At 72.3% G+C, this 57,195-nt stretch carries 50 protein-coding genes and 1 pseudogene (1 of these 51 only partly in view); 21 read left to right on the top strand and 30 right to left on the bottom strand.

The genetic code is table 11. From position 1 onward, the window contains the following. The 6 genes from AB0O09_RS21295 to AB0O09_RS21270 form a co-directional block, all read right to left on the bottom strand. Positions 1-71 carry the start of a hypothetical protein gene (locus tag AB0O09_RS21295; protein ID WP_363543450.1) on the bottom strand. The gene continues 1,483 nt to the left of window position 1, outside the view, so only the first 71 of its 1,554 coding nucleotides appear in the window; the start codon lies at positions 69-71; its stop codon lies off the left edge, out of view. 144 nt (positions 72-215) lie between these two features. Then, a complete protein-coding gene (locus tag AB0O09_RS21290) occupies positions 216-485 on the bottom strand; it encodes a hypothetical protein (protein WP_363543448.1) in 270 nt (89 codons plus the stop codon). A gap of 17 nt (positions 486-502) precedes the next feature. Next, positions 503-952, bottom strand: coding sequence for a hypothetical protein (locus tag AB0O09_RS21285; RefSeq protein ID WP_363543446.1), 450 nt, complete (start codon positions 950-952; stop codon positions 503-505). Between the two features lie 17 nt (positions 953-969). Continuing rightward, positions 970-1,344 (bottom strand): RRQRL motif-containing zinc-binding protein, encoded by a 375-nt coding sequence (locus AB0O09_RS21280; protein WP_363543444.1) that lies wholly within the window; start codon positions 1,342-1,344, stop codon positions 970-972. Next, positions 1,341-2,585 (bottom strand): hypothetical protein, encoded by a 1,245-nt coding sequence (locus AB0O09_RS21275; protein WP_363543443.1) that lies wholly within the window; start codon positions 2,583-2,585, stop codon positions 1,341-1,343. Before AB0O09_RS21275 ends, AB0O09_RS21280 begins: the two co-directional genes overlap by 4 nt. Beyond that, on the bottom strand, positions 2,582-2,866 hold the full coding sequence (locus AB0O09_RS21270) for a hypothetical protein (protein ID WP_363543441.1): 285 nt from the start codon (positions 2,864-2,866) through the stop codon (positions 2,582-2,584). The genes AB0O09_RS21275 and AB0O09_RS21270 overlap by 4 nt, the downstream gene beginning before the upstream one ends. Positions 2,867-3,514: 648 nt before the next feature. On the opposite strand from AB0O09_RS21270, the gene AB0O09_RS21265 reads away from it, so the two are divergent. From AB0O09_RS21265 to AB0O09_RS21255, 3 genes are all read left to right on the top strand, one after another. Then, complete coding sequence (locus tag AB0O09_RS21265) at positions 3,515-4,282, top strand: GntR family transcriptional regulator (protein ID WP_363543439.1); 768 nt, start codon at positions 3,515-3,517, stop codon at positions 4,280-4,282. Continuing rightward, entirely contained in the window at positions 4,279-4,854 is a 576-nt protein-coding gene (locus AB0O09_RS21260; RefSeq protein WP_363543437.1) for a GNAT family N-acetyltransferase, read from the top strand. Before AB0O09_RS21265 ends, AB0O09_RS21260 begins: the two co-directional genes overlap by 4 nt. Positions 4,855-5,113: 259 nt before the next feature. Then, positions 5,114-6,109, top strand: coding sequence for a hypothetical protein (locus AB0O09_RS21255; protein WP_363543435.1), 996 nt, complete (start codon positions 5,114-5,116; stop codon positions 6,107-6,109). 450 nt (positions 6,110-6,559) lie between these two features. On the opposite strand, the gene AB0O09_RS21250 is transcribed toward AB0O09_RS21255, so the two are convergent. Both AB0O09_RS21250 and AB0O09_RS21245 read right to left on the bottom strand, forming a co-directional pair. Next, the gene (locus AB0O09_RS21250) at positions 6,560-8,791 is read right to left on the bottom strand and encodes a S8 family peptidase (RefSeq protein WP_363543433.1); all 2,232 of its coding nucleotides are present in this window, start codon (positions 8,789-8,791) and stop codon (positions 6,560-6,562) included. 27 nt (positions 8,792-8,818) lie between these two features. Then, entirely contained in the window at positions 8,819-9,940 is a 1,122-nt protein-coding gene (locus AB0O09_RS21245) for an ATP-binding protein (RefSeq protein WP_363543431.1), read from the bottom strand. Positions 9,941-10,757: 817 nt separating this feature from the next. Between AB0O09_RS21245 and AB0O09_RS21240 the strand changes: the two genes are divergently transcribed. After that, positions 10,758-10,991, top strand: coding sequence for a hypothetical protein (locus AB0O09_RS21240; RefSeq protein WP_363543429.1), 234 nt, complete (start codon positions 10,758-10,760; stop codon positions 10,989-10,991). Positions 10,992-11,207: 216 nt separating this feature from the next. Then, a complete protein-coding gene (locus AB0O09_RS21235) occupies positions 11,208-11,756 on the top strand; it encodes a methylated-DNA--[protein]-cysteine S-methyltransferase (protein WP_363543427.1) in 549 nt (182 codons plus the stop codon). Positions 11,757-11,787: 31 nt separating this feature from the next. Here the strand turns inward: AB0O09_RS21235 and AB0O09_RS21230 are convergent, their stop codons facing one another. Next, positions 11,788-12,855: an ATP-grasp domain-containing protein gene (locus AB0O09_RS21230; RefSeq protein ID WP_363543425.1), complete on the bottom strand. Its 1,068-nt coding sequence runs from the start codon at positions 12,853-12,855 to the stop codon at positions 11,788-11,790. A gap of 488 nt (positions 12,856-13,343) precedes the next feature. On the opposite strand from AB0O09_RS21230, the gene AB0O09_RS21225 reads away from it, so the two are divergent. Then, entirely contained in the window at positions 13,344-14,768 is a 1,425-nt protein-coding gene (locus AB0O09_RS21225; protein WP_363543423.1) for a family 2B encapsulin nanocompartment shell protein, read from the top strand. Between the two features lie 135 nt (positions 14,769-14,903). After that, positions 14,904-15,953 carry a family 2 encapsulin nanocompartment cargo protein polyprenyl transferase gene (locus AB0O09_RS21220; protein WP_363543421.1) on the top strand — a complete coding sequence of 350 codons (1,050 nt, stop codon included), beginning with the start codon at positions 14,904-14,906 and terminating at the stop codon, positions 15,951-15,953. A gap of 31 nt (positions 15,954-15,984) precedes the next feature. On the opposite strand, the gene AB0O09_RS21215 is transcribed toward AB0O09_RS21220, so the two are convergent. Then, entirely contained in the window at positions 15,985-17,004 is a 1,020-nt protein-coding gene (locus AB0O09_RS21215; protein WP_363543419.1) for an NAD-dependent epimerase/dehydratase family protein, read from the bottom strand. A gap of 139 nt (positions 17,005-17,143) precedes the next feature. Between AB0O09_RS21215 and AB0O09_RS21210 the strand changes: the two genes are divergently transcribed. The 3 genes from AB0O09_RS21210 (at position 17,144) to AB0O09_RS21200 (ending at position 20,094) form a co-directional block, all read left to right on the top strand. Then, positions 17,144-18,511, top strand: a complete 1,368-nt coding sequence (locus AB0O09_RS21210) for a DUF1254 domain-containing protein (RefSeq protein ID WP_363543417.1) — start codon at positions 17,144-17,146, stop codon at positions 18,509-18,511. Positions 18,512-18,671: 160 nt separating this feature from the next. Beyond that, positions 18,672-19,214 (top strand): SigE family RNA polymerase sigma factor, encoded by a 543-nt coding sequence (locus AB0O09_RS21205; RefSeq protein ID WP_363543415.1) that lies wholly within the window; start codon positions 18,672-18,674, stop codon positions 19,212-19,214. 103 nt (positions 19,215-19,317) lie between these two features. Then, entirely contained in the window at positions 19,318-20,094 is a 777-nt protein-coding gene (locus AB0O09_RS21200; protein WP_363543413.1) for a hypothetical protein, read from the top strand. A gap of 49 nt (positions 20,095-20,143) precedes the next feature. On the opposite strand, the gene AB0O09_RS21195 is transcribed toward AB0O09_RS21200, so the two are convergent. Further along, positions 20,144-22,276 (bottom strand): sigma-70 family RNA polymerase sigma factor, encoded by a 2,133-nt coding sequence (locus tag AB0O09_RS21195; RefSeq protein WP_363543412.1) that lies wholly within the window; start codon positions 22,274-22,276, stop codon positions 20,144-20,146. A 216-nt stretch (positions 22,277-22,492) separates the two neighbouring features. Here AB0O09_RS21195 and radA point away from each other — a divergent pair, with 216 nt between their 5' ends. Both radA and disA read left to right on the top strand, forming a co-directional pair. Continuing rightward, positions 22,493-24,025, top strand: coding sequence for a DNA repair protein RadA (radA, locus tag AB0O09_RS21190; protein WP_363543410.1), 1,533 nt, complete (start codon positions 22,493-22,495; stop codon positions 24,023-24,025). Between the two features lie 178 nt (positions 24,026-24,203). After that, positions 24,204-25,262, top strand: coding sequence for a DNA integrity scanning diadenylate cyclase DisA (disA, locus tag AB0O09_RS21185; RefSeq protein ID WP_363543521.1), 1,059 nt, complete (start codon positions 24,204-24,206; stop codon positions 25,260-25,262). A 346-nt stretch (positions 25,263-25,608) separates the two neighbouring features. On the opposite strand, the gene AB0O09_RS21180 is transcribed toward disA, so the two are convergent. Next, positions 25,609-26,460 carry a hypothetical protein gene (locus AB0O09_RS21180; RefSeq protein ID WP_363543408.1) on the bottom strand — a complete coding sequence of 284 codons (852 nt, stop codon included), beginning with the start codon at positions 26,458-26,460 and terminating at the stop codon, positions 25,609-25,611. 158 nt (positions 26,461-26,618) lie between these two features. Between AB0O09_RS21180 and AB0O09_RS21175 the strand changes: the two genes are divergently transcribed. Continuing rightward, complete coding sequence (locus tag AB0O09_RS21175) at positions 26,619-27,353, top strand: rhomboid family intramembrane serine protease (protein ID WP_363543406.1); 735 nt, start codon at positions 26,619-26,621, stop codon at positions 27,351-27,353. A gap of 78 nt (positions 27,354-27,431) precedes the next feature. Beyond that, the gene (locus tag AB0O09_RS21170) at positions 27,432-28,322 is read left to right on the top strand and encodes an A/G-specific adenine glycosylase (RefSeq protein ID WP_363543405.1); all 891 of its coding nucleotides are present in this window, start codon (positions 27,432-27,434) and stop codon (positions 28,320-28,322) included. Positions 28,323-28,388: 66 nt separating this feature from the next. On the opposite strand, the gene AB0O09_RS21165 is transcribed toward AB0O09_RS21170, so the two are convergent. Then, entirely contained in the window at positions 28,389-29,969 is a 1,581-nt protein-coding gene (locus AB0O09_RS21165) for an MDR family MFS transporter (protein WP_363543403.1), read from the bottom strand. A 218-nt stretch (positions 29,970-30,187) separates the two neighbouring features. Between AB0O09_RS21165 and AB0O09_RS21160 the strand changes: the two genes are divergently transcribed. Continuing rightward, complete coding sequence (locus AB0O09_RS21160; protein WP_363543401.1) at positions 30,188-30,832, top strand: TetR family transcriptional regulator; 645 nt, start codon at positions 30,188-30,190, stop codon at positions 30,830-30,832. Between the two features lie 39 nt (positions 30,833-30,871). Here AB0O09_RS21160 and AB0O09_RS21155 read toward each other — a convergent pair whose 3' ends face one another. Further along, positions 30,872-31,849, bottom strand: coding sequence for a M23 family metallopeptidase (locus AB0O09_RS21155; protein WP_363543400.1), 978 nt, complete (start codon positions 31,847-31,849; stop codon positions 30,872-30,874). Positions 31,850-32,261: 412 nt separating this feature from the next. Between AB0O09_RS21155 and AB0O09_RS21150 the strand changes: the two genes are divergently transcribed. After that, positions 32,262-33,371, top strand: a complete 1,110-nt coding sequence (locus tag AB0O09_RS21150; protein WP_363543519.1) for a beta-eliminating lyase-related protein — start codon at positions 32,262-32,264, stop codon at positions 33,369-33,371. Positions 33,372-33,462: 91 nt separating this feature from the next. Here the strand turns inward: AB0O09_RS21150 and AB0O09_RS21145 are convergent, their stop codons facing one another. From AB0O09_RS21145 to AB0O09_RS21080, 14 genes and pseudogenes are all read right to left on the bottom strand, one after another. Continuing rightward, positions 33,463-35,814 carry an immune inhibitor A domain-containing protein gene (locus AB0O09_RS21145; RefSeq protein WP_363543399.1) on the bottom strand — a complete coding sequence of 784 codons (2,352 nt, stop codon included), beginning with the start codon at positions 35,812-35,814 and terminating at the stop codon, positions 33,463-33,465. A 342-nt stretch (positions 35,815-36,156) separates the two neighbouring features. After that, positions 36,157-38,676, bottom strand: coding sequence for an ATP-dependent Clp protease ATP-binding subunit (locus tag AB0O09_RS21140; RefSeq protein ID WP_363543398.1), 2,520 nt, complete (start codon positions 38,674-38,676; stop codon positions 36,157-36,159). Between the two features lie 657 nt (positions 38,677-39,333). Beyond that, on the bottom strand, positions 39,334-39,690 hold the full coding sequence (locus AB0O09_RS21135) for an Lsr2 family protein (protein WP_344625297.1): 357 nt from the start codon (positions 39,688-39,690) through the stop codon (positions 39,334-39,336). Positions 39,691-39,806: 116 nt separating this feature from the next. Beyond that, positions 39,807-40,334 (bottom strand): amino-acid N-acetyltransferase, encoded by a 528-nt coding sequence (locus AB0O09_RS21130; RefSeq protein WP_344625296.1) that lies wholly within the window; start codon positions 40,332-40,334, stop codon positions 39,807-39,809. A 9-nt stretch (positions 40,335-40,343) separates the two neighbouring features. Then, entirely contained in the window at positions 40,344-40,772 is a 429-nt protein-coding gene (locus AB0O09_RS21125; RefSeq protein WP_030267802.1) for a BlaI/MecI/CopY family transcriptional regulator, read from the bottom strand. A gap of 124 nt (positions 40,773-40,896) precedes the next feature. Continuing rightward, the gene (locus tag AB0O09_RS21120) at positions 40,897-41,055 is read right to left on the bottom strand and encodes a hypothetical protein (protein ID WP_363543395.1); all 159 of its coding nucleotides are present in this window, start codon (positions 41,053-41,055) and stop codon (positions 40,897-40,899) included. 4 nt (positions 41,056-41,059) lie between these two features. Next, positions 41,060-42,628: pseudogene (gene lysX / locus AB0O09_RS21115) on the bottom strand (bifunctional lysylphosphatidylglycerol synthetase/lysine--tRNA ligase LysX); the annotation flags it as partial. A gap of 104 nt (positions 42,629-42,732) precedes the next feature. Continuing rightward, on the bottom strand, positions 42,733-43,407 hold the full coding sequence (locus AB0O09_RS21110) for a hypothetical protein (protein WP_363543394.1): 675 nt from the start codon (positions 43,405-43,407) through the stop codon (positions 42,733-42,735). Positions 43,408-43,582: 175 nt separating this feature from the next. Further along, the gene (locus tag AB0O09_RS21105; RefSeq protein WP_344625293.1) at positions 43,583-44,368 is read right to left on the bottom strand and encodes a type III pantothenate kinase; all 786 of its coding nucleotides are present in this window, start codon (positions 44,366-44,368) and stop codon (positions 43,583-43,585) included. Between the two features lie 25 nt (positions 44,369-44,393). After that, positions 44,394-45,353 (bottom strand): carboxylating nicotinate-nucleotide diphosphorylase, encoded by a 960-nt coding sequence (nadC, locus tag AB0O09_RS21100; RefSeq protein ID WP_363543392.1) that lies wholly within the window; start codon positions 45,351-45,353, stop codon positions 44,394-44,396. Between the two features lie 43 nt (positions 45,354-45,396). Beyond that, positions 45,397-47,055 (bottom strand): L-aspartate oxidase, encoded by a 1,659-nt coding sequence (locus AB0O09_RS21095; protein ID WP_363543390.1) that lies wholly within the window; start codon positions 47,053-47,055, stop codon positions 45,397-45,399. Between the two features lie 16 nt (positions 47,056-47,071). Further along, positions 47,072-47,521, bottom strand: a complete 450-nt coding sequence (gene panD, locus AB0O09_RS21090; protein WP_344625290.1) for an aspartate 1-decarboxylase — start codon at positions 47,519-47,521, stop codon at positions 47,072-47,074. 100 nt (positions 47,522-47,621) lie between these two features. Further along, a complete protein-coding gene (panC, locus tag AB0O09_RS21085; protein WP_363543388.1) occupies positions 47,622-48,518 on the bottom strand; it encodes a pantoate--beta-alanine ligase in 897 nt (298 codons plus the stop codon). Continuing rightward, complete coding sequence (locus tag AB0O09_RS21080; RefSeq protein WP_363543386.1) at positions 48,518-49,465, bottom strand: DUF2520 domain-containing protein; 948 nt, start codon at positions 49,463-49,465, stop codon at positions 48,518-48,520. The genes panC and AB0O09_RS21080 overlap by 1 nt, the downstream gene beginning before the upstream one ends. A gap of 203 nt (positions 49,466-49,668) precedes the next feature. Between AB0O09_RS21080 and AB0O09_RS21075 the strand changes: the two genes are divergently transcribed. From AB0O09_RS21075 to AB0O09_RS21065, 3 genes are read left to right on the top strand one after another with little or no spacing between them, the layout of a single operon-like run. Further along, a complete protein-coding gene (locus AB0O09_RS21075) occupies positions 49,669-51,912 on the top strand; it encodes an ATP-binding protein (protein ID WP_363543385.1) in 2,244 nt (747 codons plus the stop codon). Further along, positions 51,909-52,352 (top strand): roadblock/LC7 domain-containing protein, encoded by a 444-nt coding sequence (locus AB0O09_RS21070; protein ID WP_363543383.1) that lies wholly within the window; start codon positions 51,909-51,911, stop codon positions 52,350-52,352. The genes AB0O09_RS21075 and AB0O09_RS21070 overlap by 4 nt, the downstream gene beginning before the upstream one ends. Next, positions 52,349-52,717: a DUF742 domain-containing protein gene (locus AB0O09_RS21065; protein ID WP_363543381.1), complete on the top strand. Its 369-nt coding sequence runs from the start codon at positions 52,349-52,351 to the stop codon at positions 52,715-52,717. Before AB0O09_RS21070 ends, AB0O09_RS21065 begins: the two co-directional genes overlap by 4 nt. Positions 52,718-52,786: 69 nt before the next feature. Here the strand turns inward: AB0O09_RS21065 and AB0O09_RS21060 are convergent, their stop codons facing one another. Together AB0O09_RS21060 and AB0O09_RS21055 are read right to left on the bottom strand one after the other, a co-directional pair. Further along, positions 52,787-53,476: a response regulator transcription factor gene (locus AB0O09_RS21060; RefSeq protein WP_344625284.1), complete on the bottom strand. Its 690-nt coding sequence runs from the start codon at positions 53,474-53,476 to the stop codon at positions 52,787-52,789. 49 nt (positions 53,477-53,525) lie between these two features. After that, the gene (locus AB0O09_RS21055; RefSeq protein ID WP_344625283.1) at positions 53,526-54,743 is read right to left on the bottom strand and encodes a sensor histidine kinase; all 1,218 of its coding nucleotides are present in this window, start codon (positions 54,741-54,743) and stop codon (positions 53,526-53,528) included. A 130-nt stretch (positions 54,744-54,873) separates the two neighbouring features. Between AB0O09_RS21055 and AB0O09_RS21050 the strand changes: the two genes are divergently transcribed. After that, complete coding sequence (locus tag AB0O09_RS21050; RefSeq protein ID WP_363543517.1) at positions 54,874-55,884, top strand: SAM-dependent methyltransferase; 1,011 nt, start codon at positions 54,874-54,876, stop codon at positions 55,882-55,884. Between the two features lie 2 nt (positions 55,885-55,886). Continuing rightward, positions 55,887-57,050 carry an NADH-quinone oxidoreductase subunit D gene (locus tag AB0O09_RS21045; protein ID WP_363543378.1) on the top strand — a complete coding sequence of 388 codons (1,164 nt, stop codon included), beginning with the start codon at positions 55,887-55,889 and terminating at the stop codon, positions 57,048-57,050. The last annotated feature ends 145 nt before the right edge of the window (positions 57,051-57,195 follow it).

Genomic DNA, 57,195 nt, shown 5'->3' with positions numbered 1-57,195 from the left:
GCCTGGTTGGTGTCGGGGGTGGGGGTGGGTGCCGGTGCGGTGACCGGCGGTTCGGCGAACGTCTGGGACATGACCGGGATACCTCCGGGCAGGTCGGGCCGCCCGTGCGGCGGCACAGGGAAGTCGAGCAGGCCGTTCTTGGGGCGCCGCGCAGTCCGGCCCGCCCCGGGGAGCGGGGCGGGCCGGAGCCGTTCGGGCATGTGGCGCGTCTGGTGTCAGGCGGCGTTGGGCCAGGGGATGGAGCGGCAGGTGGCGGCGTGCTTGTTCGCGGTGTCGCGGGCGGTGTGGCGCAGGGCGGAGCCGGGGCCGTCGCCGGTCTTGCAGCCGAGGCAGACCCACTTGTAGGCGAGGTGCTCGCCGTGGGTGGCGGCGGACTCGGGGTGGTGGAACAGGGCGACCAGGGCGGAGCCGAGGGTGAGGAACACGGCCTCGGTGCCGACCGGCAGGCCGGTGGCGGAGTCGGTGTGGATGAACGTGCCGGACACGGGGGCTCCTCGCAGGGTCAGGCGGAGGCGATGAGGGCGGCGGCGGTCTCGAAGGTGTGGTGCCAGGACTGGTCGAGCAGGTAGGCGCCGTTCAGGCCGTGATCGGCGAGCCGCACGAACGCGCGGCTGCCGGTGGCGTCGGCGATCCGGCGCAGCGGTTCGCGCCGGTCGGCGACGTAGTGCGTCACCGCGGACAGGGCGAGGGCGGCGGCCACGTGGCCGGGCCGCAGCCGCACCCCGAGCAGGCGGGTGCCGAGCAGCAGCGCGGCGGCCTGGGTGGCGGTGTAGCTGGCGACGTGCGCGGCGCACGCCCGGCGGCCCGCCGCGCTGGACTGCCCCTCGTTGTGGTCGTGCTGGCCCTTGTTCTGGGCCTGGTGGTCGGTCTGGATCCAGTGGTCGGCGAGGTCGGCGGAGGAGCGGAGCAGGGCGTAGGCGGCGGCGAACCTCGCCGCGCGGGCGGTGGTCACAGCAGTTCTCCGGAGTCTCAGGCCGCGGCGGTGAGGCCGTCGGCGCAGGGCAGGCAGGTGCCGAGGTGGGTGGGCAGGACGTAGCCGGCGTCCCGCCTGCAGACCGGGCAGGTGCGGCGGGCCCGGTTCGCGGCGGCGAGGGCGGCCGTCCGGCCGGGGGTCATCGGCCGGACCGGCTTGGCCAGGCACGCGCGGTAGAGGTGGGCGGCGCGCACGCCGTTGGTGCGGCGGGAGCGCCAGAGGATCTGTGCGGCGACCGGCTGGCCGCCCGGCCGCAGCCCCCGTTTGCGGAGCTGTCGGCGGGTCAGCAGCCCGTCGGGGGCCATCCGCCACGGGTAGGTGGGCAGGCCGAACCGCTCGCCGTGTGGGTCCCAGAACCGGGGGCGGCTCACGGGTTGGGCTCGGCTTCGGCGGCGGCCCGCAGGCGGACTGCGTACTCGTTGCGGCAGCCGATCAGGTCGCGCACCCGCCGGGTGGACAGCACCTGATTGGTGGTGGCGAGCTTCGCTGCGAGGGCCTTCACGCGGGCGAGGTCGCCGGGGTCGAGCGGGCGCCGGTCGTCGTTCCCGGAACGGTCCTCCGCGGGCCCTGCACCGGGCCTGTCGGGTGATCCGGAAAGGGGCTGGGAGCCTTTACCCGCAAGGGTTGTGAGGCTGCCGGGGGTGTTCCCGGAAGCGTTCCGCAGCGGCTCCGGAACGGTGTCCAGGTGGACGCTGCCGGAGGGGCCGCCGGGCAACGGGAGGGTGATCGCAGGGAACGGGTCGTCGGGCATTCCGGGCCACATGTCCGCCGGTGCCGGTAGCGCGCTCAGCTCCGCGACTCGGGCCCGGGCGTTCAGCCGCCGGGCCAGCAGGTCGGCGGTCAGGCCGGGGATCGTGATGCCCTGGACATACTCCCAGGCGATCCGCCACGCGTCGTCCGCGGACAGGGTGCCGTGCGGGGCCGCGGACAGCAGCCGGTCGGCGACCTCCCGCACCTCGGGGTGATGCTTGGCCCGCCGCTTGGCGTGCGCCACGCGCTCCTTCGCGGTCTTGCGGTCGGCGAGGGTGGGGCCGTGACCGCCGTGGGTCTGCAGGTCCACGATCCACACCGCGACCAGCGACGACAGGGCCAGCACCGCGGCCACCCACGGGTGGGCGGCGTACTGGTCGAGGCCATGCGCGGCGTTCACCGCGGCGGCCAGCACGCCGGCCGTCCACGCCCCGGCGCGGTAGGTGCGGGTCGAGCGCTCGCCCTCGGCGGCGGCCCCCATCGCGACCAGCGCCCAGGCGGTGCCCTCCAGCATCGCCGCCAGCAGTCCGGCGAGCGCCGGGTTGACGCCGGCGCCGGTCAGCGCGGCGACCTGCGAGATCACCGCAGGCACGATCGAGCACGCCATGACGAACCGGGCGAACACCTTCGCCGGGTTCTCCCGGACCCAGCTGATCCGGGCCGACCGGCGCGCCCGCCGCTCGGCCCGGGCCCGCTCGGCCCGCTCCTCCGCCTCCCGGCGGTCCGCAGCCTGGTGCCGGCGGGCGGCCTCGGCGTCCAGCCGGGCCTGCTCACGCTCCTCGCGCCGGTCCTCCCGGTCCGCGGCGCGCTCCGCCGCTCGGTCGGCCCGCCGCTCCGCGCGGTACTCGCCGAGGCCGCTCACGCCGCCACCCCCAGCCCCAGCACCCACCGAACGGTGGTGGTGCGGCGGGCGGTGTGCAGCGGCATCGGCGCGGTGTTCAGCAGGCGCTCGGCGTAGGCGGCCAGCTCCGGGTCCTCCCGGCGCAGGTCCGCCAGCACCGCCGCGGCGGCGTCCATCCGGGCGGCACGCTCGACCGCCGACTCGCCGGGCACACCGGCGAACAGCTCCTCGTCCACGCCCAACGCCAGCTCCGCGAACTCATCCGGGTTCGCGGCGTGCTGGCCTGCAACAATCGATTTCACGGGTCTACCTCTTCTAGCGGGGCGGTGGGCCCGAGGGCCGCCGCGCGATCCTTGGCCGGGAGCGCGGCGGCCCGTTTGGTGGGCCCAGGCCACTCGTCACGAGCAGCCACGGACCCCGGCACCCGCCGCGCCGTGCGCGAAGGTGTCGGGGCCCGAGATCACTGGTGAAGCAAGAGGTTCGGTCTCATCTGGACGCGGACCAGGCTCGCTCCGGGGAGATCGCTCCCGGAGGTCGTCGCCGGTGAAATGTCTGCCGCGTCGTTCTTTCTGCAAGTCGGCCGCGCACCGAAGTGCCCGCCGCCTTCCAGAGTCGGCTGCGTGTCCCATGTACGGCCGCCGTCTTAAGGGCGACCGAGGTGTCAGGGCGTGCGCCCCTTCTCTACCGACTGGTCTCCACTCACCCCGCCCGGCGTGGTCACGGAAGGACTGCGGTGGTGGATCACGCTCTTGAGTTGTGGGCGGTGCATTTGCGCAGGTAATGGCACTTTTGGGCGTGACCCATCGGCGCCACCTTGTCCCCCTTGAGCCACTGGCTCAACTGGTAGGTACAAGCTGCTGAACATGATGCTGCACTCACAGAGAGCGATCGTCAAGCCCATTGGTTCAACATGTAGGAACCAGTTGACCCAGTGGGGCATTATGGGAGGTATGAGTAGCCAGCCGCTGTACCGCCGAGTCGCAGACGTGCTCCGGAGCGAGATCAGCTCTGGGGTGTTCCCCCCTGGGGCTCGCCTGCCCTCTGAGCGCGACCTGTGTGACCGGTTCGAGGCCTCCAGGAACACGGTGCGCGCCGGCCTGAACGTCCTCGTGGCTGAAGGACTGATCTCGGCTAGCCAGGGGCTCGGCTATGAGGTCCGCTCGCACGAGGTGTTCAACCTGAACGCCTCGCGCTTCGAGAATCTGACGTTCCCCCAGAACGGGGACGCCTACAACACTGACGTAACTCAGGCTGGCCGCCGGCCTCACCAGGACTTCCGGGTAGAGATGCAACCAGCGCCAGCAATCGTGGCAGCTCAGCTACGGGTAGCCGAGGGTGCGACGACCGTTCTGCGGTTCTGTCACCGCTTTGTCGACGGCGTGCCGTGGTCCACCCAGGCCACCAACTACCCCATGTGGCTGGTCGAGAAAGCACCGCGGTTGGCGGAGCCGGGTGACATCGAAGAGGGCACCACCAGGTACCTCGCCAGCCTCGGGGTAGAGCAAGTCGGCTACTTCGATGACATCTCCACCCGGATGCCCACACCGGACGAAGCACGGCTTCTCCAGGTAGGTGCGGGTGTGCCAGTACTTGTGTGGGTGCGGACCGGATACGCGCAGGACAAGCCGATTCGCTGCACCGTCACCACGTTTCGTGGCGACCTCAACCACATGAACTACGAGATCGGGGACCTTTCGGCGCGGGAGGCAGAGGCGTGATCGTCGAGTCTGCAGCGCCCGCAGACCTGGACCACCTCCTTGCATTCCGGGAAGAGGCAGCCGGATGGTTGACCGCGCTTGGCAGCGACCAGTGGGCCCGTCCCTACCCTGCAGACAAGCTCCTGGCCACGATCGAGGCCGGCACGGTCTTCATGCTCAGGGACGGATCGCAGACTGTGGGGACCATAACGCTCACGCCCGATGCTGAGGATGGCCTCTGGACTCCCAGCGAACTCCGCGAGCCTGCTCGGTACGTCAACAAGCTCACGGTCTCTCGTGCCTATGCGGGCCGCGACATCGGGGGGCGGCTGCTGAACTGGGCCGGTACCCGTGCGGCCAGTCAAGGCGCGCGGTGGCTGCGGCTGGATGCGTGGACGACCAACGAGCGGCTGCAGCGGTACTACGTCGATCATGGATTCCGGCACGTGCGGACCGTACGAGAAGGCGGGGCAGTGAATGGAGGCCCGCGCGTCTCCGGATGGATCGCGCAGCGGCCAGCCGTAGCTGCCGCGCATGGCTTCGAGGACTCCACTGTCGTGGGTGAAGGCGAAACTCTTGGCTCGCGTCGCTGATCAGCCGTGGCTTGCTTGGTCCATGGCCCGCTCAGCCGAGGTGTTCTTCGCTATCGCGAAGGCTTGAGCGAAGAACACGACGCCCGTTCCGACACCTAGGGCGTGTTATGGAGGTGGGCCTCTAGCTCGCCGGTCACTCCTCGACCTTTTCCAAGATCCTTAAAGTCCCATGGACTGATGCTCACTAAATCGCGATCTTGGAACGCTGGCTAATGCGACTCGAAGCCGCTAGTATTACTGGCCTCGTACCGTAGGGGGAATGGCCAGCATGGGGCCCGAGGAGTATGTTCTGCTTTGGCTTTTTGAAGCCGTGGACCGCAACCACGGCAGAGAATTCCTGTCGCATAGGGATGGCCAAACTGGGTGGCAGAAGCATCTCCCCGTGATTTCCGATCGCCTGACGAGCGATATTCGAAAAAATGGCTTCATACGAATTTCCCGCGAGGATTTTCACCCCATCAATTTTGCCATCGCTCTGTTTGGTGATGACTATGAGCCTACCTATGTGGCGAAGATGCGCTTGACGCCGTTGGGTTGGTCTCGGGCGCTGCAACTCTACCTTCAGTCGGAGCGGGAGGCTGCCGAACTGGCTCCCGCTAGGGAGTCGGCGGTTCTGTCGAGGCTCTTGATGTGGGTATATCAGGGGGGTGGAATGGGTGCGCCAGCGTCGGGGGTGGCAGAATCGCTTCCCACGGCGTCAATTAGTAAATTTGTCCGCCCCGTGGATCCGGAATCCACGCATGGGGTCTGGATTTCCAGCAACGAGGCAAGGCGGGCAGCGGTCCTCGCTGACTCTTTGAACCTTGCTACCTTCGACGGAAATCTAGGTTCAGTAAGGCTGACTGGCTATGGTGTTCGGTGCGTAACCGATTATGGAGGGAGTTTCGCCCAGATGTCTGGTTCGGAAAAGGGTCGTGATTCGATCCAGGTTCAAAACGGCATTGTCGTCACAGGGGGCCGAGCGCGCGATGTGACCTTCAATCAGGGCGGAAACTCTCGGCCTCCCGCTGACCCGAAGGCCGCAGAGCTGGCCGCGCGCGTCGTGGAACTGGTCGCGGAACACCGCGGAGCGATCGAGCAGTCGGATCGGGTAGCTAGGGACGCTCAAGAGGTTGCCGACGAGCTGAGCGGACCGAGCGAAGCGCAAGATCGCGACCGCATTCGGGACTCGCTGACGCGGCTCTCGGCCAGGGTGATCGGCATCGATGCCCTCGCAATCGCAGTACAGGAACTGTGGCGGCACCTGTTCGGGTAAGCGCGAGCTCGCTGGGGGTTCTGGCGCGGATTGGCCCCGCTGTACGGCAGCGGGGCCAATCCGCGCCGAGCGATCTGCATGAACCTGGGGGCGGTGAGGCGGCCATCCCAACGCCGTTGGCGAGCAGACCACCCCGATCGAGGTCCTCCCCGGTGGCCGGATCATTGAGACCAGCAGCTAGGCACGAGCGGTGTCAGACCCACCTGCTAGCGTCTGCTCCTTCTCAGAGGCCCTAAGGCCGTGCCTGAGGGAGCAAGTTCAAGCTGCGCCATCCCGTGCGCCTACAGAGGTGTACATGGGCGGGCCGACAGCCCAACGCGCTGGCGATCGCACGGTCTGAGCCGCGTAGAGGCAACGCAGGGTCCAAGGCCACCGCTTCGCCTGCCCTACCCGCACTGCAGTCGGCAATCCGTACCAACGGATTGCCGACTGCACTGGCATGGTTGACGCCTACGCCGGGGGCCGGATCGAGATCGGGATATCAACCTGGGGTTGAAGGATCTCAAGTCGACCGGAGAATGAACGTACTACCTGGTTATAGATATCTGGACTCTTGGGCGCCGTCAGGGTCACTACGAGGGCATAGTCCACCCTATCCGAGGAATTGCCGGCGAGCTGCTCGATCCTTGAGACGTGGCGAACGTCAAATACTGGCCGGCAGAGTGACGAAGCGCGCATCGTCTTGACCTTATGCTTGATCGTCTCCCATTTGTGGGCATCCCGTCGAAGTTCGCTTTCGGGCGCGTAGTCCGATCCTTGAAAGAATGAGCTTGTGGCCGCGACGGTCGAGTTTTCCGAGGTCATCTTTTCGGCGTGAGGCCTGAAAAATGGCTCAATTGCGCTACCCGTGTATGTGCTAGGCGTTCGCGCGTCGACAGGAGAGCTGATGCAGTAGGTTGCGGCGATCTGCACCTGGCCTTCCGTTACCGATTCCGGGAGCGGGATTGGCATCCTCACTGCCTGCCCAGGATCAATAGATCCCTGATACAGGACTCGCACTGAATTCGGCCGACACAGAACATAGTCATCGAGGCTTTCCGGGATTCTCCCCCAGCCGGCCTCATCGATTGGCAAGTCGTCACGTTCAGCGCAGTGGATCAACAGCGCCTTGAGTGCAAGCGCACTCAACTCAGGTCCGAAATGAGCTCGAATAGCTGTAGCCATTCGCAGGGCCGCAGGAGCGGCAAAGCTCGTTCCCTGGCTTAGCAGCGGCGGCATGCCAGCCTCGCTAGGGGCAAAGCAGAATGGCTCGAATGCTCCGCCGCCAAAGCTTAGAATATCTGGCTTGACCATTCCCGGTGAGCGCCCGGGTCCGAGCGCGCTGTAACTAGCCCGCTCCCACCGGGTACGACGGCTATCAGCAGATCCGACGGCAAGCGAGTTGACTGAATCGGACGGCACTTGAATCCGAGCGTTTCCTGACTGCCTGTCGGCTTCCCCGTTATTTCCAGCCGCCACTGTCAGGAGGGTTTTTCCCTGGGACGTGTAGTGATCCAATACTGCCGTCCAGGGGTGGACTTCATCGTCCTCAACTGGGAGATAGGGCCCCAGGCTTAGGTTGATGAAGTCGTAGTGCTTCTTCTCCAGCACGGCCGCGATGCGCTTAAGGGCCTTGTAGAGGTCGTAATCCTGATCATCCTCGGTATCGAGCACCCGGTAATGATCAACCTCGGCGAATGGCCTGGGGGCCGGCTGCCCGGGGGTCAGGGAGCCAAACAGAATGGCCGAAGTGACGTTGTGTCCGTGAGCGACATAGTCGGGTACCTCGCCTTCAATGGGACCTGCATCAAAGGCTGTCGCCCACCTATCGAACGCATGGTTCTTCGGAAGCCCTCCGTCGAATACCGCTACACGGACCGACGGGTCAATCGCCCCACCCTCAGGGAGCGGGACAGGAGCGAGATTGGCGTTTGTGAAGCTGCGCTCAATCGGATGCAGGGTTCGAAGCTTAGGCATCGGTCGGAGAACCCGAAGGAAGGAGAATCGACTGAGTTTGTCGATTTCGCTGCGCGCGATCCTTACGGGGATAAATGCCAACCCGGAGATGCGAATTCCGGCGGCCACGTCGGCCTGCGCGCCACACTGCCGCGCATATTCAGCAAATGCGCTTAGGATTACGGATCGATCGCGCTCTGGAAGGTGGAGACCTGCCTCGATCAAGGCCCGATCGCCACTCAGTCCATCGACCCCGCGTTCCTTATCGCTTGCAGACGGGGCCCTGAACCTTTCGATTCTCTGGAGCGGAGATCCTTCCGGAAACGCCCCCTTGATCTTCAGCCTTTGATGCCAGCTTTCGAAAGAAGATGTCCGGCCAGAGACGAAGAGCTCGGTAGTGTCCATCTCGATCGGCTCACCTTGGCGAGTCCACTGGCCAGGTGTCACGCGCGCGCCGCGCGACCCGATGTAGGTAAGGCCCAGGTCTCGAAGGAAGTCTCCAGGATGATACGTCTTCGCAATGAACTGTGGATGGAGTGTCACTATGCCGACGGTTTTCCCATCGGGGGTCGCGGCAGCGGGAAGTGACTGGAACGACCGCACCGCTACGTCCAGTTGCGTTTGGAGCCTTTTTCGCGCCTCTTCAGCGGTGTATGGCTCCTTCGGCTTTCTGCCTGATCGCGCCAGCGATACAGGCGTAACCAGCCGCTCGCCATGGCCGAGCAGGAAGTTCCTGGGCTCCGACATCAATCCCCCCTCTGGGATAAATGAGCACTACCTTTCGAGCCTGCGCCGAATTGTGTCGCGGCTTACCCCCGTAATTTCGCTCGCCCGCCGCTGCGAGATTGAGCACTCCTCAATCAGGTCTAGAGCAATTTGAATTCGGCGAGGGGCTTCCATTTCTCGCAACCTCTGCCTGCCGAGATCAAGCAGGACATCAAAAAGCTTCTCGTCTTTCAGGGCTGCCCGCCTGCGAGCACCCAGTACGAGCCGCTCGGCATCAGCGAATGAAGCTCCCTGAAGTGTCTTTACGAGAAAGTCAATGACTTCCCTCGAGCCGTCCACGCCGCAGTATTGGATCAACGCCTCCCTGAGCTGGACCGGCCCAGGAAGCGGGAAGTCAACGACTTGATCGAAGCGCCGCCAAACAGCCGGATCTAGCAGCTCGGCATGATTTGTTGCGGCGAGGAGGAGGGAAGAGGCGGGCCAATCATCGATTTCCTGGAGGAGGACTGTAACGAGTCTCTTCAGCTCTCCTACCTCCGCTGAATCGTCGCGGCGCTTGGCCACCGTGTCCAACTCATCAAGTAGCAAGACTGATGGGCTCGACTTCGCGTAGTCAAGCACCTTGCGGATGTTGCTGCCCGTTCGGCCAAGGTAGCTGCTCATCACGGATGACAGGTCCAAGACGAGTAGCGGCCGGCGGAGTTCGGCGGCGATCCACCGAGCTGCCAGCGTCTTACCCACACCCGGAGGACCGACAAACAGTGCAGACCGGCTCGGCATCAGGCCTGACCGCGCGAGGCGCTCGCGGTTCAGGTGCTCCTCGCGAAGCTGATCGAGCTGGCCTCGTACTGGATCTACCAACACGGGCGACTGGGCAGGGCCTAGTTGATCAGCTCGGATGAGTGGGAGGCGGGTGTCGCCGTCGAGAGGAAGAGGGAGCGCGTTGCCATGGCTCCTCATTGGCGCGTCGAGGCTCGGTGCGGAGCGCAGTAGCTCCCGCAGCGACTCGGCGAGACTGCTGTTGGTCGCCTGGTACCGCCTCGCCATGCGCTGAAGCAACGTCTGCACGTCTTGTGACCGACCCGCCATCGCGACGCGCGCTAGGTGGACTATGTCGCGATCATATCGACCAGCATCGTCCAGCACGACTGGATCTTTGGCCTCTAGCATGCCAGTTACCCTATCTCTGAGTGGCCTAGTTCTTCGACATTGAGGCACATCTAGTCCACTGTGCCCCCGGCACCATCCTTCCGGGCGACACTGACAGACGTGATGGCGGGGGTCCCTCACCAGGCGATCAGCCCGCCGCTGCACTCCTCGGCCATGACCAACGAGAGACGGAGGGTGCAGTCATCGGCGTGCCGGCCAGGCGCGGCGCAGGGTGCCGCCAGCCTCGGGGGACAAGGTGTCGCCCCTGGAGAAGTCTTGGAGAGGATCTTGAGGGTCAAGCTCCAGGGCGCCAACGGTGACCACCGTTCCCCGATGCCCTGAGCTGCATCTTTGAGCTGCCTCCCACGTCGCGTAGACCTGAGGGCCTACTTCGGGACGAAGGTGTCTGTTCAGGTAGCTGGTCCAGCCGTCGACATCGGCAGCCGACATCAACGACCGCGAACATCCATGTGTGACCTGATCCATGCGTGAAGCCGCTGTCCACCCGCGGACGCTAGCGATGCTGGCAGCCGGGAGCCGCAAGGTGGCTTGTAAAGCGGGGGTCGTCGGTTCGAACCCGACAGGGGGCTCCGTTCGGAATTCCGGAAGGGCCGGCTCGCGGGGCGTTCCCCGCGGCCGGCCCTTCCGTCGTCGTGGGGCGCCGGATGCTCCGTGGGCGTCTCAAAGGGTTGATCGGAGTGCCGGACGGGCGGTGCTCGCTGCAGGCCCGACCGGGGCGGTTCCGGCTGGGCGCGCCGGGGGCCGCCGGGCGGTCGTACGGTGGACGGGGGGCCGAAGACGCCTGGCAGCAGGCGTGCGAGACCCGCGGGAGGTCGCGATGCCCGGTTCTGTCACGATCGGCCACACCGATGCGCTGGTGATGCTGAGCCACGACGACGCCAAGCGGCTGTCGACGGTGCTCGGGGAGATGGCGAACATGCTGGAGTCGTCCGGCGACAGCCGGCTCGGCGACGCCCAGGTCGGCGAGCTCTGCCGGGGCAGGGCGGCGTCGCGCGAGGAGCTGACCGGCTGGTGCCGGAACCTCTCGCAGTACCTGGCCGAACACCTCTGACCGGACGCCCCCGGCCGGACCGGCGCCGATCGACTCCGGTCGGCTCTCCGGTCGGGATTCCGGGTGCGGGCCGCGGCCGGGACGGCGGCCGGAACCGTCGCCCCGGCCCGTGGCGTGCCCGCTCCGCGGAGGGCGCCGGGCGGCAGGGGCGGACGGTCCGGGGAGGTCTTCGACGGCCGGCCCCGCCGGGCGCCTGCGCGGGGTAGGTTCGCCGGTATGGAGCCGCTGTCCCGGATCACCGTGCCGACCCCACTGCCGACCGGTCCGATGCGGCTGGCGGTCACGCCTGCGGGCGTCGCGGCGGTCTCGTACGCGGGTGAGCCGGCGGCCGGGGCGGGGGTGCCGGAGTGCACCGAGCGCCGGGTGGTCGACGCGGTCACCGGGCAGCTGGCCGAGTACTTCGGCGGCCGCAGGCGGCGGTTGGAGCTGCCGATCGACTGGCGCCTCGCCACCGGGCCGCACCGCGTGGTGCTGGAGCGGCTGGTGGCGGACGTCGGCTACGGGCGGACCATCACCTACGGCGAACTCGCGGCCCGCAGCGGGGTCTTCGAGGACGTCGCGGAACCCGGTCTGGCGGCCCGCACGGTCGGGCAGATGATGGGCGCCAACCCGCTCGCCCTGCTGGTGCCGTGCCACCGGGTGGTGGCCGCGGACGGACTGGGCGGGTTCGGCGGCGGCCCGCAGGGGCTGGAGACCAAACGCTGGCTGCTCACCCTGGAGGGTGTGCTGCCGCCGACGCTGGACTGGAACGGGCCGGTCGGCTGACCGGCCCGTCGGCCGCTCCGGGCCGGACGGTTCAGACGGCCGCGGCCGCCGCGCCGAGCTGCCACGCGTGGGTGCGCTGCCGCGGCAGCACCGGCTGGATGCCGGAGACCAGGGTGTACTCGGTGTCGAGCAGGTCGGCGGCGAAGGCGGTCGCGGGCGCCTCGCCGAGGGCCAGCTGCACCGCCGTCCACGGCAGGTTGAGCCCGCACAGCCGGAGCTGGTGCAGCCCGCCGGAGGGGCGGGTGTTGACGTCGAGCACCACCGGGCGGCCGTGGTGGTGCCGGTACTGGACGTTGGAGAGGTAGGACACCCCGAAGGTCTCGACGAGCCGGCGGGTGGGCTCCAGGTACCGCGGGTCGGTGGTGAAGGTCCGGCGGCGCCGGGTCTTCGTCCGGCCGACGGCGGCGAGCAGCCGGCCGTCCGGCGAGGTGAGGCAGTCGACCGAGACCTCCGGGCCCTCCAGTAGCGGCATCACCAGCAGGTCGGCCGGCTCCGGGCTCTGCTCCAGGGCGTTCAGCACCAGGTCGAGCTGGACGCTCGCGTCGGGGAAGCCGGTGAGTCGGCGCAGGCTGAACGGCTCCCTGGTGAGCACCCGGAAGCCCTCGCCGCCGGCCCCGGAGGCGGGCTTGAGGCAGGCCGTCGACCCCTCCTCCTCGATCTCCTCGACCGCGGCGAGCAGCTCGTCGGCGGTGCGGACGTGCCGCCACAGCGGCACCGGCAGGCCGGCCGCGGCCATCGCCGCGTAGCCGTCGGCCTTGCTCTCGAAGACGGCGATCGCCGCGGCCGACGGGCACACCAGCGCGGTGCCGATCGCCTCGAAGTCGCGCCGGCGCAGGGATATCGCGAGTTGGCCCAGCCGGGGGAGGAAGACGTCTATGCTGTGCCGGGCGCAGAATTCCAAGGCGAATTCCACGTAGGCCTCGGGGGAGAGGCCCTCGGGTTCGAGTGATCCGAAGTCAGCGGCGGCGAGCACCGGGGAGTCCGGGTCGACGTGCGTGGCATGGATCTCGACCGGGCGCGGAGCGGCGCGCAACAGGTCGATGAAGAAGACGTTCTCGGCGTAGGTACGGTTCAGCCAGACGCGAACGGGGGCGCTCACGGGGGTCTCCCTGGAAAAGGGCGCAACGGTGGGAGGGCGCGGTCGGGGCGGCCTGCCTGCCGGCGTCTTGCCGCGCTCTTGAGGTGGCACCTTAGCGCCCGCGCCGGGCCGGGCGGACGGGGGGTGGGGTGTCGTGCTGGCGTTCGATCAACATCCCTGCGCATCAGGCTAGTTGGTGATCGATGACGGGCCGGTGACGTCGGGTTCCGGCATGTTGCGGTCAGATGAATTCAGCACCGGTCGGCGCGGGCGGGCCGGCCGGCGGCCCGGTGACGATGAACGTGCCCATGCCGGCTTCGGACCGCGGCGGCGCCCGGGCGACGTTCGGCCGGCGGGCCGCATTTTCGAGTGCGTGCTCTATTCATACTATTTGCAGGTGCGAATTGACCACTCGTACGAGTGATTGCGGACGGGGCCGAATGGGCGTCAGCATATTTTGACAAAGCGGCACGTCCGGTGTGCGCATGCCTCGCGCGAAGGGTTCCTCGATGTCGACCGAAACCAGCATTGGCGTTCATGCGCAGGAGGGAGAGCCGCAGCCGCGGCAGCAGTCCAGCCTGAGCACGGCCGGTGCGCGGAATCTGGCCAGCACCACCAAGTCGGCGCCCCAGATGCAGGAGATCAGCTCGCGCTGGCTGCTGCGGATGCTCCCCTGGGTGCAGGTGTCCGGCGGCACGTACCGGGTGAACCGCCGGCTCAGCCACGCGGTCGGCAGCGGCCGGGTGGCGTTCGTCCGCACGGGCTCCCGGGTCGAGGTCCTGCCGCCCTCGCTGCGCGAGCTGCCGCTGCTGCGCGACGTGCAGGACGACGCCCTGCTCGCCGCCCTGGCCGCCGGCTTCGTGCAGCGGGAGTTCCGGGCCGGCGAGCAGCTGGCGGCCGAGGGCGAACCGCTCGGCGAGCTGCTGCTGGTCGCGCACGGCAAGGTCGAGCGGCACGGCACCGGGCGCTACGGCGACGCCACCGTGCTCGACTCCCACGCCGACGGCGACCACCTGGGCGACGAGGCGCTGCTCGGCCCGGACGCCCGCTGGCCGGTCGGCCTGCGCGCCACCACCGCCGGCACCCTGCTCGCGCTGTCGCGTGCCGCCTTCGAGCAGGTCGCGGCCACCGCACCGGAGCTGCGCGAGCGCGCCCGGGCCCTCGCCGAGGGCGACCGGCGCCCGCGGAACAAGTACGGCGAGGCCGCGATCGAGATGTCCGCCGGCCACACCGGCGAGCACGAGCTGCCGGCGGCCTTCGTCGACTACGAACTCGCCCCCCGCGAGTACGAGCTGAGCGTCGCCCAGACGGTGCTGCGGGTGCACACCCGGGTCGCCGACCTCTACAGCGAGCCGATGGACCAGACCGAGCACCAGCTCCGGCTCACCGTCGAGGCGCTGCGCGAGCGCCAGGAGCACGAGCTGGTCAACAACCCCGACTTCGGCCTGCTCGCCAACGCGGACCACAGCCAGCGCATCCAGACCCACTCCGGCCCGCCCACCCCCGACGACATGGACAACCTGCTCAGCCGCCGCCGTGGCACCAAGTTCTACCTGGCCCACCCGCGGGCGATCGCCGCCTTCGGCCGCGAGTGCAACCGGCGCGGCCTGTACCCCGCCCCGGTGGAGGTCCACGGCCGCCGGGTGCCGGCCTGGCGCGGGGTGCCGATCCTCAGCTGCAACAAGATCCCGATCACCGACGGCACCAGCCCGATCCTCGCCATGCGCACCGGCGAGGACAAGCAGGGGGCGATCGGCCTGCACCAGACCGGCATCCCGGACGAGTTCGAGCCGAGCCTCTCGGTGCGGTTCGCCGGCATCGACGAGAAGGCGGTCATCTCCTACCTGGTCACCGCGTACTACTCCGCCGCGATCCTCGTCCCGGACGCGGTGGGCGTCCTGGAGAACGTCGTCCTGGACGGCCCGCGCGGCTGATCCGGGACACCCGCCGCGGACGGGGCGGCACACCTGCACGACGGCACGCGAGCACGACAGCAGCAGGAGACAGCACCACGGCACGGGCGGCGCCGCACGGCCGCCCGTGCCGCCACACCGAGGGGGAGGACCACCATGGGGATCTTCGCGCCGGAACGCGACCAGACCGACGGGAACGAGGCCGCCGACGTGCTGGCCCGTGCCCGCAGCACCGTCGACCCGGGCCTGCGCGCCGCCGTCGACACCCTGCCGGGCTCGATGCGCCGCATCGCCGGCTACCACTTCGGCTGGTGGGAGGCGGACGGCACGCCCGGCACGACCGGCTCCGGCAAGGCGATCCGTCCGGCGCTGGTGCTCGCCGCCACCCAGGCGGCCGGCGGCCTCCCCGGCGCCGCCGTCCGGGCCGCCGCCGCGGTGGAGCTGGTGCACAACTTCACGCTCCTCCACGACGACGTCATCGACCGCGACCGCACCCGCCGCCACCGCCCCACCGCCTGGCGGGTGTTCGGCACCACCGAGGCGATCCTGGCCGGCGACGCCATGCACTCCCTGGCCCTGCGCGTCCTCGCCGAGGACACCCACCCCGCCGCCCCGGCGGCCGTCCGCCGGCTCGCGGACTGCGTGGTCGAACTCTGCGCCGGCCAGCAGGCCGACTGCTCCTTCGAGCAGCGCAGCGACGTCACCCTGGCGGAGTGCCTGGCCATGGCCGAGGGCAAGACGGGGGCCCTGCTCGGCTGCGCCTGCGCCGTGGGCGCGCTCTACGCCGGGGCGGGCGAGGCGGTCGCCGACGTGATGGACGCCTTCGGCCGGGAGATCGGCCTGGCCTTCCAGCTGATCGACGACCTCATCGGCATCTGGGGCGACCCGGCCGTCACCGGCAAGCCCGTCGGTGCCGACCTCGCCGCCCGGAAGAAGTCGCTGCCGGTGGTGTACGCGCTGAGCAGCGGCACCGCCGCCGCGGCCGAGCTCGCCGCGCTCTACGCACTGGACCGTCCGCTCAACGCCGCCGAACTGCAGCGGGCCGCGGCCGCGGTCGACCGGGCCGGGGGCCGCAGCTGGGCCCAGGGCGAGTCCTGCGAACGGATGGCCTCGGCCATCGCCCACCTCGCCGAGGCCATCCCCGACCCCTCCGAGGCGGACGACCTGCTCGCCCTCGCCGAACTCGTCACCCGGCGCTCCCACTGACGAGAGGACCGTCGGCACCGGGCCGCGGCCGTCAGGCGCCCCCGGCCGCCCCTGCGGCGGCGAGGAGTTCCTTCTCCTTCTCCTCGGCGATGCCCAGCGGCGTCCCGCCCTGGGTGTAGGGGGCGTCGCGGGGGCCGCGCCGCCCGATCCAGGCCCAGGTGCCGCGGACGGTCTCCTCGACGGGCCGGTTGCGCAGGCCGGCCTCCCGGGCCCGGGAGGTGTCGGCCCGCCAGATGCCGGCCCAGTCGGGCTCGTCGGGCGTCCACAGCGGCAGCTCCGTCCAGGGTGCGACCCCGGCGGCGAGCAGCGCCCCGTCGGCGACGGGCACGAACTCGGCGTCGGCGCCGGTGGACTCGGCGCAGGCGCGCAGCATCGCGCCCATGGTGGTCCCGCCGGCCGGCCCGGTGGTGACGTACCGGCCGGTCCGGCCCTGCTCCAGCAGACCGAGTCCGAAGGCGGCGAAGTCGCGGGCGTCGATCAGCTGCATGGGGCGCTCCGGATCGCCGGGGAGGATCACCTGCCCGCCGCGGGCGATCCGCTCCAGCCACCAGAGCAGTCGGCCGACGTTCTCGTGCGGACCGATCAGCAGACCGCAGTTGAGCAGTGTGGAGTTCTCGCCGAAGTGCTCCGTCACGGCACGCTCGCAGCCGGCCTTCAGGGCGTTGGCGGGGGGCTGGTCCGGCGGGGTGTCGGCCGGGCAGTCGAAGGTTGCGGAGGTTTCGTCCACCGGCCGGGCGGGCCAGTCGGCGAAGGCGTGGATCGAGGAGACGAAGCTGTAGTGGCCGGCGCGGCCGCGCAGCAGCCGGGCGGCCTGCGCGACGGCGTGCGGCTGCTGGCCGGAGGTGTCGACGACGGCGTCCCAGCTGCGGCCGTCGACGAGCCGGGCGAGGTCCTCCGCTCTGGTGCGGTCGCCGTGGACGGCTTCGACGCCGGGCCGGTCGGGCCCGGTGACGCCGCGGTTGAAGGTGGTGACCCGGTGACCGCGGGCGAGGGCGTCGGAGACGTAGGCCCGGCCGAGGAAGGACGAGCCGCCGAGGATGAGGATGTTCATACCGGTGACCCTCTCCGGCGCGGTCCGTCCGCACACGGGCGTTCACTCCTGGCGGACCGGCGGCGGCGTCGGCCACCGGCCGGGCCGACGGGTCATTAGTCTCACTTCATGCCGATTCGTCCGAGGGGAGTGTGGCGGCATGGGTAATCCGGTTCTGGTGGACGAGGCCACGGTGCGGGGCACGGCGGCGGAGGCCTGGATCTGGGGGCTGCCGATGCTGGAGAACTACCGGACGCTCCACGCGCAGGCCGTCGACGAGGCGGACCCCCGCTACGTCGGCGGCTTCGGCGTCTTCCGCCACTACCCGCACCCCTTCACCCCGGCCAACACCGACGTCGTCACCCCCAACAACGACACCCCGTACTCGCTGGCCTGGCTCGACCTGCGGGCCGAGCCGTGGGTGCTGGAGGTCCCGGCCACCGACCGCTACCACGTGCTGCCGCTGCACGACCTCGACACCTGCTACGTGGGCTTCGTCGGCTCCCGCACCACCGGCAACGGCGCCGGCCGCCACCTCGTCCTCGGCCCGGACCACCGCGGCACCCCGGGCGAGGGCTTCGACGGCGTCCTGCACGCCGACACCCGGCTGGTCGGCATCGTCGGACGGACCCACCTGGCGGGGCCCGAGGACGTCCCCGCCCTGGAGCGGGTCCAGGCCGGCTACCGGCTGCGCCCGCTCAGCGCCCACCTGGGCACCGAACCGCCGCCGTCCGCACCCGACCCGGTCTGGCCGGTCTGGCGCGAGGAGGTCCTCGACGGCCTGGAGTTCTTCTCCTTCCTGGACTTCCTGTTGGGCTTCTTCCCGGTGCTGCCGGCCGACGCCGACCTGCGCCGCCGCCTCGCCGAACTCGGCGTCGGAACCGGGGACTTCGAACCCGCCGCGCTGCCCCTGGGGATCCGTGGGGCGATGGCCCGGGGAATCGCCGACGCCCGGACCAGGCTGAGCGCGGCGGTGGCCGGGAGCCACGACTCCACCGCCCTGTTCGGGACGAGGGTCCAGCTCGGCACCGACCACCTCGGCCGGGCGATCGGTGTGCTGCGCGGCCTGTACGGACTGCCGGTCGAGGAGGCCTGGTACACCGCCTGGACCACCGAGGAGGACCCGGACAGCGCTGGCGGCCTGGGCAGCGCGGGCGGCCGGGGTGGTGCGGGCGGCCGCCCGCTGGACGGTTCGGTCCGCTCCTACCTCCTCCGCTTCCCGCCCGGGGGCCGCCCGCCCGCCCGGTACTTCTGGTCCGTCACCGTCTACGGACTGCCCGACCAGCTGCTCGTCGACAACCCCGTCGACCGGTACTCGATCGGCGACCGCACCCCCGGCCTCACCGCCGACGAGGACGGCGGCCTGACCCTCCGGCTCCGCCACGAACGCCCCGAGGACCCGCGGGAGCAGGCCAACTGGCTGCCCGTCCCGGCCGGGCCCTTCATGGCCGTGTTGCGGGTGTACGGCCCCGAGCCCACCGTCCTCGACGGCCGCTGGCAGCGGCCGCCGCTGCTCCCCGGCCCCTGAGCCCCGCCCCGGCCCTGCCCCGCACCCGCCCGCCCCGTCGCACCCGAACGGCCGTCCGGAAAATGGGCGGTGCGGGCTGTAACGCCGTGCCGTCCCCGGCGCGTCCTACAGGAGGAAGCGCACAGCGGGGGGAGCGCGGAGCGGGGAGGAGGGGACGGGCATGGCCGGGGGAGGACCGGGACGCGGCGCCAGGGACGACGAGTTCCTGGAGTTCGCGGCGACCCGATCGAGCCCTCTCTACCGTTCCGCCTGCCTGCTGACGGGCGGCGACACCCACCTCGCCGAGGACCTCGTCCAGGAGACGCTCGGCCGGATGTACGCGGTCTGGCGCACCGGCGGCTGGCGTCCCGGCACCAAGCGGATCGACAACCCCGCGGCCTACGCCCAGGGCGTGCTCTACCGCCTGTTCCTCTCGCACGTCCGGCGCCGCAGCAGCACCGAGCGCCCGGTCGGTGACCTGCCGGACCGGGCCGCCCCGGCCGGCGACTCCTCGCTGCGGGTCACCCTGATCGAGGCGCTCGCCCGGCTCTCGCCGCGGGACCGCGCCGTCCTGGTCCTCCGCTACTGGGAGGACGTCAGCGTCGAGGAGACCGCGGAACTGCTGGGGGCCAGTCCGGGCGCCGTCCGGACGCAGACCTCACGGGCGCTCACCCGGCTGCGGGCGCTGATCGGCGACGCCCTCCCCGACCTCGCCCTGCGCTGACCGTGCCCGCCCCGAGCGCCGCACCGCCCGACCGTTCCCGTCCGACCACCCCGTCCGACCATCGAGAACCACCCGATCCGACCGCAGAGACGGTGAACCAGCCATGTCCGACGCACCCGAGCCACTCCCCGAGGAGGAGCTCGTCCAGCTCTTCCGGGAGGCCGGTGACGGCTTCCTGGCCGACCGCCCGCAGATCGTGCTCGGCGCCGTGGAGCGCGGTCGGGCCCTGCGCCGCCGCCGGGTCGCCTCCGTGATCGGCGGGACGGCCGCACTGGCCGTGATCGCGGGCGGCGGAGCCCTGCTGGCGACCGTCCCCGGCGGCCCCGGCCGGTCCTACCGGACGGCGGCGGACTCCGCCGCCGGCTCGGGGATGACCGACCAGGAGATGGTGGCGGCCCTCAGACCGCACCTGGACGGCTGGCGGATCGTCGACGTCCGCGGCACCGGGACGGCCGGCTCCGCCGAGGCCGGAACGGCGCCGCTGGTGGAGATCACCGTGGACGACGGCCACGGCCGGGCCGGCGTCCGGACGGCGGTCTGGCGCGACACCGTGCGGACGGTGCTGCAGTCCACCGCGTGCCCCGAGCCGAGGCACCCCGAGGTGACCTGCAGCCGGGCGGAGCTGCCGGACGGCTCCGCCCTGATGACCTGGAAGTCCGGCTACGCCGACACCGGGGCCAAGTCCTGGTGGTGCCTGCTCGCCACCGCGTCCGGCAAGCGGGTCTCGGTCACCGAGTGGAACTCCTCCGAGGTCGGCGAGACCGCCAGCCGCACCGACCCTCCGCTGACCGTCGACCAGCTCCGGATGATCGCCGTCGACCCGGTCTGGGACCGCGCGGTGGACGACACCGGACGGCGGACCGGGGCCGCGCAGCCCTGACCGGACGGCGGGCCGGGGCGGTCCGGTCAGGGCCGGGGCCGGGCCGGGCTCAGGGGGTGGCGCCGCCGGAGGGCGGCGGAGAGGCGGCGTCCCGACCCGGTGCGGGATCGCTGCCGTGCGCCGGACCGGAGCCCTCGGCGGCCGGCGGCGAGGGGTCACCGGCAGGACCGGACGCACCGCCCGACCCGCCCCCGGTCCCGCCTGTCCCACCGCTGCCGCCCGTCCCACCGGTACCGCCCGTGCCGCCCGGCTCGGGACTCCGGCTGCCGCCGGGCTCCGAGGAGCTGCCGCCCGAGCCGGTGCCGCCGGACGGGGTGCCCCCGGAGCCGGTGCCGCCCGAACCCGTGCCGGGCGTGCCGGTGGGGGTGGCGGGGGCGGGCGAGCCGCTGTCCGACGGACCGTCGGGCTGCCCACCGCGCTGGACGGGCCCGCCCTCCAGGGTCACCACGGCCTCCGACGGCGGCAGCGCGATCCTCGCCGTCCAGTGCCCGGCCGGGACGCGCTCCTCGTCCACCGTCACCGTCACGGTGATCCGCTGACCGGGCTCCAGGGTGCCCTCGTCCCGGCTGAGCCGCAGCCAGCCCACCTCGACCACGGCGTGCCAGTGGATGCCGGTACCGCCTGAGTTGGTGAGGGTGATCACCGTGCGGTTGCCCCACTCGCTGGCCTCCACGGAGAGCTGCCCCGGCCGGGCGGGCGGCGTCGGTGCCGCGGGAGCGACCTCGGCCGCGGCCAGCTTGCGGGAGCCGTGCGAGGGCACCGGGACGGCGGCACCCTCGACCACGGGCAGCAACGTTTCTGCAGTCGACGCCCCCGCCAGTCGCAGGCCGTCGCCCTGCTCCGCACCGTTCCCGTCGGCGACGGCGTCCGGCACGGTCGGCTGCTCCTCCCCGGACGCGTCCGGGGAGAGCCCCGGTGAGTCCACCCGGACGGAGGAGACCGGCGAGGCCGACCCGACTCCCTCGCCGCCACCGCGGTACGCCGCCCACAGCGCCACCACCGGCGCCGTCAGGACGGCCGCCAGGACACCGGTGGTCACCACCCGCTGCCGGACCACCGCCAGCCCCGTGGAGGGGGCCCGGTGCCGGGGGAAGCCCCGCTGGTCGAATCGGATCGCCGCGGGCCCCTGGCCGGGTGCGGCGGCCAGCCGCCGGCCGGCCGCCGCGCCCGCCAGGAAGGCCGCGCCCGCGGCCCCGCCCGGGACCTGGGCCGCGGTGGTCGCCACCCGCACCGTCACCGGCGCCGGCAGCAGCGGCAGCCCCGCCGTGTCCGCCAGGCCGGCCGGACCGGGCTGCGGTTCGGCCGCCACCCGCTCCGTGGTGCCGCGGCAGGTCGGGCAGTCCACCACGTGCTGCACCAGCTCGCGGCGGAGCGCCGGGCCGAGCACCCAGCCGCTGCGGCCCTCCGCGCCCGCCCCGCCGAGCTGGGCGAGCTCCGGGCAGCCGCCCGCGGCGAGCACCAACAGGGCCGCGCGGGTGCGCCCGACCTCGGCGGCGGCCGTCTCCAGCAGCTCCTCGGCGGCCGGCAGCGGTACGGCCAGCACGGCCGCCACCTCCTCCGGCGCCAGCCCGTGACGGACCGCCAGTTCCAGCGCCTCGCGCTGCTCGGGGCCGGTGCCGGCCGCCTCGGGCCAGGCCAGCCGGGCCAGCTCCTCGCGGCGCTGGGCGAGCACGGCGGCCCCGGCCGCGCGGGCCGGGCCGATCCCGCCCGTGCCGGTGGCGGTGCCGGTCCCCGTGGCCGTCGTGCGCGCGCCGCCCGCGCCGCCCGCGGCGCGCGGGGCCTTCGCCGCGCCCGCGGCCCGTCCGCCCGCCCCGGCCCGTCCGGCGCGCACCTTCCCGGCAGGGACAGGGGCGGGGGCGGGCGGACCGGACCGGGTGCCGGTCGGCGGCGCGGGCTCGCGCACGGGGGCGCCGGTGAAGGCGGCCTCGGCCCCGGACTCCAGGCGGCGCAGGCAGCAGTGCCGGGCCAGGGCGTACAGCCAGGCCCGGCGGAGCGCCGGGTCGGCGAGCCGGCCGCCGTGCCGCAGCGCCAGGTCGCGGACCTCGGCGACGGCGGCCACGGCGGCGTCGTGCTCGCACAGGACGGAGAGGCAGTAGGTGAACAGGCCGTCCACGTGCTGCCCGTAGGCGTGCAGGACCGGTGCCCCGGCGGAGGCCACCGGGCTCTCAAGCAAGCTCGTCACGGATCCGACGGTAGGGACGGGATTCGCCCGGTCCGGTGGTTTCCCGGCGCTTGTACTTCTTTCGGGTAACAGCACCGACTCACCCGTGACCCCGCGCGCATCCGGCCCTCGCACGCCGTCCGGATGCCCCGTGCCCCCCCGTGTCGTGGGCCGGCCGCGGGCCGCCGCGGACCGGCCCGGCCCGCGTTGTCGGACCCACCGGCTACGGTTGGCCGCATGGCAGCCCGCACCAAGACCACCGCCAAGCCGCGCCCGGCGTACCGCTGCACCGAGTGCGGCAACCAGCTCCCCAAGTGGGTGGGCCGCTGCCCGGAGTGCAACTCCTGGGGCACCGTCGAGGAGTACGGCGCCGTCCCGCTGCGGACGACCGCGGCCGGCCCGGTCAGCTCCCCGGCGAAGCCGATCGGCCAGGTCGACGGCCAGGTGGCGACGGCCCGCACCACCGGTGTGCCGGAGCTGGACCGGGTGCTCGGCGGCGGCCTGGTGCCCGGTGCCGTGGTGCTGCTCGCGGGCGAGCCCGGCGTCGGCAAGTCCACCCTGCTGCTGGACGTGGCCGCCAAGGCCGCGAGCGACCGGCACCGCACGCTGTACGTCACCGGCGAGGAGTCGGCCGGCCAGGTCCGGCTGCGCGCCGACCGGATCAACGCGCTCTCCGAGCACCTCTACCTGGCCGCCGAGTCGGACCTCGGGGCGGTCCTCGGCCACATCGAGGCGGTGAACCCGGGGCTGCTGATCCTCGACTCGGTGCAGACCATCGCCTCCGCCGAGCTGGACGGCGCGCCCGGCGGCCCGGCCCAGGTCCGCGAGGTGGCGAACGCGCTGATCCGGGCCTCCAAGGAGCGCGGCATGGCGACCCTGCTGGTCGGCCACGTCACCAAGGACGGCCAGATCGCCGGCCCCCGCCTGCTGGAGCACCTGGTCGACGTGGTGCTGTCCTTCGAGGGCGACCGGCACGCCCGGCTGCGGATCATCCGCGGGGTCAAGAACCGCTACGGGGCGACCGACGAGGTCGGCTGCTTCGAGCTGCACGACGAGGGGATCGCGGGCCTCGCCGATCCGTCCGGGCTGTTCCTGACCAGGCGTGACAAGCCGGTGCCGGGCACCTGCCTGACCGTCACCCTGGAGGGCCGGCGCCCGCTGGTCGCCGAGGTGCAGGCGCTGATGGTGGATTCGCAGATCCCCTCGCCGCGCCGGACGACCTCCGGCCTGGAGTCGCCGCGCATCGCGATGATCCTGGCGGTCGTCGAGCGCCACGGCGGGGTGAAGTTGGGCAAGCAGGACATCTACACCGCGACGGTCGGCGGCGTGAAGCTCACCGAGCCCTCCGCGGACCTCGCCATCGCCCTGGCGGTGGCCAGCTCCTCCTCCGACACCCCGCTGCCGAGCAACCTGGTCGCCATCGGCGAGGTCGGTCTGGCGGGCGAGGTGCGCCGGGTGACGGGCGTGCAGCGCCGGCTCGCCGAGGCGCACCGACTGGGCTTCACCCACGCGCTCGTCCCGCCGGACCCGGGCAAGGTGCCGCCGGGGATGAAGGTGGTGGAGGTGTCGGACATCGGTGAGGCGCTGCGGGCGATCCCGGGCCGCCGCCGGCCCGCGCGGCCCCGCCAGGAGCCGTCCGCCCCGCCGGTCGCCGCCCCCCGCGGCGGTGCCGGTGACCCGGCCCGGGCGGCCCTGCAGGCCTACGTCCCGGCCCACCCGGAGGAGCTGATGGACGGCTGGGAGCCGGTCGGGGCGGACGAACTCGACTGACTCCGGCCCCGCTATTGCCGCACGCAGTTAGACTTTGCCCTGTCTAATGGGCAATCGGTAATCGGTGCAGTAATAAGCGAGAGACCGTCGGGCGCCGCGCCACGCGGTCCGGCTCGACCGGAGGAGTCACGTGGCAGCCAGCGACCGGGCGGACAGGTCCCCCCGCGAGGAGGCCCTGCTGCGGGCCTCCCTCAGTGCGATCGCGCCCGGCACGGCGCTGCGGGACGGCCTGGAGCGCGTGCTGCGGGCCAACACCGGCGGGCTCATCGTGCTCGGCTTCGACAAGAGCGTGGAGTCGCTCTGCACCGGCGGTTTCGTGCTGGACGTCGAGTTCACCGCCACCCGGCTGCGCGAGCTCTGCAAGCTCGACGGCGCGGTGATCCTGGACAAGGACATCACCAAGATCGTCCGGGCCGGCGTGCACCTGATGCCCGACTCCGCCATCCCGACCGACGAGACGGGCACCCGCCACCGCACCGCCGAGCGGGTGAACCGGCAGACCGGGTTCCCGGTGGTCGCCGTCTCGCACTCGATGCGGCTGATCGCGATGTACGTCAACGGCAGCCGCCGGGTGCTGGAGGACTCCACCACCGTCCTCTCCCGCGCCAACCAGGCGCTGGCCACCCTGGAGCGGTACAAGCTCCGGTTGGACGAGGTCGCCGGCACGCTCTCCGCGCTGGAGATCGAGGACCTGGTGACCGTCCGCGACGTGGCCGCGGTCGTCCAGCGGCTGGAGATGGTCCGGCTGATCGCCGCCGAGATCGCCGGCTACGTGCTGGAGCTCGGCACCGACGGCCGGCTGCTCTCGCTGCAGCTGGACGAGCTGATCGCCGGCGTGGAGCCGGAGCGCGAGCTCGTCGCCCGGGACTACTTCCCCGAGCGGGCCGCGAAGAGGGGCCGGACGGTCACCGAGGTGCTCGCCGACCTGGAGGCGCTCACCCACGCCGAGCTGCTCGACCTGCAGACGGTGGTCAAGGCGCTCGGCTACTCGGGCTCGCTGGAGTCGCTGGACTCGGCGGTCTCGCCGCGCGGCTACCGGCTGCTCGCCAAGGTGCCCCGCCTGCCGAACACCGTGATCGAGCGGCTGGTCGAGCACTTCGGCGGGCTGCAGAAGCTGCTGGCGGCCAGCATCGACGACCTGCAGACGGTCGAGGGCGTCGGCGAGACCAGGGCCCGCTCGGTGCGCGAGGGGCTCTCCCGGCTGGCCGAGTCGTCGATCCTCGAACGCTACGTCTGAGCCCCCGGCCCCGCCGCGGGGCCGGAGCACCACCGGCCCGTCCGGTGGGGCGGACGGGCCGGCTGCTGCCACCACTCTGCCGTCCGGCAGGTCCGCGACAAAGAGGCTTTCCCGACACCGCACAGGCTTCACACAGGCGTGCAGCATTCGGGCCCGCGAACCGGGACGTACCGGGGCGCACCGCCGCCGCCGACACCCGCCGGTGACGCCGCGTCGGACGGCCGACACACGCCCGTCACACCGCACGGTGCCTGACCGGCCGAAAACCGCCGCACCGGGTGCCCGCGACCATGCGCAACGGCCCGTCCCCGAGGTGTCGGGGACGGGCCGTCGCGGTACCGGTGGTTCAGTCCTCCAGGCGGATGGAGGTCCGGGCCGAGACCGGGCCGCCGGCCGGGCCGGCCAGGGCCGCCTGGACGAGGTAGTTGCCGGCGCCGGCCGCGGTGCCGTCGGCGGAGGCGCACTGCGGCTTGCTGCGGTTGCGGCTCCAGGTGAAGTTCTCGGTCAGCCCCGCCCCGGCGGCCAGCTGCACCCAGGTGGCCTGCCGGTTCGCCGGGCAGTCGCCCGAGGACCAGACCCGCTCGCCGTTGCTGGCGGTGACGGTCAGCGTCGACGCCGTGCGGCCGAGGTCCACCCGGCAGCCGGTGCCCGAGGTGTTGCGGACGGTCAGCGAGAACCGCGGCTTGACCTGGACGGTGTACGAGTTGAGGCCGCTCGCCAGCTCCAGCGAGACCTGGGAGGCCGCGCAGGCCGGCAGGGCCATCACGTCGGGGGTGTTGGTCGGCGGCTGGCCGCCGCCCGTGCCGCTGCCGGTGCCGCCCGCCGCGGAGCCGTCCGTGCCGCCCGCGGTGCTGCCGGCGCCGTCCGAACTGCCGCTGCCCGTACCGCCGGTGGAGAGGCTGACGTCCCCGCCGGAGGCGCCGGTGCCACCGGCCGCCGCGGCACCGCCGCCCGTACCGCCGGTGCCGCCGGGGCGCGAGGTGATGGCCGAGCCGGAGGGGCTGGCGCCGGGCGTGATCGACTGGACCGGGGCGGCCTGCGAGGTCTTCTTCTGCCCCTGGCCGCCGCCGTCGCCCGGTCCGGTGAGGAGCCAGATCACCAGCGCCGCGACGACGGCCAGCGCGACGAGCACGACAAGACGCCGTCGCCAGTAGATCGAGGCGGGCAACGGTCCCACGGGTTGACGCAGAGAGGGCACGCGCAAACTCTACGAGACTGTGTGCACCCGTTGATGCATCAACACTGTACGGGGATCACTTCCTTCACATGATCCGCCATTTGCTCCGGACGGGCGAGGGCCTTTCCGGCCGCTCCGGAGGCCTGTCCCGGCCCCTGACCGCCCCCTATAGTCGCGTCATGGCGACCGTGCAGCGCACCGAATCCGACCCGGCCCGAACCGTCGCCGAGGCGCGGCGGGCGTTCTTCGTGATGTTCGCCTTCCTCTGCACGGTGTGGGCCCTGCAACTGGCCAACTGGCTCGGCGACTACGCGCTCACCCTCGACTTCGGCATCCGCTCGCACCGGCCCGAGCGGCTCCCGGACGTCCTCGCCGCCCCGCTGCTGCACGTGAACTGGCAGCACGTGGAGAGCAATTCGGGCCCGCTGTTCGTCTTCGGCTTCCTCGCCGCCTACCGCGGGGTGAAGAAGTTCCTCGGCCTGACCCTGCTGGTGGCGCTCACCAGCGGCGCCGCCGTCTGGCTCTTCGAGAGCGAGCAGATGGTGACGGTCGGTGCGAGCGGCCTGATCTACGGCTACTTCGGCTACGTGGTGCTGCGCGGCGTGATCGACCGGAACCTCATCGACAGCCTGGTCGGCCTGGTGATGGCGGCCTCGTTCGCCTACATCCTCACCACCGCGGTGCCGGGCACCCCGGGCGTGAGCTGGCTGGGGCACCTCGGCGGACTGGTGGGCGGCCTGCTCGGCGCCTGGCTGCTGCGCGACCGCGGCTCGCGGACGCTCCGCGTCGGTGACACCGACGCCGGGCCGGGGTCCGCCGCCGCCGTGGCCGCCCGGGGCGCGGCCGCGCCCGGCACGCCGTCGGAGAGTCCGCGGGCCGCGCTGCTCAAGGAACTGGACGACCTCGGCCTCTGAGCCCGGCCGGCCCCGGCCCCGGCGGCCCGGGCGATCCGGTCGGGCCGCCGTCGGCGGCGTGGGAGGATCGGCAGTGCCATGGTTGCCATCAACGCCACTCCCTCCCGGCTGCACTCCGCCGTCATCGGCTGGTACGAGGCCAACGCCCGCGACCTGCCCTGGCGGGACTCGACCGCCACGCCCTGGGCGGTGATGGTCAGCGAGTTCATGCTCCAGCAGACCCCGGTGAAGCGGGTGCTGCCCGCCTACGCGGCCTGGATGGAGCGCTGGCCCACCCCGGCCGAGCTGGCCGCCGACGCCCCCGGCGAGGCCGTTCGGATGTGGGGCCGGCTCGGCTACCCGCGGCGCGCGCTGCGGCTGCACGGCGCCGCGGTGGCCATCACCGAGCAGCACGGCGGGCGGGTGCCGGAGGACCACGCGGCGCTGCTGGCGCTGCCCGGCGTCGGCGAGTACACCGCGGCCGCCGTCGCCTCCTTCGCCTTCCGCCAGCGCCACGTGGTGCTGGACACCAACGTCCGCCGGGTGTTCGCCCGGGCGGTGACCGGCGTGGAGTACCCGGCGCAGGCGACCACCGCCGCCGAGCGCCGCACCGCCGCCGCGTACCTGCCCGAGGGCGACGACCGGGCGGCGACCTGGGCGGTCGCCGTGATGGAGCTCGGCGCGCTGGTCTGCACCGCGCGCGGACCCGTGTGCGCCGACTGCCCGCTGTTCGCCGACTGCGCCTGGCAGAAGGCCGGCCGCCCGCCCTACGAGGGTCCGGCCCGCCGCGGGCAGACCTACGAGGGCACCGACCGCCAGGTCCGCGGCAAGCTGCTGGCCGTGCTGCGCGAGGCGCACGGCGAGGTGCCGCAGGCCCGGCTGGACGCCGTCTGGCCGGACGCCGTGCAGCGGGCCCGGGCCCTGGACGGCCTGGTCGCCGACGGCCTGGTCGAGCCGGTGGCCCAGGGCGTCTACCGGCTGCCGGGCTGACCGGCCCGGAGCAACGGACGGGGCCCGCCCGGCACGTGCCGGGCGGGCCCCGTCGTCGTGCGGGGATCAGACCGCTTCGAGCTGCGTCTCCGGCTTCTGCGCCGCGCCGCTGCGCAGCGGCACCTCGCGCAGGAAGACCGCCGCGGCGACCGCGACCAGGCTGATCACGGCACCCCAGAGGAAGACGGTGTGCATGCCGTTGGCGACGGCGTGGTGGTAGGCGTCCTGCTGGGCGGGGCCCATCTTGCGCAGCGCCGCGGGGCCCATCTGGCCGAGGTTGCCGATCTTCGCGCCGCCGAGCCGCTCCTGCATGGTCTGCGTGACCTGGTGGTTGAAGAGCGCGCCGAAGAGCGCCACACCGATCGAACCGCCGATGGTGCGGAACAGCGTGGCGGTGGAGGAGGCCACGCCCATGTCCTTGAGCTCGACGCTGTTCTGCGCGACCAGCATGGTCACCTGCATCAGGAAGCCCATGCCGGCGCCCAGCACGACCATCCAGCAGGCCGAGGTGAACCGGCTGGTCTCGGTGCCGAGGGTGGAGAGCAGCAGCGAGCCGCCCGCCATCACCGCGGTGCCGATGATCGGGTAGATCCGGTACTTGCCGGTCTTGGTGATGGCCTGGCCGACCACCAGCGAGACCACCAGCATGCCGAACATCATCGGCATCAGCAGCAGGCCGGAGTTGGTCGCCGAGGCGCCCTGCACCGTCTGCTGGTAGAGCGGCAGGAAGGTCACCGCGCCGAACATCGCGAAACCGACGATGAAGCCGATCACCGAGACCAGGGTGAAGTTGCGGTTCTTGAAGAGCGTCAGCGGCAGCATCGGCTCCTCGACGCGCTGCTCGACGTAGCAGAAGCCGATCAGGGTGGCGACGGCCAGCGCGCCGAGACCCAGGATCTGCTTGGAGCCCCAGGCGTACTCCGAGCCGCCCCAGGTGGTGACCAGGACGAGCGAGGTGATGCCGACGGTCAGCAGCAGCGCGCCCAGGTAGTCGATCCGCGCGGTGGAGCGGACGGTGGGCAGCTTCAGGGTGATCACGATGAAGGCCAGCGCGAGCACGCCGAGCGGCAGGTTGATGTAGAACGTCCAGCGCCAGCTCAGGTGGTCGGTGATGAAGCCGCCGATCAGCGGGCCGCCGATGGTGGCGAGCGCCATCACCGCGGCGAACATGCCCTGGTACTTGCCGCGGTCGCGCGGCGGGACGAGCGCACCCATGATCGACATCACGCCGACCATCAGGCCGCCGGCGCCGAGGCCCTGCACGGCGCGGAAGGCGATCAGCTGGCCCATCGAGCCGGACAGGCCGGACAGCGCCGAACCCGCCAGGAAGATCGCGATCGACAGGACGAAGGTGCCCTTGCGGCCGAACATGTCGCCGAGCTTGCCCCAGACGGGGGTCGAGGCCGCGGTCGCCAGCGTGTAGGCGGTGACCACCCACGACAGGTGCTCGGCGCCGCCGAGCTCGCCGACGATGGTCGGCATCGCGGTGCCGACGATCAGGTTGTCGAGCATGGCGAGCAGCATCGCGACGACGAGGCCGATCATCACCAGCCGGATCTCGCGCGGCGAGCGGGGGAGGGCGTCGACCGCCCCCGCGGCGTCGGCTGCGGGACCGTCCGCAGCTTTTTCTACCTGCTGGTGTGACATCGAGAATCTCCCCGGGAGCGGCTCGGCCGCGTGGTCCGCGGCTTACTTACTTGTCGACCGGCTAGTTATCGGTCGGGTCGCACGGTAAGTTGTCCCCCAGCCGGACGTCAAGCCGGTTTCGGCGGACCGCCCCCGGGCAGGGAGAATGGACCCTGGAGGTGCGCCGGAGCCGGAGCGCCACCGCCACCCACCGCAGCCACGAGGCAGGCCACCCAGCGATGAGTACGACCCAGAGCCCCCGCAGCGACACCCGAGCGCGCATCATCGAGGTGGCCCTGGAACTCTTCGCCTCACAGGGGTACGAGAAGACCTCGCTGCGCGAGATCGCCGACCGCCTCGGCGTCACCAAGGCCGCGCTGTACTACCACTTCAAGACCAAGGACGACATCGTCCACGGCATCGTCGAATCCATGGCCGCGCCGATAGACGAGGCGATCGCCTGGGGCCGCGACCGGCCCTGGTCGCCGGAGGTCCGCGACGAGCTGGTCCGGCGCTTCGCCGCCGGCATGGCCGACCGCGCGCCGCTGCTCCGCTTCTTCCACGAGAACCAGCCCGCCCTGCGGGACTCCGCGGCCGGCTCCGAGTTCAAGGACCGGATGCTGGCGATGATCGGGCTCATCCAGGGCCCGGGCGCGACCTTCCGGGAGCGGCTGCGCGCCACCGTGGCGCTCTTCTCGATCAACTCGGCGTTCTTCCTGCTCAAGCAGGACCACGGCGAGCCCGGCGAGCACACCGGTGCCTGCGTCGAGGCCCCGCCGGCCACCCTCCCGGAGGCGATGGCGGCGGCCGTCGAACTCGCCCTGGAGATAGCGTCCGGCATCTCGGCCGGCGAAACGGCGGCCGCCGGGGCGGCCGCCTCCTGACGGCGGCCCCGGCGGCCGGTCCTCCCGCGAGGGGTGCGATCAGAAGTTCGTCGCGCCGTGCGCCGAGAGGTACTTGATCGGGTCGATCACCGCGCCGTACCGGTTCGCGGTGCGGATCTCGAAGTGCAGGTGCGGGCCGGTCGAGTTGCCGGTGTTGCCGGACAGGCCGACCCGGTCGCCGGCGTGCACCTTCTGGCCCGCGTGCACGCCGAGCTTCGACATGTGCGCGTACTGGGCGAAGTGGCCGTCCGACAGCTTCAGCACGACCTGGTTGCCGTACGCGCCGGCCCAGCCGGCCGACACCACGGTGGCGTCGCCCACCGAGACCAGCGGGGTGCCCGGGCGGACGGCGAAGTCCACACCGGTGTGGAAGCCGGCCGCGTAGCTGTGGTTGGTCTTGTGGTACGGGTTGCTGGTCGGCGCGCCGGGCGCGGGGGAGGACCAGGAGGGCTGCGCCGGGGCCGGCGCCGGGGCCTGCTGGGTGGGCTGCGCCTGCTGCGGCTGGGCGGGCTGCGGCTGGGCCTGCTGGGCGGGCTGCGCCTGCTCCGGCTGCGGCTGGGCGGCGGGCTGCGGCTGCTCGGCCGGCGGCTGGGCGAGGTTGTGCGCCACCGCGACGGAGTCCTGCGAGGAGACCGAGCGAGGCTGCTTGTAGGTGCTCGGCGCGGCCACCTGCACGACCCGGTTCTCCTGCTGCGGCGCGGCGGACGCGGTGAACACCGAGCTGCCCGGCACCGTCGGGTGGACGGTCGTCTGCGCCGCGGCGTGGCCCGGCAGCAGCAGGGCGCCCAGCGCCAGCGCGGCGACACCGCCCGAGGCCACCTTCGCCCGGTTCCCCAGCACCGGCGAGGCCGCCGCCCGGATGCCCGAGAGCGAGCCCGCCGAGGTGCCCGGCAGCTTCCCGTTCAGCCCGCCGTTCAGGGCGCGGGCGGACAGCGAACGGGCGTTGAGCAGGGCCGCGGCGGTGCCGGCGGAGGCCGTGCGGACGATGCGACGGGTGGCGTCGGAGAACGAAGGCATGGTGGCTGGACCTCGCGGAAGGGGCGGTGCGCAGCGGAGCCGCACGGCTCCCTGGCGGGGACCACTCCGGTGTAGTCGCTCGGCCGGACGTACCCAAACGGTGTGACCTACGACGGCCCGTCGTGGTGGACACCGGGCCTTCGGCGACCGGCCCGCCCCGCCCGGCCGCACCGGCCCCGCCCGCTACTACCCGCGCTCGTACCGGGCTCCTGCCCTGTGACCACTGCCACCCGCGGTACCCCGTCCCGCGGCCGCCAATCGTGACGCCCCTCACGGCCCGCGCCGGCCCCGCGTCCGGGCGGTCACGTACGGTCCCGAGCGGTCGCGGGCGGAGCGGTACGGCACATTTCCGTCGTTCTCGTGCCGACCGGTCGCGCCGACCGGGACGGCGGGCACGGGTCCGGGCGAAGATCTGACCGTGAACGAGGAACTCCAGCAGCGGCGGTACGCCGCATTCCGGTCCTGCGGCCGGCTGCTCTCGGGCAGCCGACCGGTCAGCCTGCGCGAGCGGATGGCGTCGCTCGCCGCCGACGCGGAAGGGGTCCACGACCTCGACGAGCGGCCCGACGTGTACGGGGACGGGGTGGTCCGCGCCCTGGAGCGGCGGGTGGCGGCCCTGCTGGGCCGGGAGGCCGCCGTCTACTTCCCGACCGGCACCATGGCGCAGCAGGTGGCCCTGCGGTACTGGGCGGAGCGCACCGGCAGCCCGATGGTGGCGATGCACCCGCTCGCCCACCCGGAGCTGCACGAGCGGCGGGCCCTCACCCGGCTCACCGGTCTGCACACCGTCTGGCCGACCACCGCACCGCGGCTGCCCACCCCGGCCGAACTCCGCACCTGCGAGGAGCGGTTCGGCACCCTGATGCTGGAGCTCCCGCTGCGCGACGCCGGGTTCGTGCTGCCCGCCTGGGAGCAGCTGGTGGAGACGGTCGCCGCCGCCCGCGAACTCGGCGCCCGGGTGCACCTCGACGGCGCCCGGCTCTGGGAGTCCACCGTCCACCTCGGGCGCCCGCTGCCGGAGATCGCCGCGCTGGCGGACTCGGTGTACGTCTCCTGCTACAAGTCGCTGGGCGGCCTCAGCGGCGCCCTGCTGGCCGGCGACGAGGCCTTCGCCCGGGAGGCCCGGGTGTGGCAGCACCGGTACGGCGGGAAGCTCTTCCAGCAGTGGCCCGCGGCGCTCTCCGCGCTCGTCGGGCTGGAGCGCGAACTCCCGCGCCTGCCGCGGTACGTGGCGCACGCCAGGACGGTCGCGGCGGCCCTGGCCGAGGTGCCCGGCGCCCGGATCGACCCGTCGCCGCCGCACACCCACCAGTTCCGGCTCTGGCTGCCGCACACGGCGGACGCCCTCACCGAGGCCACCCTGCGGCTCGCGGAGGAGCAGGGCATCGCGCTGTTCCACTACTGGGACGAGCCGGGGGCGCCCGGCCTCGCGATGACCGAGGTTACGGTGGGCGCCGCCGCCCTGGAGTGGACGTCCGAGGACGTGGGCAAGGCGATGGCGGCCCTGCTGGCACTGCTCTGACGTCACGGGCCGGAACGCACGTCGGCCCGGTTCCTCCCGCCGGAGGAACCGGGCCGACGCAGTGTCAACCGTCAGTACCCGAGGGTGCCGATCAGAAGGCCGGGCGGACCATCAGGATGGTCTCCAGCTTGTTGGAGCTGTTCCACAGCACGTCGATCGCGGTGTGGGTGTCCGGCACCTTCACGCTGGAGTACGGGGTCTTCTCGTCCCAGTACTTCTTGGTGTGGTCGTTGAAGGTGGTGACGCCGGCCGCGCTCGGGATCGTGGTGAGCACGTCGGCACGGTGCAGCTGCAGGCCGTCGGTGCGCTCGAACCCGAAGGGCGAGTCGTAACCCTGGATGCGCGGGCGCATCAGGGTGCCGTCGGCCCAGGAGATCGGGGTCGGGTGCGAGTCGACCGGCAGGATCAGGCCGGAGCCCGGGTGGTCGGTCACGTTGTTGTCGGACTGCGAGGTGTCCCACAGCCAGATCAGGATGCCGTTCTGGTTCTGGTAGTGGTCCACCCAGTCCGGGCGGGCCGCGGAACCGAACACGTACGGACCGGTCTTCAGCGTGGTGTCGTAGGACACGTACTGACGGTTCTCGACGATGTAGTGCTGGGCGTAGTCCTTGGAGAACTTGCCCGTGATCCGCGAGAAGCCGGTGGCGGTCCAGCCGTTGTCACCCTGCTCCGCGTCGTCGCTGAACAGCGCGGCACCGTCGGCGTTGATCGCGATGTTGTCCAGCGCGAGGCCCTTCATGTGCAGGCCGCCGTCGGTGGTGTAGTGGAAGCGGACCTTGACGGCCTTGCCGGCGTAGGCGTTCAGCGAGTAGGACAGGTCGCCCCACTTGCCGCCCGAGTTGCCGGTCAGGCCCGGCGCGTCGGCGCCGTCCTTCTGCAGCGGGGTGCCGTTGAAGGTGCCGTCGAGGGCCGTCCAGTGGGCGCCGCCGTCGGTGGAGACCTCGGCGTAGCCGTAGTCGTAGTCCTGCTCGATGTCGTACCAGGCCTTGGCGCTCAGCGTCGCCGAGGTCTTGCCGGTCAGGTCGACATCACGCACCAGCGAGACGTTCAGGTCGTCCGCGCTGCCGCTCCACCACTCGTTCGCACCCGCGAACGGGGTGTTGATCTCGGTGGTGACCGTCTTGTTCGGAAGGTCGACCACGACGGCCTGCGGGCGCTTGCTGTTGTACTCCGCCGGACCGGTCCAGTGGAAGGACAGCTTGTTGGCGCTGGCCTTGTCGTAGTTCAGCCAGCCGAGCTGCAGCTTGCTCCAGGCGTCGAGGTCGCCCGGCTTGTCGCCGATCGACGACTTGCCGTCGCCCAGCCAGGAACCGGAGGACATCAGCGACCAGAAGCCGACCGAGTTGTCGTCCTTGCCCGTGGTGTCGTAGAGGTCCGGCAGACCGAGGTCGTGGCCGTACTCGTGGGCGAAGACACCGAGGCCGCCGTTCTCGGGCTGCATGGTGTAGTCGCCGACCCAGAGGCCGCTGGTGCCGACCGGGGTGCCACCGAGCTTGTTGTTGTCCGGGCCGGTCTTGCCGGCCTGGGCGCCGTAGACGTAGCTGCGGTGGGCCCAGAGCGCGTCGGTGCCCTGGACGCCGCCGCCGGCGGACTGGTCCTCACCGGCGTGCACGATCTGGAAGTGGTCGATGTAACCGTCGGGCTCGTTGAAGTTGCCGTCGTGGTCGTAGTCGTACCGGTCCCACTGGTCGTACTGCGCGATGGTGGCCTTGATCTGCTCGTCCGTCTGGCCCTTGGCCTTCTGGTCGGCGACCCAGGCGTTGATGCCGTCGCGGATCAGGTCCTGCGCGTTGTTGCAGACGTGTGCACCGCAGTAGTCCGAGCCGTAACGGGCCTCGTTCCACGGCACCTTCACCCAGTCGGTGACCTGGCCGTCGACCGAGTAGCGGCCCGAGGACTGCTTCTCGTAGAAGGTCTTCAGCGAGTCGCCGGTCTTGGAGAAGTACATGTCCTGGTAGTGGGCCTGGTTGTAATCGGCCTGCCAGGCAGTGGAGTTGTCCTTGGTGCGGTCCGGCTGGGCGATCAGGTTGTGCGCCGGGCCGGGCTGGCCGCCGTACTTGACCTTGCCGTCCGGGGTGGTGGTGGTGTTGTCCACCTGGTCGCCGAAGTCGACGAGGATGGTGAAGATCTTGTCCGTGCGCTCACGGGCCAGCTCGACGTACTTGTCGCGGCCCAGCTTCACGGAGGTGCTGCTGCCGTGCTTCTCGATCTTGGCGGTGCCCGCCAGGAGCTGCTCGGTGGCGGCCTTCTGCTCGGCCTCGACCTTGGCGGTCAGCGGGCCCGGCAGGTCGTGGTCGACCTTGAGCGCCTGCGCATCGGCAGGGTCGTGCGAGACAGGGGCCGGCGTGGCGGCGGTGGCCGTCCCGGGCAGCAGGCCCGTGCCGAGCGCGGCCGTGACCGCGATGGCAGCAGTGGCCGCAGCGGCCCTCTTGGATATCTTCAACGTGGTGACGTCCTCCCCTTGCCGGCTCGGCTCTTGGCCCGCCGGCGAACCAATGAAAGACAGGTGGACGACATTTGATCCAAGCCCCGGTCAAAAAGAAAGACCTTGACCATGCATGATCACAACGCTATCCTCCGGCAGCTGTGATCAACTGACGAGCAGTCAAGAGTAAAGCGGGGCCCGCAGTTGGGGCATCCATCGCACCCGCACGAGCGGCACGACGCCCCGCCGGAGGCTCCGGCGGGGCGAAATCACAGGTTATGGATGTCTAAACAGTTTTAAAACTGAAAAGGACTCGGCCCCGACGGAACGTCGGGGCCGAGTCCTTTTACGTACGACCGGTTACTTGGTCAGGTCCGGCCCGGAGGTCGAGACCGCGGCCGCCGGGGTGTCGGCCACCGGCGACTTCTCCTCGCCGCGGAAGGTGAACTTCGCGTCCTTGCCCTCGCCCTCGGTGCCGACGACCACGATGTGGCCGGCGCGCAGCTCGCCGAAGAGGATCTTCTCGGACAGGTGGTCCTCGATCTCGCGCTGGATCGTCCGGCGCAGCGGGCGGGCGCCCAGGATCGGGTCGTAGCCCTTCTTCGCCAGCAGCTTCTTGGCCTCGACGCTGAGTTCGAGACCCATGTCGCGGTCCTTCAGACGCTGGTCCACCTTGGCGATCATGAGGTCGACGATCTGGATGATGTCGTCCTCGGACAGCTGGTGGAAGACGACGATGTCGTCGACGCGGTTCAGGAACTCCGGCCGGAAGTGCTGCTTGAGCTCCTCGCTGACCTTGGCCTTCATCCGCTCGTACCCGCTCTGGGCGTCACCCGTGGCCGCGAAGCCCAGGTTGAAGCCCTTGGAGATGTCCCGGGTGCCGAGGTTGGTGGTCATGATGATGACCGTGTTCTTGAAGTCGACCACGCGGCCCTGGGAGTCGGTCAGGCGGCCGTCCTCCAGGATCTGCAGCAACGAGTTGAAGATGTCCGGGTGGGCCTTCTCCACCTCGTCGAAGAGGACCACGGAGAAGGGCTTGCGGCGCACCTTCTCGGTCAGCTGGCCGCCCTCCTCGTAGCCCACGTAGCCGGGCGGGGAGCCGAACAGCCGGGAGACCGTGTGCTTCTCCGAGAACTCCGACATGTCGAGCGCGATCAGCGCGTCCTCGTCGCCGAAGAGGAACTCCGCCAGCGTCTTGGACAGCTCCGTCTTACCGACACCGGACGGACCGGCGAAGATGAACGAGCCGCCGGGGCGCTTCGGGTCCTTGAGGCCCGCACGGGTGCGCCGGATGGCCTGGGAGAGCGCCTTGATGGCGTCCTTCTGGCCGATGACGCGCTTGTGCAGCTCGTCCTCCATGCGCAGCAGGCGGGAGGACTCCTCCTCGGTCAGCTTGAAGACCGGGATGCCGGTGGCGGTGGCCAGGACCTCGGCGATGAGCTCCTCGTCCACCTCGGCGACGACGTCCATGTCGCCGGCCTTCCACTCCTTCTCCCGCTTGGCCTTCGCGGTGAGCAGCTGCTTCTCGTCGTCGCGCAGCGAGGCGGCCTTCTCGAAGTCCTGCGCGTCGATCGCGCTCTCCTTCTCGCGGCGGACCTCGGCGATCTTCTCGTCGAACTCGCGCAGGTCCGGCGGCGCGGTCATCCGGCGGATGCGCATCCGGGAGCCGGCCTCGTCGATCAGGTCGATCGCCTTGTCCGGCAGGAAGCGGTCCGAGATGTACCGGTCGGCCAGGGTGGCGGCGGCGACCAGGGCGGCGTCGGTGATCGAGACGCGGTGGTGCGCCTCGTACCGGTCGCGCAGGCCCTTGAGGATCTCGATGGTGTGCGGCAGCGACGGCTCGGCGACCTGGATCGGCTGGAAGCGGCGCTCCAGCGCGGCGTCCTTCTCCAGGTGCTTGCGGTACTCGTCGAGCGTGGTGGCACCGATGGTCTGCAGCTCGCCGCGGGCCAGCATCGGCTTGAGGATGCTGGCGGCGTCGATCGCGCCCTCGGCGGCGCCCGCGCCGACCAGGGTGTGCAGCTCGTCGATGAACAGGATGATGTCGCCGCGGGTGCGGATCTCCTTGAGCACCTTCTTCAGGCGCTCCTCGAAGTCACCGCGGTACCGGGAGCCGGCGACCAGGGCGCCGAGGTCCAGGGTGTAGAGCTGCTTGTCCTTGAGGGTCTCCGGGACCTCGCCCTTGACGATCGCCTGGGCCAGGCCCTCGACGACGGCGGTCTTGCCGACGCCGGGCTCGCCGATCAGCACCGGGTTGTTCTTGGTGCGGCGGGACAGCACCTGCATGACCCGCTCGATCTCCTTCTCGCGCCCGATCACCGGGTCGAGCTTGGCCTCGCGGGCGGCCTGCGTCAGGTTGCGGCCGAACTGGTCGAGGACCAGCGAGGTGGAGGGAGTGCCCTCGGCGGGGCCGCCGGCGGCCGCCGACTCCTTGCCGCCGCCGGAGTAGCCGGAGAGCAGCTGGATGACCTGCTGCCGGACCCGGTTCAGATCGGCGCCCAGCTTCACCAGGACCTGGGCGGCGACGCCCTCGCCCTCGCGGATCAGGCCGAGCAGGATGTGCTCGGTGCCGATGTAGTTGTGACCGAGCTGAAGGGCCTCGCGGAGCGACAGCTCCAGGACCTTCTTCGCCCGGGGGGTGAAGGGGATGTGGCCGGACGGGGCCTGCTGCCCCTGGCCGATGATCTCCTCGACCTGCTGCCGGACCGCCTCGAGCGAGATCCCGAGGCTCTCCAGGGCCTTGGCGGCGACACCCTCACCCTCGTGGATCAGACCCAGGAGGATGTGCTCGGTGCCGATGTAGTTGTGGTTGAGCATCCGGGCTTCTTCCTGAGCCAGGACGACAACCCGCCGCGCGCGGTCGGTGAACCTTTCGAACATCGTTTTCGCTCCTCAGAGCGGTCGGCCAGTTCGGGGTCCGTCCCCGCCCTGTCCTTCCGCATGCTAGTCCCGCTCAGCGGCGCGGCCCACGGACAACCCCACTCGCGTGGGGACATCATGCTGCGCGACCAGCCGACACCATTCCCAACCTGATGCTGGGAGACGGTGTTCCCACAGAGGGCCCCGATGCACCTGATGGCCGCTACGCCATCGGCGAACAGAGGCTCCGGCTGAGGGGACGGCCGGCCGCGCGAACTGCCCGGTCGGGGCACTGCGACCCCGCCCACCTGCATTCATACCCGGTCTCGGGGTGAGATTCGCGCTGTTTCCCCGGTGGCGCTGTTCGCCTGGCGAGAAGTCCGGCCCCCGGAGCGCCGGTCGGCGCGGCGGGAATGACGGCGCATCAACGGTCCGGCGCCGGCACCACCGTCCGGCGTCGGCCGATCGGGCCCGGGGGTGCGCCGGTCGGACGCTTCCCGCAGGGCCGTTCCGCTTCCTCCAGCGTTGCACAGCCCGGTGCCGTCCCGCTGCCCGTCATCGGACCGGCCGATCATGCACCTGCCATGACAACGGGCGGACGGCCGCTGCGCGACCCCGGTCGACCGGGCCCGGCCGGCTCCGGGGCGCGCGCCCCGGGCCCGGCCGCACGGCCACCGGTCAGGACGCGTGCGCCTTGTCGTACTTCGCCTTGATGTCGCTCGGCACGCGACCGCGGTCGTTGATCTCCAGGCCCTGCTCCTTGGCCCAGCTGCGGATCTTCGCGGTGTCCGGGCCTGCGGCGGACGAACGGCCCGCGCCGCGACCGGCGCCGCTGCTGCGGCGCGCCCCCGCGATGCGGCCGCTCTGCTTGCGGCCCTTGTCCACGTACGGCGCCAGCAGATCGCGGAGCTTCTCCGCGTTGGCGCTCTTCAGGTCGATCTCGTAGGCAACGCCGTCCAGCGCGAACATCACCGTCTCGTCCGCGGAGCCGCCGTCGAGATCGTCTTCAAGAATGACCTGCACCCTCTGTGCCACGGGCTTCCCTTTCCGAGTAAACGAGCCATTGCCTAGGCAAAGGAAACCGCCTTTTCCCGGAAAACTCAAACCCCTACCCGATCGGGATGCGTCCCGCAAGGCTCACAAGGGCGCGCTCAGAGGCGCAGGAGCATGCGCGAGTTGCCCAGGGTGTTGGGCTTCACCCGCTCCAGGTCCAGGAACTCCGCGACTCCTTCGTCGTACGAGCGCAGGAGTTCTTCATAGACTTCCGTGGCCACGGCCGCCGGGTCTGACGTACGATCGTCGGTTTCCCCGATCTCGACGAAACCGTGTTTCGCGAAGAACGCCACCTCGAACGTCAAGCAGAAAATCCGACGGACGCCGAGCCAACGCGCGGTCTGCAGCAGCTTCTCCAGCAGGAGGTGCCCGAGGCCCAGGCCCTTGCAGGAGGGGTGCACCGCCAGCGTGCGGACCTCCGCCAGGTCCTCCCACATGACGTGCAGCGCACCGCAGGCGACCACCGTGCCGGTGTCGTCGCGCTCGGCCACCCAGAACTCCTGAACGGATTCGAACAGGGTGACCGTGGGCTTGTCGAGCAGAATGCCGTCGCGCGAGTAGGCGTCGATGAGTGCCCGTACTGCCCGCACATCGGTGGTCCGCGCCCGGCGGATGGTGACCTCCATGCCGGGACGTTATCGTGCCGCGCCGCCGCCGGTCTCCCCGGTGCCCCGTTCCGTCCCGGGCCGCGGCGGTTCCGCGGGAAGGACGGCGGCCACCCGCAGGGCGTCCCGCAGCGCCTCGCGCTGCTCCGGCGACATCAGTCCGAAGAAGTGCACCAGCGCCGCCGCCGGATTGTCGCTCGTCGCCCAGGCGTCGTTCATCAGCGCCGCGGTGTAGGCCTCGCGCGAGGAGACCGGCTCATATCGATACGCCCGGCCGACCTGTTCCCGCCGGAGCCAGCCCTTTCTGTACAGCTTGTCGAGCACCGTCATCACGGTGGTGTACGCGATATCGCGTTCCGTCCGCAGATCCTGCAGAACCTCGCGAACCGTGACCGGGCGGTTCCACTGCCAGACCCTGGTCATGATGTCGTTCTCGAGTTCTCCGAGTTGCCGCACCATAGTCCGGCCAGGATAGGAACTGATTCGGACAAAATCGGCGATTCGGCAAGCACACCGGCGCGCCGCCACCCCCTCGGCGGGGGCGGCGGCGCGCCGATGTGCGTGTCTGACGGGCCCGCCGAGGCTATTCCGCGGCGCGAGGGGCCGCGGCGGCCATCGCGTCGGCGGCGGCGTCCTCCTTGGCCTTCTGGGAGCCGCCCTGGCTGCGGATGATCGCCCGCACCAGGAAGCCGAAGCCGATCGCCATGACCAGCGGCGGCACGATCGCGCTGACGTAGTCCATCAGGTCACTCCTCTTCTGCTTCTGCGTCGTCCGCAGCGGCGGCGCCGCTGCTGCTCCTGGTCTCAGGCTTCACCAGCGGGAAGAGCACCGTCTCGCGGATGTTCTTGCCGGTGAGCAGCATGATCAGACGGTCCACGCCGAGGCCGAGGCCGCCGGTGGGCGGCATCGCGTACTCCAGGGCGCGCAGGAAGTCCTCGTCCAGCTGCATCGCCTCGACGTCGCCGCCGGCCGCCAGCAGCGACTGGGCGGTCAGGCGGGCGCGCTGCTCGACGGGGTCGATCAGCTCGGAGTAGGCGGTGCCGATCTCGGTGCCGAAGATCACCAGGTCCCACTTCTCCGCGACGCCGGCGACCGAGCGGTGCTGGCGGGTCAGCGGGGAGACCTCGGTCGGGTAGTCCCGGATGAAGGTCGGCCGGATCGCGTGGTGCTCCAGCAGCCGCTCGATCATCTCCAGGACGATCTGGCCGTGGCCCCACTCCTTCTCCCACGGCACGCCGGCGCCGTCGGCGAGCGCGCGGAGCTCCTCGACGGAGGTCTCCGGGGTGATCTCGGTGCCGAGGCGGGCGGAGATGCCCGGGTACACCGAGACCTCCTCCCACGGCTCGGCCAGGTCGATCTCGTGCTCCTCGCCGTCCGGGCCGAGGCCGCGGACCACGGTGGTGCCGAGGGCGTCCCGGGCGGCGTTGACGACGATCGCGCGGATCAGCTCGGCCTGGGTGTCGTAGTCGCCGTACGCCTCGTACGACTCCAGGGCGGTGAACTCCGGGTTGTGGGTCGCGTCGGCGCCCTCGTTGCGGAAGTTCCGGTTGATCTCGAAGACCTTCTCGGCGCCGCCGACCACCAGGCGCTTGAGGTAGAGCTCGGTCGCGATGCGCAGGTAGAGCTCGATGTCGTACGCGTTGATGTGGGTCTTGAACGGACGCGCGTTGGCGCCGCCGTGGATCGGCTGCAGCATCGGCGTCTCGACCTCGAGGTAGCCGCGGTCCTCGTAGGTGCGGCGGATCGAGCGGATCACCTTGGTGCGCAGCTGGAGCATCTCGCGCGCCTCGGGATTCACGATGAGGTCCACGTACCGCTGGCGGACCCGGGCCTCCGGGTCGGTCAGGCCCTTGTGCTTGTCCGGCAGCGGGCGCAGGCACTTGGCGGTGAGCTCCCACCGGTCGACCATGACGCTCAGCTCGCCGCGGCGGGAGGTGATGACCTCGCCCTCCACGCCGACCTGGTCGCCGAGGTCGATGTCGGACTTCCAGGCCGCCAGCCGCTCCTCGCCCAGCTTGTCCAGCGAGAGCATCACCTGCAGGTCGCCCGAGCCGTCGCGCAGGGTGGCGAAGCAGAGCTTGCCGCCGGTGCGGGCCAGGATGACGCGGCCGGTGATGCCGACCCGCTCGCCGGTCGCGGTGTCCGCGGCCAGGTCGGGGTGCTTGGCACGGAGGTCGGCGATGGTCGTGGTGCGGGGGAAGCCGACCGGGTAGGGGTCGATTCCGGCCGCCCGGAGCCGGTCCAGCTTCTCGCGCCGGATGCGCATCTGCTCGGGGAGGTCGTCGGCCTGGGGCACGGTGGTCTGATCGCTCACCCCACAAGGGTAGCCACCGCCGGGCCGCGCTCCCGCACGGGTTTCGTGCGGCGGCCCCGGAACGCGCGGGGGACGCTCCGGGGCCGCCGCCGAACGGGGGTGCCTCAGCCGGTGCCGGTGGCGAGCTCGGTCTCCTCGTCGTCCGGGGCGGGCGGCTGGGACTGCGGCCTGGACCTGGGGCGGCGGCCGAAGAGCTCGGCGGGGGTGGGCATCCTGCGGGGCTGCGGCTGCTCGCCGGGGGACGGGGGCCTGGGGTTGCTGCTCATCGGGACGCGTCCTCCAAGGGTCGGGGCGGGCAGGGGTTCGCATGCCGGGCTCGGTACGGCCGTCAGATGGCGCTGGCCGGAGACGAACGACAGCCGCTCGCGGACCTCGGCCTCCGCCATCGCGTGGCAGCGGCCGGCCAGCCGGGAGCGCCGGGCGTGCTCGGCGGGGCCGCACGGCTGCCGGGAGAGCGAGCGGAGCGCCGACAGGTCCTCGGGGGTGGGGAGGTAGCCGTCCGACACGGCCTCCTCCAGCCGTTCCAGGTAGCCGCGGGCGCCGCCGGGCAGCGCGGACCGGTAGCGGGCCAGGTCGGCCAGCAGGAAGCTGCGCAGCCGGCCGCCCTCCCGGACGGCCTCGTCGATGGACTCGGTCAGTCGCAGCGCGTCCTGGACGTCCTCCGCCCGCAGCGCGCCGGACGGTCCGGGTAGGTGCAGCCGGTCGTCGGGGAGGGCCGGGTAGAGGGCTTGGGCGAGGGCGCGGCGCAGCACGCGGACTTCGTCGGCGCTGAAAGCCATGCCGCCCCGCGATCCGTGTGGCGTAGGCATGAGGTGACATTACGTGGCGTACGTCCGATTTCGGGCGATTGGCGCCGTAGTTGTCCCGATTGGCGTATCTGCCGCTGATCCGACGTGACGACGGCCGGCCCCGTGGGGCCGACCGTCCGTCAGCAGGCTTTTCGAGAAGGCCCGTTCACGCCTTGTTGCGCTCCCAGACCAGCCGCAGGCCGATCAGGGTGAGCCAGGGCTCGTGCACGTCGACGGTCTCGGCCTCGCCGAGGACCAGCGGGGCCAGGCCGCCGGTGGCGATCACCTGGACGTCGTCCGGGTCCTTGGAGAGCTCCCGGGCCATCCGGTTGACCAGGCCGTCGACCTGCCCGGCGAAGCCGTACAGGATGCCGGACTGCATCCCCTCAACGGTGTTCTTGCCGATGACGTTGCGGGGGCGGGCCAACTCGATCTTGCGCAGCTGCGCACCGCGCAGGCCCAGCGCCTCCACCGAGATCTCGATGCCGGGCGCGATCGCGCCGCCCACGTAGTCGCCGCGGGCGTTCACCGCGTCGAAGGTGGTGGCGGTGCCGAAGTCCACCACGATGCACGGGCCGCCGTAGAGGTGGTTGGCGGCCAGCGCGTTCACGATCCGGTCGGCACCGACCTCCTTGGGGTTGTCCATCAGGACGTGCACCCCGGTCTTCACCCCCGGCTCCACGATCACCGCGGGCACGTCGCCGTAGTAACGGCGCGTCACCTCACGGAGCTCGTGGAGCACGGCGGGCACGGACGAGCAGATCGACAGCCCCGCCACCTTGTCCTCGGCGGACACGATGGGGTGGGCACCCATCAGGCCCTGCATCAGCACCGCCAGCTCGTCCGCGGTGCGCCGCGGGTCGGTGGAGATCCGCCAGTGTTCGACGATGTCCTCACCGTCGAACAGGCCGAGCGTGGTCTGGGTGTTGCCGACGTCGATGGTGAGGAGCACGGGATGGCTTTCTGTTGAGGCGGGGTCAGGCGCGGAGGTCCAGGCCGATGTCGAGGATCGGCGAGGAGTGCGTCAGGGCCCCGACGGCCAGGTAGTCGACACCAGTCTCGGCGACCTCGCGCGCGGTGGCCAGGGTCAGTCCGCCGGACGCCTCCAGCTTCGCCCGGCCGGCCACCAGGGCGACGGCCTCCTTGAGCCGAGGCACGGTGAAGTTGTCGAGCAGGATCAGGTCCGCCCCGGCCTCCAGCACCGGCGCGATCTGCTCCAGGGTGTCCACCTCCACCTCGACGGGGAGGTCCGGGTACGCCGCCCGCACCGCGCGGAACGCCTCCGCGACGCCGCCAGCCGCCACCACGTGGTTGTCCTTCACCAGCGCGGCGTCGGACAGCGCCATCCGGTGGTTGGCGCCGCCGCCGCAGCGGACGGCGAACTTCTCCAGCGCCCGCAGGCCCGGGGTGGTCTTGCGGGTGTCGCGGACGACCGCGCCGGTGCCCTCCAGGGCGTCCGCCCAGGCCCGGGTCGCGGTGGCGATGCCGGACAGGTGGCAGAGCAGGTTCAGCGCGCTGCGCTCGGCGGTCAGCAGGTCGCGGGTGCGGCTGCGCACCGAGAGCAGCACCTGGCCGGCCTCGACCCGGGCGCCGTCCTCGACGTGCCGCTCGACCTCGAACTCCTCCTCGCAGACCAGCGAGACGACGGCCTCGGCCACCCGCAGGCCGGCGACCACGCCGGCCGAGCGGGCGGTGAAGTCGGCGGTGGCGACGGCGTCCGCGGGGACGGTCGCCACCGAGGTGACGTCCTCGCCGCCGGCCAGGTCCTCGCCGAGCGCGAGCATCGCGACGTCCTCGACCTCGACCGGGTCCAGGCCGGCCTCCTCCAGCAGCGCCGCCAGCGCCGGGTCCAGCCCGGTCTCGTACGCCTCGCCCTCGCCGCAGGCGCAGCCGTCGCCGCAGCCGCCGGAGGCGAGCGGAAGTTCGTCGTGGGTCATCGTGGTGCTCCTAGGTGATCGGCCGGGTGCGTCGGGGACGGGGTCACGCCCGGACGCTCGGGTGTCCGTCGGCGTCGAGGGTGGTGACCAGGTGGTGCTGCCAGCGGGCGTCGTCGCGGTCGGGGAAGTCCTCGCGCCAGTGGCAGCCGCGGGTCTCCTCGCGGCGGGCCGCGGCGGCGACCAGTGCGGTGGCGACCAGGTGCAGGTTGGCGGCCTCCCAGGTCTCCACCCGGGGGTCGGCCGGCTTGCCCTCGTCCAGGTAGGCGGAGGCCTCCCGGGCGAGGACGGTGAGGCCCTCCGCGGTGGCGGCCATCGAACGGGCCGAGCGCAGCACGCCGGCCCCGCGGGACATCAGCCGCTGGATCTCGGCGCGCGCCTCGGGGGCGAGCAGCGGCACGATGCCGGCCTCCAGGGCGGCGGCGACGTCGACGGCCCGCTCGGGCAGGTCGCCGGCGGCGTGCCGGGCGGCCAGGTCGGCGGCGATCCGCTCGGCGAAGACCAGGCCCTCCAGCAGGGAGTTGGAGGCGAGCCGGTTGGCGCCGTGCACACCGGTGCAGGCGACCTCGCCGCAGGCGTACAGGCCGGGCACCGTGGTGCGGCCGGCCGGGTCGGTGCGCACGCCGCCGGAGGCGTAGTGGGCGGCGGGGGCGACCGGGATCAGGTCGGTGACCGGGTCGATGCCGTGGGCCCGGCAGGAGGCGAGGATGGTCGGGAAGCGGTGCTCCCACATCTCGGCGCCGAAGTGCCGGCCGTCCAGGTACATGCGGTCGGTGCCGCGCAGCTGCATCTGCCGGGTGATCGCCTTGGCGACGATGTCGCGCGGGGCGAGCTCGGCGAGTTCGTGCTGCCCGAGCATGAAGCGCTCGCCGGAGGCGTCGACCAGGTGCGCGCCCTCGCCGCGGACGGCCTCGGAGACCAGCGGCTGCTGGCCCTCGGCGTCGGCCCCGAGCCAGAGCACGGTCGGGTGGAACTGGACGAACTCCAGGTCGGCAACCTCGGCCCCGGCGCGCAGCGCGAGGGCGACGCCGTCGCCGGTGGAGACCGCCGGGTTGGTGGTCGCGGAGAAGACCTGGCCCATGCCGCCGGTGGCGAGCACCACGGCGCGGGCGCGGATGGCGCCGACGCCGTCCCGCTGGCCCTCGCCCATGACGTGCAGGGTGAGGCCGGCCGCGTGCCCGTCGGCGTCGGTGAGCAGGTCGAGGACGAGCGCGTGCTCGATCAGCTCGATGCCGGGGTCGTCGCGGACGGCGGCGACCAGGGCACGGGATATCTCCGCGCCGGTGGCGTCGCCGCCGGCGTGCGCGATCCGGCGGCGGTGGTGCCCGCCCTCGCGGGTGAGCAGGATCGTGCCGTCCTCGTCCTGGTCGAAGGCGGCTCCGACGGCGATGAGCCGGCGCACGGCGTCCGGGCCCTCGGTGACGAGGGTGCGCACCGCGTCCTCGTCGCACAGGCCGGCGCCGGCGACCAGGGTGTCGTCGAGGTGCTGCTCGGGGGTGTCGCCCTCGCCCAGGGCGGCGGCGATGCCGCCCTGGGCCCAGCGGGTGGAGCCGTCGTCCAGCATCGCCTTGGTGACCACCGTGGCCCGCAGGCCAGCCCGGCGGACGTTGAGCGCGACGGTCAGGCCCGCGACGCCGGAGCCGACCACGACGACGTCGGTGGTCGCGGTCCAGCCCGGGGCGGGGGCGGTCAGGCGGTACGGCATGGCTTCACTGGCTCCTTCAGCGCGCGGCGTCGGCACTCGCGCCGTCCGCATCACGGTACGCCCGGTCGCCGCGGAGCAGGCCACTGCCCTCGGGCGCCTCGGCCGGGTCCCCGCCCATGCCGGTGATCCGGTTGTCCCCGTCGACGAAGACGACCTTGGGCAGGTACGCCTTGGCCTCGGCGGTGTCCATCTGGCCGTACGCGATGAGGATCACGAGGTCGCCCGGGTGCACCAGGCGCGCGGCGGCACCGTTGATGCCGATCACGCCGGAGCCGCGCGGGCCCGCGATGGTGTAGGTCTCCAGGCGGGCGCCGTTGTTGATGTCGACGATGTGGACGAGCTCGCCGGGGAGCAGGTCCGCGGCGTCGAGCAGGTCCTCGTCGACGGTGACGGAGCCGACGTAGTGCAGGTCGGCCTGGGTCACCGTGGCGCGGTGGATCTTGGACTTGAGCATGGTGCGGAGCATCTGGTCACGCCTCCTGGTGGGACCCCCGGCGGGGCCGGGGGAGAGTGCATGCCTACGGGGGGTCGAACGGGGGTCGAGCGGGGTCGAGCAGGGTGGTGCGCTACCGGACGATGACGCCGACGTTGTCGATCAGGCGGGCGGGGCCCACCTTGGCTGCCACGGCCAGCAGGGCCTCGCCGGTGAAGTCGTCCGGCACCTCGGTGAAGGAGTCCGGGTCGATCAGGGCGAGGTAGTCGGGGGTGACACCGTCGGCGCCGTCCAGGACGGCCGCGGCGGCCTCGCGGACCGCCTTCGCGCCCTGCGCGCCCGCGTCGCGGCCGGCGAACAGCGCCCGGGACAGCGCCAGGGCCTGCCCGCGCTCGGTGTCGGAGAGGAAGCGGTTGCGGGAGGAGAGCGCCAGCCCGTCCTCCTCGCGGACGGTCGGGACACCGACGATCTCCACGTCGAAGTCCAGGTCGGCGACCATGCGGCGGACGATCGCCAGCTGCTGGGCGTCCTTCTCGCCGAAGAAGGCGAAGTCCGGGTCGGTGATGTGCAGCAGCTTGGCGACGACGGTCAGCATGCCGTCGAAGTGGCCGGGGCGGGACGCGCCCTCGAAGCCGTCGCCCATCGGCCCGGCGGACAGCCGGACGAGCGGCTCGCCGTTGGGGTACATCTCCTCGACGGTCGGGGCGAAGACCACGTCGGCGCCGGCCTCGCGGGCGACCTCCAGGTCGGCGTCCAGGGTGCGCGGATAGCGGTCCAGGTCCTCGCCGGCGCCGAACTGCAGCGGGTTGACGAAGACCGTCACGGCCACCCGGCCGTCCCGGCCGACCTGGCGGCGGGCCGCCCGGATCAGCGCGGCGTGGCCGGCGTGCAGCGCGCCCATGGTCATCACCACGGCGTTGTCCACCGGCTGGTCGTCGGGCCAGAACGCGGCCTCGAACTCCTCCACCGTGCGGGTGAGCTCGGTGGTGCGGGGGGCCTTCGCCTTCGCCGGCTGCTTGCCGCGTGCCATCAGGGGGTCTCCTCGTCGAGTACGTCCAGCAGCGCAGCCGCCGCCTCTTCCTTGAGCGGTCCGCCGCGGACCGCCCGCTGTGCGGTGGCCCGGGCCATCGCACGGTACGCCTGCCCGATGTCCGGGGACGCCGTCCGCAACTGCTGCAGGTGCCGGCGGAGCGTCCCGGCGTCGCCGCGGGCGACCGGGCCGGTCAGCGCGGCGTCGCCGGAGCGCAGCGCGTTGTCCAGGGCCGCGCCGAGCAGCGGGCCGAGCAACTGCCCCGGCTCGGCGACCCCGGCCCCGCGCAGCAGCTCCATCGCCTGCGCGACCAGGGTGACCAGGTGGTTCGCGCCGTGCGCGAGCGCCGTGTGGTAGAGCGGGCGGACCTCCTCGGGCACCCACTCGGGCTCGCCGCCCATCTCCACGACCAGCGCCTCGGCGACCGGGCGCAGCTCGTCGGGGGCGGTCACCCCGAACGGGCAGCCGGCCAGCCGGGCCAGGTCCACCGAGGTGCCGGTGAAGGTCATCGCCGGGTGCAGCGCCAGCGGCAGCGCGCCGACCCGGGCGGCGGGCTCCAGCACCGCCACGCCGTGCGCGCCGGAGGTGTGCACCACGATCTGGCCCGGACGGATCGCGCCGGTCGCGGCCAGCCCGGCGGCGAGGTCGGCGAGCGCGTCGTCGGGCACCGTCAGCAGCACCAGGTCGGCGGCGGCCAGCACCTGCGGCGGCGTCACCAGCCGCACGCCGGGCAGCAGCGCCTCGGCACGGCGCCGGGAGGCCGCGGACACCCCGGAGGCGGCGACCACCCGGTGCCCGGCCAGCTGCAGCGCGGCGCCCAGCGCCGGGCCGACCCGGCCGGTGCCGACCACGCCGACGGCGAGCCGGGCGGGCCGGTTCTCCGGGTCCAGCGGATCCCCGAAGGGGTCGGTCGGCCCGAGGGCCGGGGCATTGTCGGACGCGCTCACGGCTCGGCCCTCGTCATTGCTTCCCGTTCCAGTCCTGTGCAGGTACCAGACGTACCGCTCCATCGTACGGGGCGGCCGGTGCGCCCCCGCCGCGCGGGGCCGGGCCCCCGGATCTCCACGGAAGCTTCACGACCCTCCCGGCGACCCGAACGCTACGGCCGGGTAACTTGGCGCAGTCCGAGCCCCGGGACACGAGGGAGACCATGCCCAGACGCCTCGGCCTTGCCCGCCCGCACCGACCCCGCACCATCCGTACCCGCATCATCGCGCTGGTGCTGATCCCCGTCGTCGCCCTGGTCGGACTGTGGACCTTCGCCATGGTCTCGATGACCGGCGACCTGCGCGCCCTCGTCCGCCTCAAGGACGCCTACGAGTACTTCGGCAGCCCGGTGGACACCGCCGTCGGCCAGATCCAGATCGAGCGCCGGCTGGCCGCCGAGTACCTGGGCTCCGGCGGCGACCCGGCCGCCCTCGCCGCCTACACCGCGCAGGAGCGGGCCACCGACGAGAAGGTCCGCGCCGTGCGGGCCGCCGCCGAGAACCCCGACCGGCAGGACGAGCTCACCGCCGAACAGCGGGGCACCCTCACCGCGATGATCACCGCCACCGACGGCCTCGCCCCGCTCCGCCAGGCCGTCATCACCCGCGCCCTGAGCTGGGACGCCGCGGTCGAGCGGTACACCGCCGCCGTCGAGCCGTCCTTCGCCGTCGAGTCCGCGCTCACCGCCCTGCAGGCCGGCCGGCTCGCCCGCGAGGCCCAGGTGGTCGTCGAACTCGTCCGGGTGCGCGAGTTCGTCTCCCGCGAGGACGCCCTCGGCTCCGGCGCCCGGGCCGCAGGCTCCTTCACCCCCGCCCAGTTCCGCGCCTTCGCCGCCGTCGTCGAGGACCGCCGGGTCTTCCAGCGCACCTACGTCGCCGCGCTGCCCGCGGACTCCCGGGCCGGCTTCGAGACCTTCGCCGTCGACCCCCGCTACACCGCGCTCACCGCCGCCGAGGACGGCGTCCTGGACGCCGGCGCCGACGCCGCCGGCCGCGCCGTCGACCGCAACGGCTGGCGCACCACCATGGACCCGGTCGTCCACCGCTACATGGAGCTGTGCAAGGACGCCGCGCTCAACTCCGCCGCCCGCGGCCGCGCCTACGCCGGCGACCAGCTGCTGAAGGCCGGCCTCGCCGGCGGCGCCGGCCTGCTCGCCGTGGTGTTCTCCGTCTGGTACTCGGTGCGCACCGGCCGGCGGATCACCCGCCGCCTGACCCGGCTGCGGGTCGCCGCCGACCGGCTGGCCAACCGCCAGCTGCCCGACGTCGTCCGCCGCCTGGCCGCCGGCGAGACCGTCGACGTCGAGCGGGCCGCACCGCGGCTCGCCTTCGCCGCGGGCGAGCACGACGACGAGATCGGCGACCTCGGCCGCGCCCTCAACCACGCCCGCCGCGCCGCCGTCGAGGCCGCCGTCGAACAGGCCCGCCTGCGGGCCGGCATCTCCGGCGTCTTCGTCAACATCGCCCGTCGCAGCCAGGCCCTGATCCACCGCCAGCTCAAACAGCTCGACGCCATGGAACGCCGCGCCACCGACCCCGACGAGCTCGCCGACCTCTTCCGGGTCGACCACCTCGCCACCCGGATGCGCCGCCACGCCGAGGGCCTGATCATCCTCTCCGGCGCCGCCCCCGGCCGGCGCTGGCGCAAGCCCGTCCCGCTGGTCGAGGTGGTCGGCTCCGCGGTCGGCGCCGTCGAGGAGTACGAGCGGGTGGTCGTCCCGCCGATGCCGCAGGTCTTCGTCTCCGGCGCGGCCGTCGGCGACCTCGCCCACCTGGTCGCCGAACTCATCGAGAACGCCACCGCCTTCTCGCCCCCGCACACCCAGGTCACCATGCGGGCCGGCGAGGCCGCCCACGGCTGCGTGCTGGAGATCGACGACCGCGGCCTCGGCATGGACGAGGACGAACTCGCCGCCGCCAACCGCACCCTCGCCGAACCGCAGGAGTTCGACCCCACCCGCACCGAACGGCTCGGTCTCTTCGTCACCGGCCGGCTCGCCCGCCGCCACGGCATCGAGGTGGCGCTGCGCCGCTCCCCGTACGGCGGCACCACCGCCGTGGTGCTGCTGCCGAAGGCCGTCCTCGCGGAGCCGCCCGAGCCCGCGCCGCGGCCCGTCCCGGTGCCCGAGGCGCCGATCGGGGCCGAGCCCGGACCGGTGGCCGAGGCACCCGCCGCGGCCGTGCTGCCGATGCGGCGCGCCCTGCCCACCCGGACCCGCCAGGCGTCCCTGTCGCCCCGGCTGCAGACCCCGCCGCCCGCGGACGACGTCCCCGCCGACCCGCCCGCCGGAGGACCCGAGATCTCGGCCGAGCAGATGGGCGCCGTCTTCGGCGCGTTCCAGCGCGGGCTGGACCGCGGCCGCGGCACCGAGGCCCGCACCCCGCACGACCCGGAGGACGAACGATGAGCACGCCCGAGACCACCGAGCAGGCCGCCGGCGGCCTGGACTGGCTCCTGGAGGACCTGGTCGACCGCACCGAGCACGTCCGCCAGGCCGTGCTGCTCTCCTCCGACGGCCTGCCCACCGCGGCCTCCGCCGGGCTGAGCACCGAGGACGCCGACCACCTCGCCGCCGTCTGCTCCGGCTTCCACAGCCTCGCCCGCGGCGTCGGCAGCCGCTTCGAGGCCGGCTCGGTCCGGCAGACGATGGTGATGCTGGAGGACGCCTTCCTCTTCGTCTCCCCGGCCGGCGAGGGCAGCTGCCTGGCCGTGCTCTGCGGGCCGCAGGCGGACGTCGGCCAGATCGCGTACGAGATGCAGATGCTCGTCCGCCGGGTCGGCCGCCACCTGTCCACCCCCGCCCGGGCCGGCGCCGAGCCGGCCGCCGGCCAAGGGGCGGCCACATGAGCGGGCACTGGTACGACGACGAGGCCGGCCCGATGGTCCGGCCGTTCACCCTGACCGGCGGGCGCACCCGCTCCGCCGAGGGCGAGCGCTACGACCTGCTGGCCGCGGTCTCGGCGGTGCCGGACGCCGAACCGGCCGGCCACCTGGACCACGCCCGCAGCGCCCTGCTGGACCGGATCCGGGACCGCCCCTGCCCGCTGGCCGAACTGGCCGCCGACGCCGACCTGCCGATCGGGGCCCTGCGGGTGCTGCTCGGCGACCTCGTCCAGGCCGGACTCGTCCGGGTCGGCCAGGGCGCCGCCGAGGCCGGCCGCCCGGACGTCCGCCTGCTCCGCGAGGTGATCCAGGGCTTGCGGCGGCTCTGACCGGGGACACCCGAGGGGGCGCCGGGGCCACCCGCCGGGGGCGGCCCCGCGCCGTGGTACGAACCCCGGTCAGTCCGTGGCGCCGGCGCGGACCAGGCCGTTCTCGTAGGCCAGCACCACGGCCTGGACGCGGTCGCGCAGGCCGAGCTTGGCCAGGATCCGGCCGACGTGGGTCTTCACGGTGGCCTCCGACAGGGTCAGCCGGGCGGCGATCTCGCCGTTCGACAGGCCCTGCGCCACCAGCAGGAACACCTCCCGCTCGCGGTCGGTGAGCGGCTCCAGCACCGGCGAACCGGGCGCCGTCGACGGCGTCGGCAGCACCTGCGCGAAGCGGTCGATCATGCGGCGGGTGGTGGTCGGCGCGACCACCGCGTCACCGCCGTGCACCGCGCGGATCGCCGCGACCAGCTCCGTCGGCGGGACGTCCTTCAGCAGGAAGCCGCTCGCCCCGGCCTTCAGCGCGGCGAAGGCGTACTCGTCCAGGTCGAAGGTGGTCAGGATGAGCACGTGCGGCGCCCCCGGCAGCGGCGCGCCGGACTCGTCCAGGCAGATCCGCCGGGTGGCCTGCACGCCGTCCAGCCGCGGCATGCGGACGTCCATCAGCACCACGTCGACCTCCGTCCCGGCGAGCAGCTCCAGCGCCTGCGCGCCGTCGCCCGCCTCGGCGGCGATCTCGATGTCGCCCTGCGACTGCAGGACCATCCGGAAGCCCGTACGCAGCAGCTCCTGGTCGTCCACGAGCATCACGCGGATGGTCACGGTCGGTTCTCCTTCACCTGGGGTTCACCTGAGCGGCCGGCCCCCGGACTCAGCCGGCGGCCTTGAGGGGGAGGACGGCCCGGATCCGGAAGCCGCCGCCCGGCCGCGGGCCGATGTCGAGGCTGCCGCTCACCATGCCGACCCGTTCGCGCATGCCGATCAGACCATGGCCGGGCCCGTCGCCACCACCGTCCATCTGCTCGGCGGTGCTGCCGCGGCCGTCGTCCTCGACCAGCACCTCCAGGTCGCGGTCGCCGAAGTCCACCGCGACCCGGGCCCGGGCGCCCGGACCGCCGTGCTTGCGCACGTTGGTCAGCGCCTCCTGGACGATCCGGTACACCGTCAGCTCCAGGCCGCGCGGCAGCTCCCGCGGCTCGCCCGAGGTGGCGAAGTCCACCGGCAGGCCGGCCGTGCGGACCTGCTCCAGCAGCTCCGGCAGCTCCTCCACGCCGGGCTGCGGGACGTACTCCTCGGCCGTCTCCGACGTCCGCAGCACGCCGAGCAGCCGGCGCATCTCCACCAGCGCCTGGCGGCCGGTCGCGGCGATCGTGCCCAGCGCCTCCTTCGCCTGCTGCGGCGAGTTGTCCAGCACGTAGGCGGCGCCGTCGGCCTGAACGATCATCACCGAGACGTTGTGCGCGACCACGTCGTGCAGCTCCCGGGCGATCCGGGCGCGCTCGGCGGCCACCGCCACCTTCGCCTGCGCGTCCCGCTCGCGCTCCAGCCGGGCCGCCCGGTCCTCCAGCTCGACCAGGTAGGCCCCGCGGACTCGGGTCAGCCGGCCCCACGCCCAGCAGAGCACGAACGGCGTCGACATCAGCACCGCCACGAACACCAGCTGCCAGGTGCTCGGCCCCGGCGGCGGCGACGGGTCGTCCGGCACCGGGTCGCCGCTGTTGTCGAACCGCCACAGCGTCAGCGGGCCGGCCACCAGACCCACCGCGAGCACCAGCCGGGACGCCCACCGCGAGCCGAAGGCCGCCCCCGTGTACGCGAACACCAGGTAGCCGATGGCCGAGGCGCCCGGAGTCACGTCCAGCACGAGCTGGCCCAGCCCGAGCGCGGTGCCCCCGGCCGCGGCCAGGTCCGGGTACCGGCGCCGGACCACCATCAGCGCGGCGATCGCCAGCGAGAAGGCCAGACCGCCGTAGAGCTGCAGGTCCGACTCCGAGAAGTCGGACAGCACGCCGAGCAGGAGGACCACCAGCGCCCAGGCGGAGTCGACCACCATCGGGTGACGGCGGAGCCAGGCGTTGAGTCGATGCACGCTCCAAGCCTAGGCAGTCGCACACCGCCCCCAGGTCCGCCGCGAGGGCGATCCGCCATCCGCCGCAGGGTGGAGACGGCCCCCGCCGGGACACCCCCGCCGACCGGTAGCGTCGACCCACGTGACCTGGATGCGGTGGCGGCCCGCCATGGAAGAGGCGCTGTACGGCGCGGACGGCTTCTACCGGGGCCCGGAGGGACCGGCCGGGCACTTCCGCACCTCCGTGCACGCCTCGCCGCTGTTCGCCGGAGCCGTCGCCCGGCTGCTCGCCGAGACCGACGAGGCCCTCGGCCGCCCGGACGAGCTCGCCCTGGTCGACGTGGGCGCCGGCCGCGGCGAACTCGTCACCGGAGTCCTCGCCGCCCTCGACCCCGAGCTCGCCGCCCGGGTCCGTCCCCACGCCGTCGAACTCGCCGCCCGCCCGGCCGGCCTGCCCCCGTCCGTGGTGTGGACGGACACCCTGCCGACCGGGCTGACCGGGCTGCTCTTCGCCAACGAGTGGCTCGACAACGTGCCGCTCGACCTCGCCGAACCCGACGAGGACGGCGTGCTGCGCTACGTCGAGGTCGGGCCCGACGGCGAGGAACGCCCCGGCGGCCCGCTGGACGCCGCCGACGCCGCCTGGGCCGCCCGCTGGTGGCCGGACGGCGACCGGATCGAACTCGGCCGCACCCGCGACGAGGCCTGGGCCTCGGCCGTCGCCGCCCTCGACCGCGGCCTCGCCGTCGCCGTCGACTACGCCCACACCGCCGCCGACCGGCCGCCGTTCGGCACCCTCGCCGGATTCCGCGGGGGCCGCGAGGTCCGGCCCGTGCCCGACGGCGGCTGCGACGTCACCGCGCACGTCGCCCTGGACTCGGCCGCATCGGCCGCATCGGCCGCCCCGGCCGTCCACAGCCTGTGGACGACGCAGCGGAGCGCACTGCGCGCCCTCGGCGTGCACGGCGGACGGCCGCCGCTCGCCCTCGCCTCCACCGACCCGGCCGGCTACCTGCGGGCCCTCGGCGGGGCCAGCGAGGCCGCCGAACTGACCGACCCGGCCGGCCTCGGCGGCTTCGGCTGGCTGGCCCAGGCCGTCCGCATGCCGGTACCGCGGAGCCTGGAGGGACTCCCCGCACCCGCGGGGTGGCAGACTCTGTAGCCATGAGGGAGACCACGGTCGGCATCGGCGCGGGTGCGCAGCAGCTCACGGGCGAGCTGGGCACCAGCGACATGGTGCTCAACATCGGCCCGCAGCACCCGTCCACGCACGGCGTGCTCCGGCTGAAGCTGGTGCTGGACGGCGAGCGGATCGTCACCGCGGAGCCGGTCATCGGCTACATGCACCGCGGCGCCGAGAAGCTCTTCGAGGCCCGCGACTACCGCCAGATCATCATGCTGGCGAACCGGCACGACTGGCTCTCCGCCTTCTCCAACGAACTCGGCGTCGTCCTCGCCGTCGAGCGGATGCTCGGCATGGAGGTCCCCGAGCGGGCGGTGTGGATCCGCACCCTGCTCGCCGAGCTCAACCGGGTGCTCAACCACCTGATGTTCCTCGGCTCCTACCCGCTGGAGCTCGGCGGCATCACCCCGATCTTCCACGCCTTCCACGGCCGCGAGGAGCTCCAGCACGTCCTGGAGGAGGCCTCCGGCGGGCGCATGCACTACATGTTCAACCGGGTCGGCGGCCTCAAGGAGGACCTCCCGGCCGGCTGGCTCGGCCGCGTCCGGCAGGCCGTCGCCGCCGTCCGGGGGCAGCTCCCGGTCTACGAGGACCTCGTCCTCGGCAACGAGATCTTCCGCGGCCGCACCGCCGGGGTCGGCACCCTCACCCGCGAGCAGGTGCACGCCTACGGCGTCAGCGGCCCGATCGCCCGGGCCAGCGGGGTCGACTTCGACCTCCGCCGCGACGAGCCCTACCTCGCGTACGGGGAGCTCGCCGACCTGCTGACCGTCGTCGTGCGGGAGGAGGGCGACTGCCTGGCCCGCTTCGAGTGCCTGCTGGAGCAGACCGCCAACTCGCTCGACCTCGCCGACGCCTGCCTCGACCGGCTCGCCGGGCTCGCCCCGGGGCCGGTCAACCTGCGGCTGCCCAAGGTCCTCAAGGCGCCGGAGGGCACCACCTACGCCTGGACCGAGAACCCGCTCGGCATCAACGGCTACTACCTGGTGTCCCGCGGCGACAAGACGCCCTGGCGGCTCAAGCTCCGTTCCGCCTCGTACAACAACATCCAGGCCCTCACCGAACTCCTGCCGGGCACCCTGGTCGCCGACATGGTCGCCATCCTCGGCTCGATGTTCTTCGTCGTCGGCGACATCGACAAGTAGGGAACCCGCCCGGCAGGTGCTCCCACGCGCCCCCGTGGGTGCACCACCCGGCCTAGTGCCGCGTCAGGCGACCTTCGCCCCGTCTCGACGCCCGGCACGCACTCTCGCCGCACCGGACGGAAGTCCGAGTACGTCCAGTACGAGG

Source organism: Kitasatospora sp. NPDC093679, from assembly GCF_040683455.1.
Taxonomy (GTDB): domain Bacteria; phylum Actinomycetota; class Actinomycetes; order Streptomycetales; family Streptomycetaceae; genus Kitasatospora; species Kitasatospora arboriphila.
The sequence above is the reverse complement of the archived record's forward strand: the minus strand, read 5'-3'. Positions and strand labels throughout refer to the sequence as shown.

Bases quoted from the DNA above. Each gene is read 5' to 3' on its own strand.
- AB0O09_RS21215 (WP_363543419.1), bottom strand. From the start codon at position 17,004: ATGAACATCCTCATCCTCGGCGGCTCGTCCTTCCTCGGCCGGGCCTAC.
- AB0O09_RS21240 (WP_363543429.1), top strand. From the start codon at position 10,758: ATGCCCGGTTCTGTCACGATCGGCCACACCGATGCGCTGGTGATGCTG.
- AB0O09_RS21175 (WP_363543406.1), top strand. From the start codon at position 26,619: ATGGCGACCGTGCAGCGCACCGAATCCGACCCGGCCCGAACCGTCGCC.
- AB0O09_RS21225 (WP_363543423.1), top strand. From the start codon at position 13,344: ATGTCGACCGAAACCAGCATTGGCGTTCATGCGCAGGAGGGAGAGCCG.
- AB0O09_RS21120 (WP_363543395.1), bottom strand. From the start codon at position 41,055: ATGGACTACGTCAGCGCGATCGTGCCGCCGCTGGTCATGGCGATCGGC.
- AB0O09_RS21065 (WP_363543381.1), top strand. From the start codon at position 52,349: ATGAGCGGGCACTGGTACGACGACGAGGCCGGCCCGATGGTCCGGCCG.
- AB0O09_RS21210 (WP_363543417.1), top strand. From the start codon at position 17,144: ATGGGTAATCCGGTTCTGGTGGACGAGGCCACGGTGCGGGGCACGGCG.
- AB0O09_RS21235 (WP_363543427.1), top strand. From the start codon at position 11,208: ATGGAGCCGCTGTCCCGGATCACCGTGCCGACCCCACTGCCGACCGGT.
- panD (WP_344625290.1), bottom strand. From the start codon at position 47,521: ATGCTCCGCACCATGCTCAAGTCCAAGATCCACCGCGCCACGGTGACC.
- AB0O09_RS21050 (WP_363543517.1), top strand. From the start codon at position 54,874: ATGCGGTGGCGGCCCGCCATGGAAGAGGCGCTGTACGGCGCGGACGGC.
- AB0O09_RS21265 (WP_363543439.1), top strand. From the start codon at position 3,515: ATGAGTAGCCAGCCGCTGTACCGCCGAGTCGCAGACGTGCTCCGGAGC.
- nadC (WP_363543392.1), bottom strand. From the start codon at position 45,353: ATGACCCACGACGAACTTCCGCTCGCCTCCGGCGGCTGCGGCGACGGC.
- radA (WP_363543410.1), top strand. From the start codon at position 22,493: ATGGCAGCCCGCACCAAGACCACCGCCAAGCCGCGCCCGGCGTACCGC.
- AB0O09_RS21170 (WP_363543405.1), top strand. From the start codon at position 27,432: ATGGTTGCCATCAACGCCACTCCCTCCCGGCTGCACTCCGCCGTCATC.
- AB0O09_RS21125 (WP_030267802.1), bottom strand. From the start codon at position 40,772: ATGGTGCGGCAACTCGGAGAACTCGAGAACGACATCATGACCAGGGTC.
- AB0O09_RS21255 (WP_363543435.1), top strand. From the start codon at position 5,114: ATGGCCAGCATGGGGCCCGAGGAGTATGTTCTGCTTTGGCTTTTTGAA.
- AB0O09_RS21110 (WP_363543394.1), bottom strand. From the start codon at position 43,407: ATGGCTTTCAGCGCCGACGAAGTCCGCGTGCTGCGCCGCGCCCTCGCC.
- AB0O09_RS21205 (WP_363543415.1), top strand. From the start codon at position 18,672: ATGGCCGGGGGAGGACCGGGACGCGGCGCCAGGGACGACGAGTTCCTG.
- AB0O09_RS21095 (WP_363543390.1), bottom strand. From the start codon at position 47,055: ATGCCGTACCGCCTGACCGCCCCCGCCCCGGGCTGGACCGCGACCACC.
- AB0O09_RS21075 (WP_363543385.1), top strand. From the start codon at position 49,669: ATGCCCAGACGCCTCGGCCTTGCCCGCCCGCACCGACCCCGCACCATC.
- AB0O09_RS21130 (WP_344625296.1), bottom strand. From the start codon at position 40,334: ATGGAGGTCACCATCCGCCGGGCGCGGACCACCGATGTGCGGGCAGTA.
- AB0O09_RS21250 (WP_363543433.1), bottom strand. From the start codon at position 8,791: ATGTCGGAGCCCAGGAACTTCCTGCTCGGCCATGGCGAGCGGCTGGTT.
- panC (WP_363543388.1), bottom strand. From the start codon at position 48,518: ATGGCACGCGGCAAGCAGCCGGCGAAGGCGAAGGCCCCCCGCACCACC.
- AB0O09_RS21155 (WP_363543400.1), bottom strand. From the start codon at position 31,849: ATGCCTTCGTTCTCCGACGCCACCCGTCGCATCGTCCGCACGGCCTCC.
- AB0O09_RS21045 (WP_363543378.1), top strand. From the start codon at position 55,887: ATGAGGGAGACCACGGTCGGCATCGGCGCGGGTGCGCAGCAGCTCACG.
- AB0O09_RS21200 (WP_363543413.1), top strand. From the start codon at position 19,318: ATGTCCGACGCACCCGAGCCACTCCCCGAGGAGGAGCTCGTCCAGCTC.
- AB0O09_RS21160 (WP_363543401.1), top strand. From the start codon at position 30,188: ATGAGTACGACCCAGAGCCCCCGCAGCGACACCCGAGCGCGCATCATC.
- AB0O09_RS21220 (WP_363543421.1), top strand. From the start codon at position 14,904: ATGGGGATCTTCGCGCCGGAACGCGACCAGACCGACGGGAACGAGGCC.
- AB0O09_RS21165 (WP_363543403.1), bottom strand. From the start codon at position 29,969: ATGTCACACCAGCAGGTAGAAAAAGCTGCGGACGGTCCCGCAGCCGAC.
- AB0O09_RS21245 (WP_363543431.1), bottom strand. From the start codon at position 9,940: ATGCTAGAGGCCAAAGATCCAGTCGTGCTGGACGATGCTGGTCGATAT.
- AB0O09_RS21070 (WP_363543383.1), top strand. From the start codon at position 51,909: ATGAGCACGCCCGAGACCACCGAGCAGGCCGCCGGCGGCCTGGACTGG.
- AB0O09_RS21140 (WP_363543398.1), bottom strand. From the start codon at position 38,676: ATGTTCGAAAGGTTCACCGACCGCGCGCGGCGGGTTGTCGTCCTGGCT.